The 54,738-nt window shown below is 57.8% G+C and carries 61 protein-coding genes and 2 pseudogenes (1 of these 63 only partly in view); 32 read left to right on the forward strand and 31 right to left on the reverse strand.

The genetic code is table 11. The features are described 5' to 3' along the window. Positions 1-201: 201 nt before the first annotated feature. The 4 genes from betB to betI form a co-directional block, all read right to left on the reverse strand. Positions 202-1,665, reverse strand: coding sequence for a betaine-aldehyde dehydrogenase (gene betB, locus K9U38_RS06030; protein WP_224493430.1), 1,464 nt, complete (start codon positions 1,663-1,665; stop codon positions 202-204). Positions 1,666-1,936: 271 nt separating this feature from the next. Further along, on the reverse strand, positions 1,937-3,586 hold the full coding sequence (betA, locus tag K9U38_RS06035) for a choline dehydrogenase (protein ID WP_224493431.1): 1,650 nt from the start codon (positions 3,584-3,586) through the stop codon (positions 1,937-1,939). Between the two features lie 18 nt (positions 3,587-3,604). Next, positions 3,605-5,128 (reverse strand): choline-sulfatase, encoded by a 1,524-nt coding sequence (betC, locus tag K9U38_RS06040; protein ID WP_224493432.1) that lies wholly within the window; start codon positions 5,126-5,128, stop codon positions 3,605-3,607. Beyond that, positions 5,125-5,718, reverse strand: coding sequence for a transcriptional regulator BetI (gene betI, locus K9U38_RS06045; protein WP_224493433.1), 594 nt, complete (start codon positions 5,716-5,718; stop codon positions 5,125-5,127). Before betI ends, betC begins: the two co-directional genes overlap by 4 nt. A gap of 277 nt (positions 5,719-5,995) precedes the next feature. On the opposite strand from betI, the gene K9U38_RS06050 reads away from it, so the two are divergent. Beyond that, the gene (locus K9U38_RS06050; protein ID WP_224493434.1) at positions 5,996-7,162 is read left to right on the forward strand and encodes an acetyl-CoA acetyltransferase; all 1,167 of its coding nucleotides are present in this window, start codon (positions 5,996-5,998) and stop codon (positions 7,160-7,162) included. On the opposite strand, the gene K9U38_RS06055 is transcribed toward K9U38_RS06050, so the two are convergent. Both K9U38_RS06055 and K9U38_RS06060 read right to left on the reverse strand, forming a co-directional pair. Beyond that, the gene (locus tag K9U38_RS06055; RefSeq protein WP_224493435.1) at positions 7,155-8,159 is read right to left on the reverse strand and encodes a mechanosensitive ion channel family protein; all 1,005 of its coding nucleotides are present in this window, start codon (positions 8,157-8,159) and stop codon (positions 7,155-7,157) included. The genes K9U38_RS06050 and K9U38_RS06055 overlap by 8 nt on opposite strands. Beyond that, entirely contained in the window at positions 8,156-9,706 is a 1,551-nt protein-coding gene (locus K9U38_RS06060) for an amino acid permease (protein WP_224493436.1), read from the reverse strand. Before K9U38_RS06060 ends, K9U38_RS06055 begins: the two co-directional genes overlap by 4 nt. 419 nt (positions 9,707-10,125) lie before the next feature. On the opposite strand from K9U38_RS06060, the gene K9U38_RS06065 reads away from it, so the two are divergent. Then, positions 10,126-11,148 (forward strand): asparaginase, encoded by a 1,023-nt coding sequence (locus K9U38_RS06065; protein WP_224493517.1) that lies wholly within the window; start codon positions 10,126-10,128, stop codon positions 11,146-11,148. Here the strand turns inward: K9U38_RS06065 and K9U38_RS06070 are convergent. Next, a complete protein-coding gene (locus K9U38_RS06070) occupies positions 11,141-12,484 on the reverse strand; it encodes a TIGR03808 family TAT-translocated repetitive protein (RefSeq protein WP_224493437.1) in 1,344 nt (447 codons plus the stop codon). The two genes, K9U38_RS06065 and K9U38_RS06070, sit on opposite strands and share 8 nt — an antisense overlap. Positions 12,485-12,562: 78 nt before the next feature. Between K9U38_RS06070 and K9U38_RS06075 the strand changes: the two genes are divergently transcribed. Continuing rightward, the gene (locus K9U38_RS06075) at positions 12,563-13,039 is read left to right on the forward strand and encodes a GreA/GreB family elongation factor (protein ID WP_224493438.1); all 477 of its coding nucleotides are present in this window, start codon (positions 12,563-12,565) and stop codon (positions 13,037-13,039) included. Between the two features lie 39 nt (positions 13,040-13,078). Here K9U38_RS06075 and K9U38_RS06080 read toward each other — a convergent pair whose 3' ends face one another. The 9 genes and pseudogenes from K9U38_RS06080 to K9U38_RS06120 form a co-directional block, all read right to left on the reverse strand. Then, on the reverse strand, positions 13,079-13,516 hold the full coding sequence (locus K9U38_RS06080; RefSeq protein ID WP_224493439.1) for a DUF1801 domain-containing protein: 438 nt from the start codon (positions 13,514-13,516) through the stop codon (positions 13,079-13,081). A gap of 39 nt (positions 13,517-13,555) precedes the next feature. Then, entirely contained in the window at positions 13,556-13,993 is a 438-nt protein-coding gene (locus K9U38_RS06085; protein WP_224493440.1) for a DUF1801 domain-containing protein, read from the reverse strand. Between the two features lie 76 nt (positions 13,994-14,069). Continuing rightward, positions 14,070-14,168 (reverse strand): annotated as a pseudogene (locus K9U38_RS06090) (type II toxin-antitoxin system death-on-curing family toxin); the annotation flags it as partial. Next, positions 14,160-14,240: pseudogene (locus K9U38_RS06095) on the reverse strand (AbrB/MazE/SpoVT family DNA-binding domain-containing protein); the annotation flags it as partial. The pseudogenes K9U38_RS06090 and K9U38_RS06095, both read right to left, overlap by 9 nt. A gap of 70 nt (positions 14,241-14,310) precedes the next feature. Beyond that, a complete protein-coding gene (locus K9U38_RS06100) occupies positions 14,311-15,303 on the reverse strand; it encodes a magnesium transporter CorA family protein (RefSeq protein ID WP_224493441.1) in 993 nt (330 codons plus the stop codon). 1 nt (position 15,304) lies between these two features. Next, the gene (scpA, locus tag K9U38_RS06105; RefSeq protein ID WP_224493442.1) at positions 15,305-17,437 is read right to left on the reverse strand and encodes a methylmalonyl-CoA mutase; all 2,133 of its coding nucleotides are present in this window, start codon (positions 17,435-17,437) and stop codon (positions 15,305-15,307) included. A gap of 1 nt (position 17,438) precedes the next feature. Beyond that, the gene (locus tag K9U38_RS06110; RefSeq protein ID WP_224493443.1) at positions 17,439-18,872 is read right to left on the reverse strand and encodes a methylmalonyl-CoA mutase subunit beta; all 1,434 of its coding nucleotides are present in this window, start codon (positions 18,870-18,872) and stop codon (positions 17,439-17,441) included. Between the two features lie 197 nt (positions 18,873-19,069). Beyond that, positions 19,070-19,336: a hypothetical protein gene (locus tag K9U38_RS06115; RefSeq protein WP_224493444.1), complete on the reverse strand. Its 267-nt coding sequence runs from the start codon at positions 19,334-19,336 to the stop codon at positions 19,070-19,072. Between the two features lie 118 nt (positions 19,337-19,454). Beyond that, positions 19,455-19,820: a hypothetical protein gene (locus tag K9U38_RS06120; RefSeq protein WP_106709032.1), complete on the reverse strand. Its 366-nt coding sequence runs from the start codon at positions 19,818-19,820 to the stop codon at positions 19,455-19,457. A 444-nt stretch (positions 19,821-20,264) separates the two neighbouring features. On the opposite strand from K9U38_RS06120, the gene K9U38_RS06125 reads away from it, so the two are divergent. From K9U38_RS06125 to K9U38_RS06135, 3 genes are all read left to right on the forward strand, one after another. Further along, on the forward strand, positions 20,265-20,585 hold the full coding sequence (locus tag K9U38_RS06125) for a hypothetical protein (RefSeq protein WP_224493445.1): 321 nt from the start codon (positions 20,265-20,267) through the stop codon (positions 20,583-20,585). Positions 20,586-20,595: 10 nt separating this feature from the next. Continuing rightward, a complete protein-coding gene (locus K9U38_RS06130) occupies positions 20,596-20,805 on the forward strand; it encodes a hypothetical protein (protein ID WP_224493446.1) in 210 nt (69 codons plus the stop codon). 208 nt (positions 20,806-21,013) lie between these two features. Further along, complete coding sequence (locus K9U38_RS06135; protein WP_224493447.1) at positions 21,014-22,540, forward strand: helicase HerA-like C-terminal domain-containing protein; 1,527 nt, start codon at positions 21,014-21,016, stop codon at positions 22,538-22,540. Between the two features lie 716 nt (positions 22,541-23,256). On the opposite strand, the gene K9U38_RS06140 is transcribed toward K9U38_RS06135, so the two are convergent. Beyond that, on the reverse strand, positions 23,257-23,970 hold the full coding sequence (locus tag K9U38_RS06140) for a L,D-transpeptidase (protein WP_224493448.1): 714 nt from the start codon (positions 23,968-23,970) through the stop codon (positions 23,257-23,259). Positions 23,971-24,412: 442 nt separating this feature from the next. Between K9U38_RS06140 and K9U38_RS06145 the strand changes: the two genes are divergently transcribed. Together K9U38_RS06145 and K9U38_RS06150 are read left to right on the forward strand one after the other, a co-directional pair. After that, positions 24,413-25,291: a branched-chain amino acid aminotransferase gene (locus K9U38_RS06145; RefSeq protein WP_224493449.1), complete on the forward strand. Its 879-nt coding sequence runs from the start codon at positions 24,413-24,415 to the stop codon at positions 25,289-25,291. 163 nt (positions 25,292-25,454) lie between these two features. Continuing rightward, positions 25,455-26,054 (forward strand): superoxide dismutase, encoded by a 600-nt coding sequence (locus K9U38_RS06150; RefSeq protein ID WP_224493450.1) that lies wholly within the window; start codon positions 25,455-25,457, stop codon positions 26,052-26,054. 104 nt (positions 26,055-26,158) lie between these two features. Here K9U38_RS06150 and K9U38_RS06155 read toward each other — a convergent pair whose 3' ends face one another. The 3 genes from K9U38_RS06155 to K9U38_RS21975 all read right to left on the reverse strand — a co-directional run bounded on the left by K9U38_RS06155 (position 26,159) and on the right by K9U38_RS21975 (position 27,940). After that, entirely contained in the window at positions 26,159-27,202 is a 1,044-nt protein-coding gene (locus K9U38_RS06155; protein WP_224493451.1) for a sensor histidine kinase, read from the reverse strand. A gap of 197 nt (positions 27,203-27,399) precedes the next feature. Then, entirely contained in the window at positions 27,400-27,798 is a 399-nt protein-coding gene (locus K9U38_RS06160) for a hypothetical protein (RefSeq protein ID WP_224493452.1), read from the reverse strand. 10 nt (positions 27,799-27,808) lie between these two features. Then, complete coding sequence (locus K9U38_RS21975) at positions 27,809-27,940, reverse strand: hypothetical protein (protein ID WP_255606972.1); 132 nt, start codon at positions 27,938-27,940, stop codon at positions 27,809-27,811. A 194-nt stretch (positions 27,941-28,134) separates the two neighbouring features. Between K9U38_RS21975 and K9U38_RS06165 the strand changes: the two genes are divergently transcribed. From K9U38_RS06165 to K9U38_RS06190, 6 genes are all read left to right on the forward strand, one after another. Further along, positions 28,135-28,449, forward strand: a complete 315-nt coding sequence (locus K9U38_RS06165) for an FAD-binding oxidoreductase/lyase (protein WP_224493453.1) — start codon at positions 28,135-28,137, stop codon at positions 28,447-28,449. A 367-nt stretch (positions 28,450-28,816) separates the two neighbouring features. Continuing rightward, the gene (locus K9U38_RS06170) at positions 28,817-29,068 is read left to right on the forward strand and encodes a hypothetical protein (protein WP_224493454.1); all 252 of its coding nucleotides are present in this window, start codon (positions 28,817-28,819) and stop codon (positions 29,066-29,068) included. A gap of 163 nt (positions 29,069-29,231) precedes the next feature. Then, the gene (locus K9U38_RS06175; RefSeq protein WP_224493455.1) at positions 29,232-29,606 is read left to right on the forward strand and encodes a hypothetical protein; all 375 of its coding nucleotides are present in this window, start codon (positions 29,232-29,234) and stop codon (positions 29,604-29,606) included. 166 nt (positions 29,607-29,772) lie between these two features. Next, positions 29,773-30,222, forward strand: coding sequence for a c-type cytochrome (locus K9U38_RS06180; protein WP_224493456.1), 450 nt, complete (start codon positions 29,773-29,775; stop codon positions 30,220-30,222). Positions 30,223-30,378: 156 nt separating this feature from the next. Then, positions 30,379-31,305: a c-type cytochrome gene (locus K9U38_RS06185; RefSeq protein ID WP_224493457.1), complete on the forward strand. Its 927-nt coding sequence runs from the start codon at positions 30,379-30,381 to the stop codon at positions 31,303-31,305. 151 nt (positions 31,306-31,456) lie between these two features. After that, positions 31,457-32,425, forward strand: coding sequence for an aliphatic sulfonate ABC transporter substrate-binding protein (locus tag K9U38_RS06190; RefSeq protein WP_224493458.1), 969 nt, complete (start codon positions 31,457-31,459; stop codon positions 32,423-32,425). Between the two features lie 27 nt (positions 32,426-32,452). On the opposite strand, the gene K9U38_RS06195 is transcribed toward K9U38_RS06190, so the two are convergent. The 3 genes from K9U38_RS06195 to msrB form a co-directional block, all read right to left on the reverse strand. Next, a complete protein-coding gene (locus tag K9U38_RS06195; protein WP_224493459.1) occupies positions 32,453-32,788 on the reverse strand; it encodes a metallophosphoesterase in 336 nt (111 codons plus the stop codon). Between the two features lie 121 nt (positions 32,789-32,909). Continuing rightward, entirely contained in the window at positions 32,910-35,015 is a 2,106-nt protein-coding gene (locus K9U38_RS06200; RefSeq protein ID WP_224493460.1) for a S9 family peptidase, read from the reverse strand. 111 nt (positions 35,016-35,126) lie between these two features. Next, a complete protein-coding gene (msrB, locus tag K9U38_RS06205; protein WP_224493461.1) occupies positions 35,127-35,531 on the reverse strand; it encodes a peptide-methionine (R)-S-oxide reductase MsrB in 405 nt (134 codons plus the stop codon). A 396-nt stretch (positions 35,532-35,927) separates the two neighbouring features. Here msrB and K9U38_RS06210 point away from each other — a divergent pair, with 396 nt between their 5' ends. Next, a complete protein-coding gene (locus tag K9U38_RS06210) occupies positions 35,928-36,365 on the forward strand; it encodes a Ros/MucR family transcriptional regulator (protein WP_224493462.1) in 438 nt (145 codons plus the stop codon). Positions 36,366-36,411: 46 nt separating this feature from the next. Here the strand turns inward: K9U38_RS06210 and K9U38_RS06215 are convergent, their stop codons facing one another. Further along, on the reverse strand, positions 36,412-36,732 hold the full coding sequence (locus tag K9U38_RS06215) for a cytoplasmic protein (protein WP_224493463.1): 321 nt from the start codon (positions 36,730-36,732) through the stop codon (positions 36,412-36,414). Between the two features lie 196 nt (positions 36,733-36,928). Here K9U38_RS06215 and K9U38_RS06220 point away from each other — a divergent pair, with 196 nt between their 5' ends. Beyond that, a complete protein-coding gene (locus tag K9U38_RS06220; protein WP_224493464.1) occupies positions 36,929-37,390 on the forward strand; it encodes a helix-turn-helix domain-containing protein in 462 nt (153 codons plus the stop codon). After that, positions 37,387-38,208 (forward strand): DUF6456 domain-containing protein, encoded by an 822-nt coding sequence (locus K9U38_RS06225; RefSeq protein WP_224493465.1) that lies wholly within the window; start codon positions 37,387-37,389, stop codon positions 38,206-38,208. The genes K9U38_RS06220 and K9U38_RS06225 overlap by 4 nt, the downstream gene beginning before the upstream one ends. A 116-nt stretch (positions 38,209-38,324) precedes the next feature. Here the strand turns inward: K9U38_RS06225 and K9U38_RS06235 are convergent, their stop codons facing one another. Both K9U38_RS06235 and K9U38_RS06240 read right to left on the reverse strand, forming a co-directional pair. Beyond that, on the reverse strand, positions 38,325-38,765 hold the full coding sequence (locus tag K9U38_RS06235) for a SufE family protein (RefSeq protein WP_224493466.1): 441 nt from the start codon (positions 38,763-38,765) through the stop codon (positions 38,325-38,327). Between the two features lie 79 nt (positions 38,766-38,844). Beyond that, the gene (locus K9U38_RS06240) at positions 38,845-39,333 is read right to left on the reverse strand and encodes a DUF5330 domain-containing protein (protein ID WP_224493467.1); all 489 of its coding nucleotides are present in this window, start codon (positions 39,331-39,333) and stop codon (positions 38,845-38,847) included. 300 nt (positions 39,334-39,633) lie between these two features. Between K9U38_RS06240 and K9U38_RS06245 the strand changes: the two genes are divergently transcribed. From K9U38_RS06245 to K9U38_RS06255, 3 genes are all read left to right on the forward strand, one after another. Beyond that, positions 39,634-41,529, forward strand: a complete 1,896-nt coding sequence (locus tag K9U38_RS06245; RefSeq protein ID WP_224493468.1) for a sensor histidine kinase — start codon at positions 39,634-39,636, stop codon at positions 41,527-41,529. Next, complete coding sequence (locus tag K9U38_RS06250) at positions 41,504-42,373, forward strand: peptidoglycan-binding domain-containing protein (protein ID WP_224493469.1); 870 nt, start codon at positions 41,504-41,506, stop codon at positions 42,371-42,373. Before K9U38_RS06245 ends, K9U38_RS06250 begins: the two co-directional genes overlap by 26 nt. A 142-nt stretch (positions 42,374-42,515) precedes the next feature. Beyond that, the gene (locus K9U38_RS06255) at positions 42,516-42,863 is read left to right on the forward strand and encodes a DUF1491 family protein (RefSeq protein WP_224493470.1); all 348 of its coding nucleotides are present in this window, start codon (positions 42,516-42,518) and stop codon (positions 42,861-42,863) included. A gap of 51 nt (positions 42,864-42,914) precedes the next feature. On the opposite strand, the gene K9U38_RS06260 is transcribed toward K9U38_RS06255, so the two are convergent. Continuing rightward, the gene (locus K9U38_RS06260) at positions 42,915-43,874 is read right to left on the reverse strand and encodes a DUF2336 domain-containing protein (RefSeq protein WP_224493471.1); all 960 of its coding nucleotides are present in this window, start codon (positions 43,872-43,874) and stop codon (positions 42,915-42,917) included. 172 nt (positions 43,875-44,046) lie between these two features. Here K9U38_RS06260 and K9U38_RS06265 point away from each other — a divergent pair, with 172 nt between their 5' ends. Both K9U38_RS06265 and K9U38_RS06270 read left to right on the forward strand, forming a co-directional pair. Beyond that, the gene (locus K9U38_RS06265) at positions 44,047-44,238 is read left to right on the forward strand and encodes a hypothetical protein (protein WP_224493472.1); all 192 of its coding nucleotides are present in this window, start codon (positions 44,047-44,049) and stop codon (positions 44,236-44,238) included. A gap of 58 nt (positions 44,239-44,296) precedes the next feature. Further along, positions 44,297-44,584 carry a YciI family protein gene (locus K9U38_RS06270; RefSeq protein WP_224493473.1) on the forward strand — a complete coding sequence of 96 codons (288 nt, stop codon included), beginning with the start codon at positions 44,297-44,299 and terminating at the stop codon, positions 44,582-44,584. 1 nt (position 44,585) lies between these two features. Here K9U38_RS06270 and K9U38_RS06275 read toward each other — a convergent pair whose 3' ends face one another. The 3 genes from K9U38_RS06275 to K9U38_RS06285 are packed head-to-tail and all read right to left on the reverse strand — an operon-like array spanning position 44,586 to position 47,898. After that, the gene (locus K9U38_RS06275) at positions 44,586-45,131 is read right to left on the reverse strand and encodes a DUF1254 domain-containing protein (RefSeq protein ID WP_224493474.1); all 546 of its coding nucleotides are present in this window, start codon (positions 45,129-45,131) and stop codon (positions 44,586-44,588) included. Further along, positions 45,124-45,708: a DUF1214 domain-containing protein gene (locus K9U38_RS06280; RefSeq protein WP_224493475.1), complete on the reverse strand. Its 585-nt coding sequence runs from the start codon at positions 45,706-45,708 to the stop codon at positions 45,124-45,126. The genes K9U38_RS06275 and K9U38_RS06280 overlap by 8 nt, the downstream gene beginning before the upstream one ends. A 36-nt stretch (positions 45,709-45,744) precedes the next feature. Beyond that, positions 45,745-47,898, reverse strand: a complete 2,154-nt coding sequence (locus K9U38_RS06285) for a transglycosylase domain-containing protein (RefSeq protein ID WP_224493476.1) — start codon at positions 47,896-47,898, stop codon at positions 45,745-45,747. Between the two features lie 264 nt (positions 47,899-48,162). On the opposite strand from K9U38_RS06285, the gene K9U38_RS06290 reads away from it, so the two are divergent. The 9 genes from K9U38_RS06290 to K9U38_RS06330 all read left to right on the forward strand — a co-directional run bounded on the left by K9U38_RS06290 (position 48,163) and on the right by K9U38_RS06330 (position 53,656). Next, positions 48,163-48,795, forward strand: coding sequence for a LysE family translocator (locus tag K9U38_RS06290; protein ID WP_224493477.1), 633 nt, complete (start codon positions 48,163-48,165; stop codon positions 48,793-48,795). Positions 48,796-48,859: 64 nt separating this feature from the next. Then, positions 48,860-49,090: a hypothetical protein gene (locus K9U38_RS06295; protein WP_224493478.1), complete on the forward strand. Its 231-nt coding sequence runs from the start codon at positions 48,860-48,862 to the stop codon at positions 49,088-49,090. Between the two features lie 88 nt (positions 49,091-49,178). Then, positions 49,179-49,430 (forward strand): hypothetical protein, encoded by a 252-nt coding sequence (locus tag K9U38_RS06300; protein WP_224493479.1) that lies wholly within the window; start codon positions 49,179-49,181, stop codon positions 49,428-49,430. A gap of 158 nt (positions 49,431-49,588) precedes the next feature. After that, positions 49,589-50,314 carry a GTA baseplate fiber-binding domain-containing protein gene (locus tag K9U38_RS06305; RefSeq protein ID WP_444357341.1) on the forward strand — a complete coding sequence of 242 codons (726 nt, stop codon included), beginning with the start codon at positions 49,589-49,591 and terminating at the stop codon, positions 50,312-50,314. A gap of 34 nt (positions 50,315-50,348) precedes the next feature. After that, positions 50,349-50,567 carry a hypothetical protein gene (locus K9U38_RS06310; RefSeq protein WP_224493481.1) on the forward strand — a complete coding sequence of 73 codons (219 nt, stop codon included), beginning with the start codon at positions 50,349-50,351 and terminating at the stop codon, positions 50,565-50,567. 231 nt (positions 50,568-50,798) lie between these two features. Then, complete coding sequence (locus tag K9U38_RS06315; protein WP_224493482.1) at positions 50,799-52,148, forward strand: tyrosine-type recombinase/integrase; 1,350 nt, start codon at positions 50,799-50,801, stop codon at positions 52,146-52,148. A 141-nt stretch (positions 52,149-52,289) separates the two neighbouring features. Next, entirely contained in the window at positions 52,290-52,544 is a 255-nt protein-coding gene (locus K9U38_RS06320) for a hypothetical protein (RefSeq protein ID WP_224493483.1), read from the forward strand. 228 nt (positions 52,545-52,772) lie between these two features. After that, a complete protein-coding gene (locus tag K9U38_RS06325) occupies positions 52,773-53,225 on the forward strand; it encodes a helix-turn-helix domain-containing protein (RefSeq protein ID WP_224493484.1) in 453 nt (150 codons plus the stop codon). 149 nt (positions 53,226-53,374) lie between these two features. Further along, positions 53,375-53,656, forward strand: coding sequence for a hypothetical protein (locus K9U38_RS06330; protein ID WP_224493485.1), 282 nt, complete (start codon positions 53,375-53,377; stop codon positions 53,654-53,656). Positions 53,657-53,677: 21 nt separating this feature from the next. On the opposite strand, the gene K9U38_RS06335 is transcribed toward K9U38_RS06330, so the two are convergent. Next, positions 53,678-54,076, reverse strand: a complete 399-nt coding sequence (locus K9U38_RS06335; protein WP_224493486.1) for a hypothetical protein — start codon at positions 54,074-54,076, stop codon at positions 53,678-53,680. 431 nt (positions 54,077-54,507) lie between these two features. On the opposite strand from K9U38_RS06335, the gene K9U38_RS06340 reads away from it, so the two are divergent. After that, on the forward strand, positions 54,508-54,738 hold the 5' portion of the coding sequence (locus K9U38_RS06340; protein ID WP_370631838.1) for a hypothetical protein. Its footprint extends 21 nt past the window's final position; only the first 231 of its 252 coding nucleotides appear in the window; its start codon is at positions 54,508-54,510; the stop codon falls past the right edge of the window.

Genomic DNA, 54,738 nt, shown 5'->3' on the forward strand with positions numbered 1-54,738 from the left:
ACTTTTCCCGCGTGACTTGCAGAAGCCCCATGGCGTGGTTCGCCCTTCGACAAGCTCAGGATGAGGCTCACCGTGAGGGAGATTTATGGGCTGCACGATGATCACCAGCGCTGCAGAATCTAACACCCTGCAATCATTCCACATCCCTCATGGTGAGCTTGTCGAACCACGCATGATGGAAACGCAACCAGCACTGCACAATCAGTAAGGGCTCTCGACCTTGCCGGTCTCCACGTAGACGGACTTGATCTGGCTGTAGTGATACAGCGCAGCCAGGCCATTCTCGCGGCCGACACCCGACTGCTTGAAGCCTCCAAACGGCATCTCGACCGGCGCGAGATTATAGGTGTTGATCCAGCAGGTACCGGCCTTGAGCTGGCCGATGACGCGGTGGGCCCGGGCAAGATCTCTGGTGAAAACACCGGCGGAGAGGCCAAACTCGGTATCGTTCGCACGCGCGATGACCTCGTCCTCGTCCTTGAAGTCGAGAACTGCCATCACTGGTCCGAAGATTTCCTCACGGGCGATGACCATGTCGTCGGTCACGTTGGTAAAGATGGTAGGCTCGACGAAGGAGCCTCCCTCAAACCCCTGCATCTGCGGGACGCCGCCGCCAAGGTGCAGCGTTGCTCCTTCTGCCTTGCCCTTTTCGATATAGGAAACGACCTTGTCGCGCTGGGCGGCGTTGACGAGTGGTCCGAGTTGGATATCCGGATCGAGCGGATCGCCAAGGCGGATGGCCTTGGTGCGCGCGGTCAGACGATCCAGGAACTGGTCCTTGATGCCGCCTTGCACGAAAACGCGCGTACCATTGGAGCAGACCTGTCCTGTTGAATAGAAGTTGCCAAGCAGCGCGCCGCCGACAGCGTTCTCGACGTCGGCATCATCAAAGATGATCAGCGGCGACTTGCCGCCGAGCTCCATCGTGGCGTGCTTCATGTGCGATCCCGCCTGCGCCAGCACGCGCCTGCCCGTGGGGACCGACCCGGTCAGCGAGACCTTGGCGACCAGCGGATGATCAACAAGCTGCGATCCGACGTCGCCGAAGCCCTGCACCACATTGAACAGACCATCGGGAAGGCCGGCTTCCTTGTAGACTTCCGCGAGGGCGAGGGCGGTAAGCGGCGTGTTTTCCGAAGGCTTGAAGATCATGGCGTTGCCCGCAGCCAGCGCCGGCGCCGATTTCCATCCGGCGCCCTGGATCGGATAATTCCAGGCGCCGATGCCGACGCACACGCCGAGGGCCTCCCGTCTCGTATAGGCGTAGGAGCCGCCAAGCTCGATCATTTCGCCGTTGAAGCCGGCGATGATGCCCCCATAGAATTCAAGGGCATCGGCTGCTGAGGCAGGGTCGGCAACGAGGGTCTCCTGGATGGCCTTGCCGGTGTCCAGCGTTTCCAGCTCGGCGATCTCTGCATTGCGGGCGCGCAGGATATCGGCGGCGCGGCGCAGGATGCGGCCGCGTTCCACCGGTTTCAGCGCAGCCCACGCCGGTTGGGCAGCCGCTGCGGCCTGGACTGCCTGCTCGATCAGCGCAGGCGTGGCGCCATGGAGTTTTGCAATGATCTCGCCGGTTGCAGGATAGATCACTTCGAGCGGCTTGCCCGCTTTGTCCTCGACGAAGCGGCCATTGATGAAATGCGAGGCCTTGGGCTGTGCGCGCATGGTGTTCTCCTGGGTTTCAGACTGTCAGCATAGGCGCTGAACGTGGTTCGACAAGCTCACCATGAGGGGGTGGGCGGATTGCAGTTTTAAATCGCCTGCGTTGCGGCTCTTCGCTGGGTTCAACAAGCTCACCGTGAGCGGATGGGCGGATTGCAACGACAGATCATCCATGTTGCGTATCTTGGCTCCCTGCAAAGTACAGTTTCCCTCATGGTGCGCTTGTCGAACCACGTATAGCGGCGCCGCAAACAGTTTAAAAAAGCTGTTCTTCTCACCGATCGCTCACCTGCCAGCGCGGGTTGATCCACGGCTCCTGATTGGATCGGGGCAGGGGATCACGGCCAAGGATATGGTCCGAGGCCTTCTCGCCCGTCATGATCGACGGCCCGTTGAGATTGCCGTTGGTAACCCTGGGGAAGATCGAGGAATCCGCGACGCGCAGTCTGTCGACGCCAATGACACGGCATTGCGGGTCGACCACCGCCATCGGATCGGATGCCGCTCCCATCTTGCAGGTGCCGCAGGGATGGAATGCGCTTTCCGCATGCTCGCGCAGGAAATCGTCGATCTCTTCGTCCGATTGGACGTGCCTGCCCGGGGAAATCTCGCGACCGCGGTAGGGATCGAGTGCCGCCTGGCCGAAGATCTCCCGCGTCAGCCGCACGGCGTGGCGGAAGTCGGTCCAGTCATCGGGATGTGACATATAGTTGAAAAGGATTTTCGGTTTCTCGAATGGATCGGAGGAACGCAGCGTTACACTCCCGCGCGACTTCGAGCGCATCGGACCGACATGCGCCTGGAATCCATGGCCCTTCGCCGCCGCCTTGCCGTCATAGCGAATGGCGGCAGGCAGGAAATGATACTGGATATCCGGATAATCGACGCCAGCCTTCGAGCGCACGAAGGCGGCAGATTCGAAATGGTTCGTCGCGCCGTGGCCGCTCTTGAAGAACAGCCATTCGGCGCCGATCATCGCCTTGGAGAAAAGTCCGAGCCTGGAGTTCAAGGTGATCGGCTTGAGGCTCTCCTGCTGGATATAGACCTCCATGTGGTCCTGCAGGTTCTGGCCAACGCCTGGCCGATCCGCGATGACCTGGACGCCATGTTCCCTCAGATGCGCCGCGGGCCCAATGCCGGACAGCATCAGCAGCTTTGGCGAATTGATGGAGGAGGCGGCAATGATGACTTCGCGGCGGGCACGGATGATTTCCGTCTGGCCGCGCCGGGTGATCTCGACACCCGTTGCACGTTGATTCTCGATGATCACACGCCGGGCGAAACCGTTCACGAGATTCACGTTTTGCCGTTTGAGCGCCGGGCGCAGATAGGCGTTTGCCGTGGACCAGCGCCGGCCCTTGTGGATGGTCTGTTCCATTGCGCCGAAGCCTTCCTGCTTGGAGCCGTTATAGTCGTCGGTGACTTCGAAACCGGCCTCGCGACCGGCCTCGACGAACGCATGGAACAGGGGATTGTCGCGCCTTCCGCGTTGCACGTTCAACGGACCCTTCGTGCCGCGCCAGCCGGCTTCGCCGCCATGCGAATTCTCCATACGCTTGAAATAGGGCAGCACATCCGCATAGGACCAGCCGGCCGCGCCGCTTTCCGCCCAATGGTCAAAATCATGTGCGTGGCCACGCACATAGACCATGCCGTTGATCGAGGACGAACCGCCGATAACCTTGCCGCGTGGCGTCACCAGCCTGCGCCCGCCGAGATGCGGCTCCGGCTCGGAGGCAAAGCCCCAGTCATAGGTGCTCATATTCATCGGGAAGGAAAGGGCAGCTGGCATCTGGATGAAGGGGCCAATATCGGTGCCGCCAAACTCGATGACGATGACCGAATGCTTGCCGTCCTCGGACAGGCGGTACGCCATGGCGGAACCCGCAGAACCAGAGCCAACAATTACGAAATCTGCTTCCATTGCCGTGGCCTTGCTCACTCACTCGCCACGCGGATAGCGGGCATTCTCTTCCAGAACGTTCAAATCCATGTGGTTGCGCATATAGCGCTCCGATGCCTTCTGCAGCGGCTGATAGTCCCACGGGTAGTAAGAGCCGTTGCGCAATGCTTCGTAGACCACCCAGCGCCGCGCCTGGCTCTCGCGCACCGCAGCGTCGAATGCGTGCATGTCCCAGCGATTGCGGACCTTGGCCATGAAGTCGGCCAGCAGTCCGGCACATGCCGGATCAGCGGCGAGATTGGTCAATTCATGGGGATCCGATTCAAGATCAAACAGTTGCGGCGGATCGATCTCACAATGGACGAACTTGTATTGGCCTTCCCGGATGCAAACGAGCGGCGCATTGGAGCCCTCGGCCGCATATTCCATCAGCACCGGTCCAGCGCGGCGCTTGCCCTGCATGAGGGGTGTCAGATCTTCACCATCGGTCCACGGCAGAACGTCCGCAATGTCGATGCCGCCTAGCGCCGCAAGCGTGGGGTTGATGTCTAGGGTGGACACTGGCTCCTGGATCAACCGGGGCTCGATCCCCTTGCCGGCGATCATCAGGGGAACGCGAACGGAACCCTCGAAGAAGTTCATCTTGAACCAGAGGCCACGTTCGCCGAGCATGTCGCCATGGTCGGAAGTGAAGACGATGATCGTGTCCTCGAGCATGCGCGTCGTGCGTAGCACTTCGAGGATCTCGCCGATCTTGTCGTCAATATAGGAGATGTTCGCAAGATAGCCCTGGCGTGCCCGCCGGACCTGTTCCGGCGAGATGTCAAATTCACGATGCTCACAGGCATCCATCAGACGTTGCGCATGCGGGTCCTGTTCTTCATAGGGGATGCCGCCAACCACCGGATCGAGCGCCGGAGAGCCCTCGTAAAGATCCCAGTATTTGCGGCGCGCCACATAAGGGTCGTGCGGATGGGTGAACGAAACCGTCAGGCACCATGGGCGACGCGATTCATCATCGGATTCGCGTGACAGCTGGTAGAGCTTCTGGCGGGCATGGAAAGCCACCTCGTCATCATATTCCATCTGGTTGGTAATCTCGGCAACACCCGCGCCGGTGACCGAGCCGAGATTGTGGTACCACCAGTCGATGCGTTCGCCCGGCTTGCGATAGTCGGGTGTCCAGCCAAAATCGGCAGGGTAGATGTCGGTGGTCAGACGCTCTTCCAGACCGTGCAGCTGGTCCGGGCCGACGAAATGCATCTTGCCGGAAAGGCCGGTGTAATAGCCCGCACGGCGCAGATGATGGGCATAGGTCGGGATATCGGAGGCGAACTCGGCGGCATTGTCATAGACCCGGGTGCGGGACGGCAATTGGCCGGACATCAAGGAGGCGCGGGCCGGGGCGCAGAGCGGTGACGCCGTGTAGCTATTGGCGAATCGCGCCGAGCGTTGTGCGAGGGCCTTCAGATGCGGTGCATGAACGAACTCGGCCGGGCCATCCGGAAACAGCGTTCCGTTCAACTGATCAACCATCAGGATGAGGATATTCGGCCTGGTCATTGCGATACTCCGGCGGCGGCTAGTTTGGTCGTGACATAATCTTCCACGAGCGCAATGGCGCTCGCTGCCTCAGGCGCGCCATTGCGCAGCGCATGGCGGATATAGAGCCCGTCGATCATGGCGCCGGTACCCTCGGCAATCTGCGTTGCCATTGCCCTGCTCGTCAGTTGCTGCAACCCATGGACGAGATTGGAGTGCATGCGCCGCGCATAGACCCGAAGCAGGCGGCGCGTGTCTTCCGATCGCTGTGCGTGAACGTAGAAGGTCAGCCATGCCCCGACTGTTTCCGGCGCAAACTGCGAAGCGGAGAAGTTGACGGCGATTACTGCGGCGATGCGGGCGGATGGGGTGTCGGCCGTCTGCAGCGCTCTTGCGAGATCGTGGCCGAGTTCCTTCAAAAGATGCCGCATCGTGGCAAGGATCAGCTGTTCCTTGCCTCCAAAATAATGGTGCGCGAGGGCAGGCGACACGCCTGCCTCATGGGCAATCTCCGCAACCGTGACGTCAAGCGAACCGCGCTGGCCGATGGTGCGGATTGCAGCATCGATCAACTCGCGCCTGCGCAGCGGTTCCATTCCGACTTTGGGCATGATGGGAGACCTTGTTTTTACGCATATTATTCTTGATTGACTGGTCAATCAAGAAAAAAGTGGAAGGACGCGCCCTGCGTGGTGGGGTCGTTTGGCGACATGGTATTGATCTCAATTGGGACAACCGACTTGGGTTGAATTGACATCGCTCAAAGTGGCTGGGCTCTATGGCGTCTCAACTAAAGAGCCTCACAATTCTGCGATTCAAACCACTTTACCTTGAACTGCGAGCGGTCCATGGTTAGGTCAACAGATAAGACATATTGGAGGAAATGCGATGACAGCCTGTATCGTTGGATGGTCCCATCTGCCGTTCGGAAAGCTGGAGGGTGAGACCGTCGAGAGCCTGATCGTCAAGGCCGCGATCGGCGCGCTGGAGCATGCCAGCATTGGTCCGGAAGACGTGGACGAAATCGTGCTCGGTCATTTCAATGCCGGTTTCTCCCCACAGGATTTCACTGCGAGCCTTGTTCTGCAGGCGAGCGATGCCTTCCGCTTCAAGCCGGCGACGCGTGTTGAAAACGCTTGCGCCACCGGATCGGCGGCGGTGCATCAGGGCATCAAGACCATTCGGGCCGGAGCGGCGAAGGTGGTTCTCGTGGTGGGGGTCGAAAAGATGACGTCGACGCCCGGACCGGAAATCGGCAAGAATCTGCTCAAGGCGTCCTACCTGCCGGAAGAGGGAGATATTCCGGCAGGTTTCGCCGGCGTGTTCGGGCAGATCGCTGCCGCCTATTTCCAGAAGTATGGCGACCAGTCAGACGCGCTTGCGAAGATCGCCGCCAAGAATCACAAGAACGGGGTCAACAACCCCTACGCTCAGATGCGCAAGGATCTGGGTTTCGAGTTCTGCCGTCAGGAGAGCGAGAAGAACCCGTTCGTCGCCGGGCCGCTCAAGCGGACAGATTGTTCGCTGGTATCCGATGGCGCCGCAGCATTGGTGCTGACCGACACACAGACCGCCCTCAAAATGAAGCGCGCCGTGGCGTTCAGGGCGGCAAGCCATGTGCAGGATTTCCTGCCGATTTCCAAGCGCGACATCCTGCAGTTCGAAGGCTGCGCGGAAGGCTGGAAGCGTGCATTGAACCAGGCTGGCGTGACGATCGACGACCTGTCGTTCGTGGAAACCCATGACTGCTTCACCATTGCAGAACTGATCGAGTACGAGGCAATGGGCCTTGCCAAGCCTGGCGAGGGTGCCCGAGTGGCGATGGAAGGGCAGACGGAAATGGGTGGTCGCCTGCCGGTGAACCCATCCGGCGGACTCAAGGCCAAGGGACACCCCATCGGTGCGAGCGGCGTGTCCATGCACGTCCTGTCGGCGATGCAGCTGACCGCGGAGGCAGGCGGCATCCAGGTGCCGGACGCCAAGCTTGCAGGCATCTTCAATATGGGCGGTGCCGCCGTGGCCAACTATGTGTCGGTGCTGGAGCGGATCAAGTAGTAGACTGTTCGGTTTGAGGCTTGCGCCATGGAGGGAGAGGATCATCGCGCCATTCGGGGAACGCCTTGGCGATTGCGCGCCAAAGCTTGTCGTTTCGCGCTAGCCGCGCGCCGTAGTCATCAATGAAGTAACCGAAGATATACTCGGCCTTGCCGTTCTTCATCCCGCGATAAAAGACCTCCGGTCCCGGCTCTTCCAACGCGGCATGCGTTTGCCTTATGGCGCTCAGGAGCATTTTTGTCGCAACGTCCGGGGCCATTTCGGGATCAAGCCGGATGACTTCGGCGAGGCAGATGCGGCGCCCGTGCCCGGAGGAAAGATTTTTGATCGTCGACTCCGCAATAACCCGGTTGGGCACGTTCAGGGTGCAACCGTCCCACATCCTTATCTGCACGTGGCGCCAGGTCTGGTCGACAACCTTTCCCTCGTGCGTCTCGCCGATCTTGATCCAGTCTCCCACCTTGAAGGGTCGAGAAACCGAAATGGCAATGCCAGCAAACATCTCGCCGAGTGTGGATTGTGCCGAAAAACCCAAAATGACCGCTGCGGCCCCCGACAATGTGGCAAGGGCAGTGATCGACTGCCCGTAAACGAATTGCAGAACGATCAGGACGGCAATGAGATAGATCATGCCCTGGACCAGCACCGCGAGCAATTGCGGCACGGGCGCATCATGGCCGAATAGATGACCATCCCAGACATACGCCTTCAACATCATGTTGATACTGAACGCAGCGGTCATGATGCACAGCGCAGCCGCAATGCCGGAAAACTGCTGGACGCCGTCGAAAATTGTCGAGAAGACCAATGGATAGACCCAATCCTGTGCTGCATACAGCGCGAAAAGCAGAAGTGAAAATTGGAAGCCGAGTTGGGTCAGACCTTTTCGCCCCGTGACGAGAACACTGAGCAGTGTACCGAGCGTTGCCGTTAGCAGGATGAGGATCGCCGCAAGCTGCAATATCGTGCTCAGGCTGTTCGGGAGCGCGGGATTCATGGCCGGCGTCCGCGCGGCCGTCTGGCCCGACGTCCGCGCGCTGGCGCGTCGGCCACCTTTTCAAATTCTTTGGACAGAAGTGATGCAAATGCTTCTTCCGGTGCATTCGGGTCAACATGCGTTCTCCGGAAGATCAGATATATGACTAAGCTCAAGAGATAGAAGATGACGCAAAGGAACAATGCATAGTGAAAGGTCTCATTGGTGAACATCAGAACAGTTGTGACGAGCGTGACCAGAAGTCCTGTCATCGCCCCGGCCACGCCAACGGGGCTGATGAACGGTCGAGGCATGTCCTTGTGCCTGGCTCTGAGGATGATAAAGGCAAGGAAGATCATTGCGTAGGACACCAGCGCGCCAAACACCGATACATTGAGCAGAATGGCGATGACCGAAACCTTGTCAGGAAGTATGAGTGAGACAGTGACGAGGGCGAGGGCAAGAAGCGTCGACACGAGGATGGCTATGAGCGGCGTTCCCCGCATAGACAATCCTGCCAATGCCTTTGGCATATAGCCGGAGCGGGCGATGCAGAAAAAGCTGCGCGCAGCGGCATAGAGCACTGCGTGGTAGCTGGCCAGGGTGCCGAACATTACGATCAGGTTTAGAAGTTCCGGATGCTTTGCCAACGACCGCGTACTTTGCATACCCAACAAAAGCGGGCTCTCCGAAACAGCAATCGCAGCGGCGCCAGGCGGGCCTCCGGTATTGATGGTGAGCGTTGCAAGAGTTGCAACGACCAAGATGCAAAACCCCCAGATCAAGCCCTTTGGAACATCCTTACCTGGAACACGGCTATCTTCGGGTGCTAGCGATACGGCCTCAATTGCGAGGTAAAACCAGATGGCAAATGGCATGGCCCAAGCTATTCCCATCAGGCCGTTCGGAAGCCATGCGCTGTTGGTGTCGGTCGTCGGTATGCTCAGAAGTCGCACCCAACGCATATTGGGGATAGCGCTGATCCAGAAAATCGCCAGAACCGCAAGAGAGGACGCTGCCAAGCAAAGAGCGGTCCGGAAAAACAATCGCTTGCCGCCGGCGTTGAGCGCCGCAAAGAAGAGCGCCACCAGCAACCAAACCAGTGGTTCCGGGAGCCTTGTTGCACTCGCCGAAAATATTGCGATGTTCACCTGTATGCCTATGGCGACAAGGATGGTGGCGAGGGCTGCGACATATTCGAGGATCTGGGACACTCCCGCCAGTAATCCGCCCCACCTGCCGAATACGGCACGGGAGTATGCGTAAGCTCCTCCGGTAAACGGCATCGCCGCGCACAGTTCCGCCAAGGTCAACGTCAGGCAGCCATACATCAGCGTAATCAGCAGGGTTGCTACCAGCATGCCGCCGAAGCCGCCCTCCGAAAGACCGGGGTTCCAGCCTGCGAACTGTCCAGATATCACTGCACTGACCGCAAAGCCGCACAGAAGCACGGGCCCGGCCAATCTGGGTGGGGCAATCGAAGGTGCCTGCACTGCCTCCGGAGGCATCGACAATGATTCCGGACTGTTGCTGGCAAGTTTGGAATGGACAATGGCATTCGACAGCATGGCCATGCCTCCCCACAACATTGGCCACAGAGCAACTGCCCATTTTCGCTCTGTTCTTGGTCCAAGTATACATCATTCCGGTATATTGCCAAAGTAAAAGATACGAAAAACGATCTAGTCCGACCATGAACTACTGAGGAAATGGATCTCTTGACTGGGCGTGGGTCTTGTCCTGTCGCGATACTTCAAGTTCCGGAATCAGAATGCGACCTCGTGGCCAGGCCTATGAAATTGTTGTCGAGTTTGCTGAGCGACGCCTGCGGTGCGGCAAGAGGCGAGCAAGAAAGACCATAAGGTTCGGGATTGGCAACTGGTCGGGGAACCTGATCGCGCAGTTTCTCCATTGGAATGGCGAACAGAGCAGCCTATAAGGGCATCAATTCAGGCTGGCTTTGGCCAGATTCGTGGAAAAGTTGGGTATCATGAGCAATCCGGTTCTGGTTGAAGTTTTTCGGGGTGAAACTGTCGAAAGCCGCCATCGCGGCTCGGTGATCGTCACCGATGGTGACGGCAAGATTGTTTTCTCGCTAGGCGACATCGAACGTCCGACATTTCCGCGCTCGGCGATCAAGGCCATGCAGGCGCTACCGCTTGTCGAGAGCGGGGCAGCGGATGCCTATCACTTCGGCAATGAGGAACTCGCAATGGCCTGCGCTTCCCATTCGGGCGAGCCGGAGCATGTGAAGAAGGCCGCCGATATGCTTGCCCGGGCCGGGCTCGATGTCTCGGCACTCGAATGCGGGTCGCATTGGCCTTTCCAGCAACCGGTTCTGATCGCGCTGGCGCGAAGCGCCGAAGAGCCGACGCCGCTGCATAACAATTGTTCGGGCAAGCATGCGGGTTTCCTGTGCACCTGCCGTCATTTGGGAATTGAGACACGCGGATATTCCGCCCTGGGATCGCCGGAACAGGACATGGTCCGTGATGCGATGGAGAGCGTGACGGGCGCTGCCCACACGCTGGATCATTGCGGCACGGATGGCTGCTCCATTCCCACCTATGCGATTCCCCTCAGGAACCTTGCGCACGGCTTTGCCCGTATGGCGACAGGGACCGGGCTTGAACCGGTCCGTGCCAAGGCCGCCCGGCGCCTGGTGGATGCGGCGATGGCCGCGCCATTCTACGTGGCGGGAACCCATCGTGCCTGCACGGAACTGATGCAGATGGCACCGGGACGGATTTTCGTGAAGACCGGGGCAGAAGGCGTCTTCGTTGGCGCTGTGCCGGAACTGGGGCTCGGCATCGCGCTCAAATGCGATGATGGCGGCACACGTGCATCGGAGGCGATCATTGCCACAGTTCTGGCGCGGATTTTCCGCGATGAACCGGAACTGGAGTCCAAGCTCGACCGGTTTGCCGACCGCGAAATGCGCAACTGGAATGGCATTACCTATGGTGTGATCAGCCCCACGGAAATATTGACCGACGCCGACATCAATTGATGACATTCTGCGCGACGATCAGATTGGGATAGTCCGCGACGCTCTTTCGCGTCAGGTCCTTGACCGTAGTATCCGACCAGCTGTGACCGACGATCCCGCCATTGCTGGCGCTCTGGATGATATTGCCGGTGATGACTGCTGCGCCGACACCCTTGACGACACTGACATAGATGCCTTCGCCAGACGTGCGGATTATGTTGCCGGTGGCGACAAGGTTGCGCATATAGGGACCCCAGCCGAGCTGGATGCCGTAGAGGGGGGCATTTTCGATGACATTGCCGGTGACGGCGATATCCGCCTCCACCGCAATGCCAACGCCAAACGTGGCTGGATAGGGCCCCTTGGTCGAAAGGTTGCGGACAAGATTGCCGCTACATGTTCCCATGCGCCCGCCGCCGTCGAAATTCACCATCGAAATGCCGTTGGCAGCGCCGTCCACCAGATTGTTGGCAATCACCGCGCCAACGAAGCCAAACTCCGAATAGATCGCGGTTTCGCCGCTGGCAGTGCAATTGTTGGCGGTGACCTGGAGATTGCTTGCCGTATTGCCGCGGATCGCGCTGAAGGCGCTGTCGCTCACGATATTGTTGGCCACGACCACATTGTCGGCACGGAAGACGTTGATCGCATTGCCGTTCTGGCCGGTACCCCCGCTGTCCGCCCTGATCCTGGAGACGCGATTGCCGGCAATGATCGTGCCGTCGCGGCCCTGCTCATAACGCTGGACAAGAATGCCGCCATTGCCGCAATCACTGATTTCATTACCGGTGATCTGCAAACCGCCTGAATCGGCAGCAAAGATTGCCGCGTCGCTGGCACCGGAGATTCGGTTGCGCTCGACGCGCCCGCCGCATTTGAACAGGTCGATGGCATTCTTGCGTGCGCCAACAATGTCACAATTGTCGAGGATGAGATGACTGACGTTGCCGGCTTCGATGAGGCCGCCCGAGCCTTCGCCCAAGGGCCTGTCGTCACCATCGGCGACGATGCCGGAAAGCTGTATGCGTTCGCTTCCACTGGCTTTCAGAAAGCCCCTGTAGCCGCCGAACACCAGCCTTGATTGTCCTGGTACGCCCGCGAGATTGACATAGGCCGGCAACTGGATGTCCGAAACAACATAGGTACCCGGTGGAAGGAAAACCTGCTGTCCGGACGAACTCGCCTGCGCCAAAAGGGCGCTGAGCTTGGCCGACTGATCGTCTGGTGAACCTGCTTGCAGGCCAAAGTCGCCGGCATTCATCAATCCTGATGGCGTTTGCGCACTGGCGATGCCCAGCACAATATTGCCGCTGGCAAGCCCAGCCAGACCCGCAAGAACACGACGTCGGTCTATCATTGTATTATTCCGGAACTGGAGCGCCTATTTCGAAGGATTGCACTTGCTGTACGACCCCGCAAGACATACCTTTAGCTAATGAGCAGAGCCTTCACCAAGGACGACGATACCAATTCCTCCAACGATTTCGGCGAGCGCCCCATAAGCCCCCACCGCAACCTCGTGACGGAACAGGGACTGTCTTTGATCGAAGCTGAAATCGCCGCTGCACACGAGGTGTTGGCCAGGGGCAATGCCGAGGCCGACCGGGACATGATCGCCCGAGCGTCCCGCGACCTGCGCTACTGGACAGCACGCCGCGAAACCGCGGAGGTTTCTCACCCCGACCCGCACAGCAATGTCGTGCGTTTCGGCATGACAGTCACGATTGTCGATGAACACGACCGGACGCAAACCTGGACAATTGTTGGCGAGGATGAAGTCGATGCCAGCCACGGCATGATTTCACATGTTTCGCCGATGGCGATGCTGATGTTCGGCAAGTCCGTGGGTGACTCGTTTGAGCTCAATGGTCACGAATGGGAAATCACGCAAATCAGCGCTCCCCAAGCCTGAGTGGGGCAGGGGAGCGCGCCAGCCAATCACCAATAAATATCAGATTGTGGACCTGGCTCTCGGACGGCGAGCCGCGGCACGCTTCGACGTGTTGAGTTCTATCGCGGCGCGGACAAGTGTCTTCAACGCCTTTTCATCAATCTTTTCGCCTTCATGTACGTCGATGGCACGCCTGGTATTGCCTTCGAGACTGGAGTTGAAAAGACCTGAGGGGTCCTCCAGCGATGCGCCCTTGGCAAAGGTCATTTTGACGACATTCTTGTAGGTCTCGCCGGTGCAGATGATACCGTCGTGCTCCCACACCGGAACGCCCCGCCATTTCCACTCCTCGACCACCTCCGGGTCCGCCTGCTTGATGATCGACCGGATTTTGGCAAGCGTTTCGCCGCGCCAGTCGGCCAGCTCCTTGATGCGCGCATCTATCAGCTGCGAGGCGGAATCCGCTCCTTCACCTTCCTTCAGGTCGCTTTTCTTCATGGGTATCACCTCCTCTTGATATTGGTTTCATGCTGCAGGCTACATTCGTTCGCCGGGCAGTTGGCTGGCCTGTTTCACCCAGTCGACAAACTGCGCTTCGTCGAGCTCGCCCTCATGGATGTTGAGATAGCGCACTTCCTTGTGCTTGGATGGGCCAGGCGGGACAGGATCAAGCGAGGTGCCACGGAAGAACGTCACCTGTACGTACTTCGTGTAGCAATGCAGGGCGAGGAACCAGCTGTTCTCCTCCCGCCCGTAGAACGGCGAGTTCCATTTGACCGCCTTGCTCACATTCGGGACAGTGTGCTCGATGAGCTTGTCAAGCCGGCGCCCGAGGTCGCTTTTCCAGCCGGGCATGGCCGCAATATAGGCCTGAACCGGCGCGTCGCCGTAGCCCTTTGCTATTTGTGGATTGCCGCCCGAAAGAAGGACCGGCTTGGTGTCGTTCGAGGATTTGCTGAGTGTCTCGTTGGCCATGGCGTTTCACTCCATTGCGCGAGTTGGGATAGGTAGCACGATTCAGTGCAAATCTGTCCGTTCCAAAGGATTCAAGTCAAGCTGTTTCAACCGGCTGAATATGATCGCGGAAAAAAGCTGCAGCTCCGATCTCGTCAATTTCTCCTGCGGCAACCATGAGAACGAGCTGGATGATAAGTCTTTCGAGGACTTCCTTCGGAAGGATGACTCCTTCCGAGTTGCCAATTTTCCGCACGGTTATGTTCATGGCAAAACTCCGATGTTATAACATCGTGTATAACATTGGGTTTGCCAGCAAACGAGCCAGACCCTTAGTGCTACAACCAGCCCTTCTTGCGGAAAATCAGCAAGGGGATAATGGCGGAGGCAATCATCAGGCCGATGGCCATCGGGTATCCCCACATTTCCTTGAGTTCCGGCATGAATTCGAAGTTCATGCCGTAGATGGATGCGACCAGTGTAGGTGGCATGAAGGCCACTGCAGCGACCGAGAAGATCTTGATGATCGCATTCTGCTCGATCGAGATCAGACCGACAACGGTGTCGAGCAGGAACGTGATCTTGTTGGAAAGAAAATCCACATAGGTGCTGAGCGATTGCGTGTCGCGCTCCAGTGACTTTATCCAGGCGCGAGTCTCTTTCTTGGTAGATGTCTGATCGGAGATGGCCGCCAAGTAGACCAGCAAGCGGCTGACGCCCGCGATGCTTTCGCGGATCTTGGAAAGGAACGCGCCCTGTCCGCCGATCTGGGTAAGACTGTCCCTGAAATTTTTCGTGGTCATGGGCTTGTCGTTTTCGGACCGCCGGAAGATCGCGTGTGAGTTCACGTCGATATTACTGGCAACGCCCTCGAGAATATCCGCTATGCGGTCAGTGACAGCCTCGATCAATCCGAGCAGGACAGTAAGCCCTGTGCATTTGGGGTTGATGATCCCGTTGCCCGGCTTCGTCGCCCGGCCAATGAACAGTGCGAGCGCCTTCGGCTCGGTATAGCGGACCGTCACCAGCAGTTGACCCGTCAGGATGAACGAAACCGGTGCAATGCCCTGATGCTTCTGTTCCGTAGAATGGAGGATGGAAGCCGTCAGATATTGCGCGCCGTTTTCCGCATAGAACCGGCTGGATTCCTCGATCTCGATCATGTCTTCGTGGGTAGGTATTGCCGCCTTGGTCCAGGCTTCAACCTGGACATCTTCCTCATGCGTCGGGTTGAAGAGGTCGACCCAGACGGCTTTTGGCGGCAGCTCAGCGCCGGCAAGGGCCGCGCTCGGCATCAAGTAATCGTCTTCCAGGGTATAGACATAGATCATTTCAAAGCGAATCCAGCAAAGTATCGATCAGTTTTTCGGCCGCTTCGCCAATGACAGTCCCCGGCGGGAAAATCGCCGTGGCGCCAGCCTTGAGAACCGCATCGAAATCTTGTGGCGGGATGACACCGCCGACGATGATGAGAATATCCTCGCGTTCCCGGCGCTTCAGTGCTGCTTTCAGTTCCGGCACGAGGGTGAGGTGCCCGGCAGCGAGCGATGAAACACCGACAATGCGCACATTGCTCTCGACGGCAAGGTCCGCGACTTCGTCCGGCGTCTGGAACATGGCGCCGACAATAACTTCGAAGCCAAGATCGCCAAAGGCGGTCGCGATGACCTTCTGGCCACGATCGTGACCGTCCTGGCCCATCTTTGCGACAAGGATCCGCGGCTTCTCACCCGTGCGTTTTTCAAAGGCAGCCGCCTTGGCCTGTACCCGGTCGATCACCTGGCTCTTGCCGACTTCCTTGCGATAGACGCCCGATATCGTATGAATTTCGGCCACGTGGCGACCAAAGGCTTTTTCCAGAGCGAGGGAGATTTCGCCGACTGTCGCATGCGCCCGTGCTGCCTTGATGGCAAAGTCGAGAAGGTTTCCCGTACCTGTTTTCGCCGCGCTTGTCAGTGCGGAGAGCGCGGTATCGACGGCTGCGACGTCGCGCGTACCCTTCAGCTGCTGCAGCTTGGAAAGCTGCCGGGCACGCACCTCCGCATTGTCGACCTGCCGGACATCGACCTCCATGTCTTCGGAGGGGCGGTAGGAGTTGACGCCGATGACCGGTTGCTGTCCGCTGTCGATGCGCGCCTGCGTACGGGCTGCGGCCGCTTCGATGCGCATTTTCGGAATGCCACGCTCGATGGCCTTGGCCATGCCGCCCAGCGCCTCGATCTCTTCAATATGGGAGAGCGCACGCGCTGCCAGATCATGGGTAAGGCGCTCGACATAGGCGGATCCACCCCAGGGATCGATGATTCGCGTGGTACCGGATTCCTTTTGCAGGATAAGCTGCGTGTTGCGCGCGATCCGGGCCGAGTGGTCGGTGGGAAGTGCCAGCGCCTCGTCGAACGAATTGGTGTGCAGCGACTGGGTATGGCCCTGTGTCGATGCCATGGCTTCGATCATCGTGCGCATGATGTTGTTGTAGGGATCCTGCGCCGTCAGCGACCAGCCGGACGTCTGTGAATGGGTGCGCAGGGAAAGCGAGCGCTCATCCTTCGGGTTGAAGTTCTTCTTGATCAGCGCGGCCCAGAGCAGGCGTGCTGCACGCAACTTGGCTACTTCCATGAAGAAATTCATGCCGATCGCCCAGAAGAACGAGAGGCGCGGCGCAAAGGCGTCGATGTCCTGGCCGGCCGCGACGCCCGCCCGTGCGTACTCGATGCCGTCGGCAATCGTGTAGGCAAGCTCGAGGTCGGCGGTCGCGCCTGCTTCCTGCATGTGATAGCCGGAAATCGAAATCGAATTGAATTTCGGCATGTGCTCGGACGTATAGGAAAAGATATCCGAAACGATCCGCATCGAGGGTTGCGGCGGATAGATGTAGGTGTTGCGCACCATGAACTCTTTCAGAATGTCATTCTGAATCGTGCCGGCGAGCTGGTTTTGGGCGACACCCTGTTCTTCCGCAGCAACGATATAGAGCGCGAGAATCGGCAGGACCGCACCGTTCATCGTCATCGATACGGTCATTTCGCCGAGCGGAATGCCATCGAACAATTGCTGCATGTCGAGAATGGAATCGATGGCGACACCGGCCATGCCCACGTCGCCGGCTACCCGCGGATGATCGCTGTCATAACCGCGATGGGTGGCCAGATCGAAGGCGACGGAGAGGCCCTTCTGACCCGCAGCAAGGTTGCGCCTATAGAAGGCATTGGACTCCTCGGCGGTCGAGAACCCGGCATACTGACGGATTGTCCAGGGCTGCTGAACATACATGGTGGGATAGGGACCGCGGATGAAGGGGGCAGCGCCGGGGAAACTGTCCAAGTAAGGAAGGTTCTTCACAGCCGCATCGCCATAGGCACGCTTGATGCGAATGCCCTCAGGAGTCGTCCAGCTTGCGGCCTCGGGCCTTGGCGCCGGGTTTTTCGGCTCTTGCCAGTCGATGGCCGTGAAATCGGGAATTCTCATATCATGCCTGCAATGTTTCATCGATGCGCGGGAATGTCAGCGGTTCGCAGTGAACAACGCCGTCAGTAGGCAAGGGCATGTGCGGCGCGTCGAGCACCGTAACCGGCCGTTCATGCTTTGCCGCAAACAGGGTCGTGCCAATGATTGCGCGCTGCCCGGAGCTGTACTCCCTGGCTCGTGCCTCGCGCGCATTGACAATGCGGGCCTGCAGCTTGCCGTCGACAAGGCTCTGCAGAATGCCACCATCGCGCTCGAGTTGCTGAAACTCCCGCCAGGCGGCCTCACAAAGCTTCTCGGTCAGGTTCTCGACCGCGCCCGAGCCACAGGCTGGATCAGCCACGAAAGCCAGATTGCTTTCGTCAGCGAGGACGAGCTGGGTATTGCGCGCCAGCCGTCGCGCAAAGGCATCAGGCAAGCCATGAGCAATCGTATGGGGCAGGATCGCGATCGAATCGGCCCCGCCCACGGCGGCGGCAAAGCCGGCGATGGTCGTGCGCAAGATGTTTGTCTCGGGATCCTTCTTCGTCATCATGCGGTAGGAGGTTTCCGCATGTATCGTTGCACGCGAAGGGCGGGCTCCGCACGCCTCCTGCAAGCGCGCCCATAGCCGGCGCATGGCACGCACCTTGGCAATGGACAGGAACTGGTCCTGATCGACGGCGAGCGCAAAGCCGATATGTGGCGCGGCATAAACAATCGGCTGTCGCGCCTCTTCGAAGAGGCGGAAATGACCTGCAGCAATGGACAACATGGCGCCAAGTTCCTGCGCCTCGGTGGCGCCGGCATTGTGATAGACACGGCCATCGGCCTCAAGCACGATCCCTGGCAGGTCGGATGAAAAAAATCCGGAAAGCGATTGCGGCAGAGATGCTTTAAGTGCTGCGATGCTCATGCGCAGACGGCCCGTACCGGCCAGTGTGGCAGCCGGGTCGATGCCCAGCGAGAAGCTCAGCGTCTTCGGGTTGACGTCACGCGGCCGCATGTAGTCCACGAACCAGTCCGCGCAGGCGCGGCTTTTCGGGTGCACGTCCATGCGCAGGTGGATCATGTCGAGATGCACGCCGTAGAGCACTTTGTCGACGGCCTCGCGTGTCGACGGCAAGCCAAAGCCGAAAGCATTTGGCGCGCCTTCAAACACCAGCGAAATGCCGGTCGCTCCATTCTCCAGATCTTCCAGCAACTGCCTGTTGGCCCGAACCGGATCGGGATCGTCGACGCGCTGGACGATATGCCAGGGCTGCGAAGGGTCCTTGCGCGGTGTCAGCTTTGCGTTTCGGCGGCGCCCATAGAGTGGCTCGATCGCAATATTGTCGTCGGTCTTTGAAATCAGCGTTTCGCTAAAATCCGCGCCTTTCAGGGCTTTTTGCGCAAGTTTGACCCAGGTTTCCCGGTCAATCGCCGCAAATTCAGTTTCCTTGAGCAGTGACGCGTCCATGCTTTCTCCCGGTCGCCCGTATTTTTGCGTCGACTTTAGGGGGAGTCATGCTGCTGCGCAACAAAGCAAAGTTCTCCCCGCGCAACATATTGAAAACGCGGGCGATTCCTCGTCGTTGGGATCATACAACACCGGCGTGCGTGTTGCCGCTCAGCCAGTGACGGCGGTGTATTGATTTGCCGGCCTTGGGGAGGATGCTAAAGCCAGTGAAAGCCCTTGGCCATCAATCCCGCCAAGCCGAGCGCCACGAAGATCAATGCCCCGAACAAAAGGCGGAAGTCTACCTTGGCATCGCGACGCAACTCCCAGATATCAGTCTTGATGTCAGTGACAGCAGTCTTGATATTTTCCATGTCGGACGACAGCTTTGCGACTTGTGCTTCCATGTCGTTGAATGTGCCATCTCCTCCTCCACGTTTCAAGGGTTCGACATGAGCCGATCGGGTAGGTTTTGCTTTACTCATGCAATTTCTCTCGTGCTGAAATGACTTAAATAATCGTCCGGATAGCACATTTTCATAAGGCAGCAAAAAGCAAACGCGCGCCTCACAGCGCGCGTTTCCATCGGTTGAGATGCTTCGCTCAGACGAACTGGCTCAACCCGGGAATGGAGTTGACAACCTCGTCGACGGGACCGCTGCCGGCCTTTTCGCGAGCAAAGGCAATCGTCTCCTTGGAAATTCCGGTTATTTCTCCCATGCCGAGGCCAATTCCCATCAGCTTGGAGCCAAGGCCCATCACGCCAGGCATCAGGCCGGAGAGAAGCCCCCCGCTGCCCTGGGCTTCGGCAATGGCTGCTTCTGCGCCCGGAAAGCCGGCGATGAGCTGCCCAACCTTGTCAGCCGGACCTTCCTTTTGCAGAAACGCCAGAATCAGGCCAACGGCCTTAGTCGCCGTAGCCGGGTCAGTTCCAACATTGGCGGATATGCGCGCGATGAGTTCGTCCATGAGCCTAATCTCCCGTCAATCATGAATTACGTTTACGTAATATGCGGGAAATCTCTCTCCCGCAAGGGTCTGCGACAATCTCAACATGCTACTCGCGTACAAGACGATTGAACAAACGGTTTGTCGAAGTTTGGGTCTGCACTGATCATCATTTGTCGCCTTCTCAGCTTTGCGACATCTTATTATCGGCGGATCGAAACGGGCCTTGCAATGAAAACCACCCCACGTGGCTCGCAGCCGGTCAAAAGCCCAAACAGCATCATGAGACGCTACGCCTGAACAAATGAGACGCCGCGGGTAGTGGCGTGATGCGGAATATTGCATTTCAGCGCCACGACGACTGGCACAACATTGAGACAGACCACCGCCGTAAGATACGAAAACCTTGTCAGAATGGTTCTGAAAAAATTCCTTAAATCATTGAAACCAAATGGAGATATTACAATGGCTACGACATTCCTTGAACCCGACAAACTCAGAAGCAAGCGCAGCAAGCCAATCATCGACAAGTCACCGACCCCGGACGTCGAAGTGGCACCTGCTCCGGTCACGAATACCGGCGGAGTGAAGATACGCACGCTGCCAAATTCCGTCTATCCGGATGACCCGGTTCTACCCGAGCCGGATGCCAAAGTGATCAAGGCCGATGCGAAGCATAAGACATTGGTCGGCAGCGCTTCAAAGATATCTTTGAAGGCACGCTGGCGGATTTCAAGGGCGCGCGACCCTCAAGAACTTCAGCGTCGGCGATGCGATCCACTTTAACGATGCCGATGTGGACAACTTCCGTGTCATGGGCAAGGGCAAGTCGCTTGAGTTCAGCAACTTCGATTGGCACCACCACGCCTACGAGTCATATACGTCCAGCGGCGCAATGACTGGAGGCATGACCTTGAAGTTCTCGAACGATCCGCTCGGCAGCTTCGTCAAGACCCTGGATCAGGATGGTGTCGGCGTTACCCTGACCCTGGATCGTCTGGCCTAGAGCTTCGGCAGGTCCGACTCCAGAAAGCCTGAAACCAAATGCCGGCGTGCGAAAGCATGCCGGCATTTTTCGTCCGGCGTTCCAGCAATGCCTCGCAGTGCTTGCTTCAACTTTCCGTTTCGTAGCGGAATGCTGGAGCTTGACCATTGTCCGTTTTCAAATGCCTGTTATATCGTGGGTGGAGTGACACCGACGAGGACAAGACGATATGGCCGCTGACAGTATTTTCCTTGGTGCAAGCCGCAAGCCCGACAACTCCTACAGCCAAGCCGAATCGCTGCTGCTGAAGTTCGGCAACCGCCATGGGCTCGTGACCGGAGCAACCGGTACTGGTAAGACTGTCTCGCTGCAAGTCCTGGCTGAGGGGTTCTCGCAGGCCGGTGTTCCCGTGTTTTGTGCAGATATCAAGGGCGATCTTTCCGGTATCGGTGCCAAGGGCGAGGAGAAGGATTTCCTGCTCAAACGTGCTGCCGAGGTAAAGCTCGACCCTTATGAGTTCAGCGCTTCGCCGGTCATATTCTGGGATATTTTCGGCGAGCAGGGTCATCCGATCCGTGCCACGATTTCGGAAATGGGCCCGCTGCTGCTGGCGCGGCTGATGAACCTGACCGAGGCGCAGGAAGGTGTGCTCAATATCGCCTTCAAGATCGCCGATGAGGAGGGGCTGCTGCTCCTCGACATGAAGGATCTGCAGGCCTTGCTCCTCAACATCGCCGAACGGGCTGAAGAGATCTCCGCCCGGTATGGCAACGTCACCAAGCCCTCCGTCGGCGCGATCCAGCGTTCGCTGCTCGTGCTCGAACAGCAGGGCGGAACCAAGTTCTTCGGCGAGCCGGCACTGAAGATTGCCGACATCATGCGCACCGGAACCGATGGACGCGGGCTCGTGAGCGTGCTTGCCGCCGACAAGCTGATGATGAATCCTCGCCTTTATTCGACATTCCTGCTCTGGCTTCTGTCGGAACTTTTCGAGGAACTGCCGGAGGTGGGTGATCCGGAAAAGCCGCGTCTGGTCTTCTTCTTCGATGAAGCCCATCTCCTGTTCAATGAGGCACCCAAGGCGCTGCTCACCCGTGTCGAGCAGGTGGTGCGCCTGATCCGCTCCAAGGGCGTCGGCGTATTCTTCATATCGCAGAACCCGCTGGACGTACCCGAGACGGTGCTGGCGCAGCTTGGCAACCGCGTGCAGCATGCACTTCGTGCTTATACGCCGCGTGAGCAGAATGCGGTGAAAACGGCGGCCGATACGTTCCGCCCCAATCCGGATTTCAACACCTTCGAGACGATCACCAATCTTGCGACGGGTGAGGCGCTGGTCTCGACGCTGGCCGACAAGGGTGTGCCGTCCATGGTGCAGCGGACGCTGATGCGCCCGCCCGCAGGACGTATCGGACCGCTGACGAGCGATGAACGCCAGGCGTTGATCAACGCAAGCCCGGTCGCCGGGCTCTATGACGAAATGATCGATCGCGAATCCGCCTACGAACTGTTGCAGAAAAAGGCGGAGAAAACGAAGACCGAAGCCGAAGCCCAGGTTCAGGAAGCCGATAGCACCGGCGGCTGGAAGCTGCCCGACTTTCTCGGCGGCGAGCCCAAGACCGGGCCAAGGGGCGGGCAGGTGCGGGGGCGTCAGACAGTGGCCGAAGCGGCGATGAAATCGGTCGTCCGTTCGGTCGGCAGTTCACTCGGCCGCGCGCTGGTGCGCGGAATTTTGGGCAGTCTGAGCCGGCGGTAGGGCGGCTTGTGATTTGAGAGTGTACCGGGCCCAAGCGCGTCAAGACGCGCCAGGTTGAGCGATTATCCAGAACACCAGCTATGGCATGGCAGGGATATGGAACCTTTGATAACAACTTGAAATTGTATAACTTTTTCATAACATGTGCGTGATTTTCTGCGCACAGCAGAGTTACGTCGTTGACACAACGGCGCTCGACCGCAAAATCGAACCAGCCATTTTACTGCTGTTTATATTTGCCTGATTTTTTAAAGGACCCATTTTCATGTATGCATTTGCAGGGGCCGAGTCCGCCCTTACTCCGTTATTGCAGTCGTTGTACGTCACCCTCCGCACATTGGTTTCCTTCGCTTCAACCATAGGCAAGATTGCCGCGGGTGCTGGCATGATTGTGCTCATTCCCGCACCAGCATGTGTCGCCCAGGAGAGAGGAATCTCCACGATGCAAGACGCCAATGATGAGATCCGGCAAGAGCTGGAAAGGCGGGCGGCACTGATACGAAGCGATTCCAAGGAAGGTTTGGCCGAGATAGAGAATCGCGAAGCCGTTCCTTCGCGACCCGGGGATACCCGACCCAGAGACTTCACGTCGAGGATTGTCGTGCCAAATCAGGCCCGGCCATAGTGAACGCAGAAGTTCATGACATCTGGCGAATGAAACGGTGGCTCAAGAAAGTCCGGCAGGATCATCTGCCGGACTTTAACCAGTGCCTGGCTTAGATGACCAATACCGGCGACTTGTTCGGAACGCGGTCGTAGAGGTCGATGATGTCCTGGTTGATCAGGCGAACGCAACCGGACGAAACTGCCTTGCCGATCGACCACCATTCCGGCGAGCCGTGCAGGCGGTAGAGCGTATCGACGCCGTTCTGGAAAATATAGAGGGCGCGGGCACCGAGCGGGTTCTTGAGACCCGGTTCCATGCCGCCATTGCGCGCGCTGTATTTGACCAGTTCCGGCTGCCGGGCAACCATTTCGTCCGGCGGGGTCCATTTGGGCCAATGGCGCTTCCACTGGATGACGGCACGGCCAGACCAGGCAAACCCTTCCTTGCCGATGCCCACGCCGTATCGGATGGCCTGGCCGCCTTCGCGCACCAGATAGAGAAACTTGTCGTTGGTATCGACGACAATCGTACCTGGCTGTTCCCCGGTCGGGTCCTGGACGATCTGGCGCAGGTAGCGCTTGTCCATCTTCTCGATCGGTATTGCAGGCAACTGAAAACCGTCATCTTCGCGGGCTGAATACATTGCCGCATAGGATGCGAATGCGGGATCGACATCCATCTGCGGCTGGCGGAGCGGATTGCCATAGTCGTCAACCTGGATCACCGGCAGATCGGCGGGGATCTGGGCGCAGCCTGCGAGACCGGCGGCTGCTGTGGCGGTCATTGCAGCAAGAAAGCCGCGGCGGGATATTGTGTTTTGCATCATTGAACCAAATTGGTGGCAGGGGGCAGAAACTGTCGGAAAAGCCGGCTGGAGCGGTCATCTGACGCGATTTTCGATGCTCCGGCGCGCGTATGTCCTGATACGCTTACGCTCCGGCTTCGAGAACCACGCCACTGTTTCGCTGCAGCGACTTTGCCAAATAGTCCCTGAGAACTAACCGGCTCTAAACGCACAATGAATATGGCGGCGAACGGTTTACAATAGGGCTCAAACAAGGCGGGACAGTAACTGTTGCACTGCAGCAACATAATGCGGGGTTGCACGGTTCAACTGCGGATAAACACTTTGTGAGCGTTCAAATAGCCGGTCATTGCGGCCCTGGAAACGGAATCAATGAAAGCCATCACCAAACGGGCCATTGACCTTGCCGCCGAATGGTCTTTCGATAGGCGCAACAGCAAGCAGAAACGGAATCAGGATCATGGCGGTCAATACTCAAGCCCAGACAATCACATGGACCTATGTCGACGGTGACTGGTATGAGGGAAATATTCCCCTGATCGGCCCGCGCAGCCACGCCATGTGGCTTGCCTCGACGGTATTCGACGGTGCCCGCTGGTTTGAGGGAGTAGCGCCCGATCTCGATCGACATGCGGCCCGCGTGAACACGTCGGCCATCGCACTTGGTCTCAACCCGACCATGAGCACCGATGAGATCGTCGGCCTGACCCATGACGGGCTGAAGAAGTTCGACGGCAATACCGCCGTCTACATCCGTCCGATGTACTGGGCCGAGCATGGCGGATACATGGGCGTGCCCGCGGATCCAGAATCGACGCGATTTTGCCTGAGCCTCTACGAGGCGCCGATGATTTCGCCGACCGGCTTTTCGATCAGCGTTTCCCCGTTCCGCCGTCCAAGCTTCGAGACCATGCCGACCAATGCCAAGGCGGGCTGCCTCTATCCCAACAATGCCCGGGCTATTCTCGAGGCGAAATCGCGCGGCTTCGACAATGCACTCGTGCTCGACATGCTTGGCAACGTTGCCGAAACGGGAACGTCGAACATTTTCCTGGTCAAGGACGGGCACATACTCACGCCTGCACCCAATGGAACCTTTCTCTCGGGCATCACGCGGCAACGCACGATCGATGTGCTTGCCGATTATGGATTCCGCACGACGCAGACGACATTGAGCGTGCAGGATTTCCTCGGCGCCGATGAGATTTTCTCGACCGGGAACCATTCCAAGGTCGTTCCCGTTACCCGGATTGAGGATCGCGACCTGCAGCCCGGTCCGATCGCCAAGAAGGCGCGGGAGCTGTATTGGGAGTTTGCACACTCGACGCCGAAAATTTAACCCTCAAACACCGTTAGGCTGAAATATTGATCCGTTTCGCATTGCTCCAAAAGCAATTGGGACCTATGTAACCAACGCAGGTTTTGTCAGGATTGGCAACCGCCCCGTCCGGAGCCCAACCGGGCCGCCAATCCGCCCACAGATAATCGAAGAGGAGACTTCCATGGCTTTCGAATTGCCCGCACTGCCGTATGATTACGACGCGCTCGCTCCCTACATGTCGCGCGAAACGCTCGAGTATCACCACGACAAGCACCACAAGGCTTACGTCGACAACGGCAACAAACTGGCTGCCGAAGCCGGTCTCGAGAACCTTTCGCTCGAAGAGATCGTCAAGCAGTCCTATGGCAAGAATGCCGGCCTCTTCAACAATGCGGGCCAGCATTATAATCACCTGCACTTCTGGCACTGGCTGAAGAAGGGCGGCGGCGGCAACAAGCTGCCGGGCGCGCTGGCCAAGGCGGTTGATTCTGATCTCGGCGGCTACGACAAGTTCCGTGCCGATTTCATCAATGCCGGGACGACACAGTTCGGCTCGGGCTGGGCCTGGCTTTCGGTCAAGGACGGAAAGCTTGAAATTTCCAAGACCCCGAATGGTGAAAACCCGCTGGTTCATGGCGCGACGCCGATCCTCGGCGTGGATGTGTGGGAGCACTCCTATTACATCGATTACCGCAATGCCCGCCCGAAATATCTCGAGGCTTTCGTCGATAACCTAATCAACTGGGATTATGTCCTCGAACTCTACGAAAAAGCCAAATAACGGCTTTCGCAGCTCATCCTGCAAGCGGCTCCGTCACAGGCGGGGCCGTTTTTTTAGAACCAACCTGCGCGTTACGCGGCGAAGCCAGCTCAGCTTTGGTGAATTCAGATCAGATAGGTGATGCGGACAGCCGTACCCTTGCCTGGTGTGGAGCTGATATCGAGTTTGCCGCCCATGGTCCTGACAAGTTCGGCACAATTTGTAAGCCCAAGCCCGACATGCGTCCCTGCCTTGGTCGAAAAGAACGGCTCCTTTGCCCGCGCAACCATGTCTGAACTCATGCCCGTTCCGTTGTCGGCAACAGTCAGAACGAGTTGCGCGCGTCCGAACAGTCGAGTCCGCACATTGGCCCTGATGGCTATGGCCGGCTCGCTTTGGGCCGCAACTGCATTGATGGCATTGCCAAGCAGTTCGTCGATCACCAGATGAAACTGCGAGGCGGGGACGGAAACCGCGCGCGCCACGTGGTCGGCCTCGACGGTTACATTGAGCTTGCACGTTCTGGCAATTTCATCAATCAGCGTTCCGAGCGGCACGAGCTGCGTTTCCGAGCGGGCATGCCCGATTGTCATCAGCGCTTCGGTAATCGAATTGAGCTCCTGAATCGTGTGCAATGCGGCTTCTGTCATTTCGGGGGGCGGCGGCGCTCCTCCGTTCAGATAGCCCAGAAACAGGCGCAAGGCGGTAATGCGTGTGCGGGTCATGTGGGCAAAAAGCATTGAAAACGACTTGATATGCTGGTCCTTGTCCCTGATTGCCCTGTTGTACTGATAGATGGCAATTGCAGATAAGATCACGGCTGAAACCGCACCGAAGAGCCGTAACCGGTTGTGAGCAGCGTCGGTTGCGATTTGCGCGGCTATCCTCAGGCCCTGGCTGTTGCCGACTGTCGTCGCGGCAACCTGAACGAGATAATTGTCGATAGCCGACATCGAATACAGTGCCTTATCGTATCGTAGCTTGGTCTTTCCGGCCGGAACGACATTGTTGTCGAGTGCTACGATTGCCCTGCGCAAGCCAAGCATGTCCTGGCGGTCGATAAACAGAGGTGCATACTCCAGGTGCGCCAGAGACGTCAGGTTGAACCGGAGTAGCTGGATGCTCTGCGACAAGCGCGGATCCTGCTCGCCGGTTCGTGCCGCGAGCATGAGGTACCCGGTTATGCGAGCGGACTGTTCCTTGGATTGGGATATTCGGGATCGAATCTCCAATACCCGCGCGTATATGATCTCCGTTTGTTGCCTGTAGCCGTCCGACCGGGATATCGACCAGATGCTTAAACCAAGCGAGAGCAGCAAACCCACCCCCAGTGCTGTGGGAGCAATTTGACGAAATGTGAATCGCATCAGATGGGGCGCACCTTGACCACAAACCAGACCCATATCGAGTTTCGGCCCGGCACATAGCTTGCCGGCAGGTCGGTCAAGGGCCAGACAAGATAGAACGGTCCGCCATCGTCGATCGACAGGGAACGGAAGGTCTGATTGGGCTCGCAAAGACTTTGGTTTCTATCGTCCTCGGTACAGCGTTGTTCGATCGCCAGGATCGGAGAATAGTCTTCAATCGCTGCCGCGCTGATCCGTGCCATGAAATCGTTGTACGCACGAATTTCCAACTCCCTGGCACCTGCAATATTGTTCCTTGCCAATATGTCCTTGAGGAGAGGGCCGCGAAACTCGGTCGTTTCTTTGCCGCTCCACGGTGTTGCAGTGATCCTTTGCTGCAGGGAAAAATCTTTTCGCAATGTATCAATATTATATGTTGCCGGGAGCGGCGTGGACCATGGAATTAGGCAGGGCGGACTGCAGTTCGTGGGCGAGGGCCAGACGCATCAGGTGCTGATCTTCGACGATCAGGACCTCTTGGAGGGAATTCGGATTCGTCATCAAAAAATGCTTTCAAAACAATCTAAATAATCAAAACAATAAAAACGCCATTCTAGACGAATCCCGGAATACGGAAATAGGGACAGCACTGTCACTTCCGCAAATTTCGAATCGCGCTAAACCGGCCTCATTGAACGCCAATCAATTTTCGCGCGATCAAATCTTGCCATTGCGACACTGCCGCGGAGACCAGCGTGGAAAGCATACTTCTGATGATCGCGATCGATTTCCATGAGCAATCCCGACGCGAGGTCGAACGCCTGACGCGGCACTGCGAGAATTTGAGGGCGGCCGGCGTCGACTGCCGTCTCATCGACCGGCGGCTGGAGGAGGCCCGCGAAATGGAGACGCGTTTAAGGGACGAACTATTACGTTGTCCAGTAAGGACAGACCAGGATGCTGCCACCAAGGCCGTGCATTTGCGCCAGGTCTTATATCATGACAGACGACAAGCGAAGCGAGTGGGCGCTCCCCAGAGCGATGGCTATTCCGATACCTATCAGGAATAGCACCGCCATTCCCACGACTATCCAGGTGGCACTATCGCTTGTCGTGCAAACGGCCCCGTTCTTGACGGGGCCGTCTTGCATTTTACGCCGCCCTATCATCCGAAACCGTCCCTCGTAATTTCATCCCGTCCACTTTTGGCGTTAACCGGTGTGTTGCCGCTGCGGTTAACAATATGTCGCAGTTTGAGTCGACAATTCGGGAAAAACGTGTTGTTCTTTTATCAGGGCAATGAATGCCCGTGGTCACGATCCCGGCCAAGGGCAATGTCTGGTCCGATGCCCGAGCAAATCTCTATACTTAGTACAACGTGTCGGCGTTAACCTATTGGAATTCCTGCTTGATTGCTTGGGTTCCACTGGAGTGGCTATGGGAAAATTTGCTTTGGTCCTTTGCGTCCTCGTCCTTGGTGGGACATATTTCGGTACCAGCTCTGCCGGTGCCCAGACATTGAACGTCGGCTTGACGATCGCGCCTGCGGGCGTTGGCGACCGGAGCGCGCCAATCGGGCGGCCGAGCAACAAAATCAGCGGGAACATCCGCATAAAGGAATATGCTTCCCCGGGCTACGCGACGCGCCAAAAACTCCGGACACGGACGTCCCAGCTGGCACTGAAATAACGCATTTCGCCTGTCTGTTTCGATAAGTGATCACAAGGCATGCATCCTTTAAGATGCCATTGTGATTGTTCATCTCTCGTTCATTGGCTTAGACTTAAGTCTAAAGTCTAGGGACGTTAACAAGCTGAACGCCCTTCCCAAGCAAGCGTTCACTGGAGGAACAATGAGAAAGTTGATTTCAGGCATATGCGCCGTTTTGATTTCAATTGGCACTCTCGGGTCGGTGGAAGCGGTCAATGCAGCTCCGATGACCGTCCAGAAGCCTGTAGAATCGGCGGCAAACAATCCGAATATTGAAAATGTGCGGCATCGTGACCGTTGGGATCGCCGCTGGGACCGCCGGCATCATCGCTGGGACCGCCGTTGGGATCGCCGCTGGGATCGCCGGTATTATCATCGTCGCTGGGACCGCCGTTGGGACCGTCGTCATTATCGCCGGTGGGACCGTCCGCGCTACTATCGCAGCTGGGATGATGGCTACTACTGGAACCGTCCTTACTATCGCAGCGGCGGTGTAAGTGTCACGTTTGGTTTCTGAAACAAGAGAACCCCGGCCGCGCTGCCGGGGTTCTGTTTTTTTGGCTGCGCGAACATACGAAAATGTGATCATTCAATGCGGGTGTTTTTCCCGATCTTTAATCTAGAGTGCAACCGGAACCCCTTGAAGCCAAACCATTTTAGCCACAAGAGTTGGGAGACACTCCATGCACAGACTGATTTCCTTTGCGGCAGCACCTTTGCTCGCCATCGCGGTATTGTCGGTATCCGCCAATGCCGATCCGATAAAGGACCGCCAGGCGATCATGAAGGATCAGGGCAAGACTGTCGGCAGCATCACGCCGATCATCAAGGGCGAAAAACCCTTTGACGCGGCGTTGGTAATCGCGGCACTCAAGCACCTGAACGAGGACGCGGAGAAGATCGATGCCGCCACGCTGTTCCCGGCTGGCTCGGACAAGGGCGAAACAACGGCTTCACCGAAGATATGGGAAGACAATGCCGGTTTTCTTGCCGCACTGACCAAGTACAAGAAGGATGCTGCGGCGGCCGCAGCTGCTGAGCCGAAGGACCTCGAGAGCTTCAAGGTTGCCTTCAACCAGGTGACGGAAAACTGTGCGGCCTGCCACAAGGCCTTCCGTATCAAAAAGGACTGAGTAACGTTTGATAGGTCCATCGCGATGGACATCTGATGCGGTTTTGTGTGCTTCCGGTGCCCATGGACCTGATGTCCACTGCGCTTCGGTTCTCGAAAACCGCATCAACTGTCGCATCAGCTCGACTTATCAAGGCGTCGCCGGGGGGTGTCTCGCATGATACGCAAGCTTGGATTGCTTATCCTCGTGCTGGCGATTGCCGGCGGCGTCGGCTTCTGGTTTCTCTCTGCTCCGTCCTATGTGGACCCGGCGAGGATTGCGGCGACGGCACCGGGTGACGCACAGCGTGGAACGGCCATCTTCTGGCAGGGCGGGTGCGCGTCCTGCCATGCCGCGCCTGGGGCCAAGGGCGATGCCAGACTGGTGCTTACAGGTGGTCTCAATCTGATCACGCCGTTCGGCACGTTTGTGGCGCCCAACATTTCCCCGTCGCAACAGGGCATTGGCGAATGGTCGTTCGAAGACCTTGCCAATGCCATGATGGAAGGTGTGTCTCCGGCAGGATCGCACTATTATCCTGCTTTTCCCTATACGTCTTATGCCCGCATGCAGTTGCAGGATATCGCGGACCTGCACGCCTTCCTGAAGACCTTGCCGCCATCCGACAATGTGGCCGGGCCGCACAAGCTCGGCTTTCCATTCAATGTCAGACGCGGGCTTGGCCTGTGGAAACGGCTCTATCTGTCACCAGACCCGGTCCTGACGATTGCCGATGCGAGCGATGCGGCCAAACGCGGTCAATACCTGGTTGAAGGGCCTGGCCACTGCGGTGAGTGCCACACGCCGCGCAATCCCATTGGCGGGATGGAAAAGGCGCAATGGCTTGCCGGCGCTACGGCTGCGGAGGGCAAGGGCGTCGTCCCCAACATCACCGGCGGAGAAGGCGGTATTGCAGACTGGTCGGCGAACGACATCGCCTATGCACTGGAAAGCGGCTTTACGCCGGAATTCGACTCGCTCGGATCCTCGATGGCCGATGTCGTACTCAACACGGCACATCTTCAAGGGACAGATCGCGAGGCCATAGCCGCTTATCTCAAGGCCGTGCCGCCGCACCCCAACGGCTATCCCACGGCCAAGTGATTTCGCCGCGACCGAGCCTGGCGGGCACGATTTTCCCCGTAGCTGTCCTAGTTCGGTAATTCCTACGTCGATGCATCCGGCCGTTTGCGCCATGCTTTCGGGCATCGGCGCCTCTTGGGGTGGCGCCAGGGCCATGGAAAGGGATGCTTCAATGTTCAACCGCAGACAGACACTCGCTCTTTTGGGCGGCGGAGCTGCCGCCGCAGCCTTGCCATTTGCCGCCCGCGCCGCTTCCGAGCCGTTGAGGTCATTGCGTATCGGCTGGCAGAAGAACGGAGTGCTGGCTTTGGCAAAGGGGCAGGGAGCGTTGGAAAAACGCTTCAAGGCGCGTGGTATCGACGTCAGCTGGGCGGAGTTTTCGTCGGGGCCACCGCTGCTCGAAGCACTTGGTGCAGGGGCCGTCGATTTTGGGCCGACAGGCGATGTGCCACCCCTTTTCGCGCAGGCCGCAGGTGGCAACCTTCGCTATGCAGGGACCTATCGGGGATCACCCGCCGGCTCAGCAATCCTGGTCCGCAAGGATTCGCCCATCCGGTCGATCGCCGATCTCAAGGGCAAGCGTGTCGCCTTCAAGCGCGGGTCGAGCGCCCATAATTTCACAGTAAAGGCATTGCGATCTGCGGGGCTGAACGTCACGGACATCAATGCGTCGGACCTCTCGCCATCCGATGCGGCCGCGGCCTTTACGGCGGGCCAGATCGACGCCTGGGCGATCTGGGATCCGTTCTTCGCCGTGGCCGAAAAGCGGCCGGAAACGCGGGTACTGGCGACGGCCGAGGGCATTGTCGACTCCTGGTCGTACTTCCTCAGCAATGGCGATTTCACCGCCGCGCACGGCGATGTGCTGGCCGAGGTCCTCGATGAGCTGGCCATCGTGGGCAAGCGCGCGCAGGACAATCTCGACGAAACGATCGGGACGCTTTCTCGGATCACTGGCGTCCCGGAAGACATTCAACGCGTTGTCCTGACACGCAAGGGTGCCGATCTTGGCAGCGTCGCGGCGGTATCGGCCGAAGCCGTCGCCTACCAGCAGGCGCTGGCCGACGAATTCTTCGAGCTGAAGATATTGCCGAAGAAGCTCGATGTCAGCCAGATCGTATGGAACGGCCGTCCGGCCTGAAACAGGCCACTGCTACATGCCGCAATTTCAGCGCCGTTCGCAGGCAATCGTGTTGGATGTCGAAGCTATGTATTTGCTCTGCATCGTATAGAGCCAACCCCGGCATTCATCGAATGAACGGAAGCAGCGATAGGCCGAGACGGGCCAGCGCGAATCGCCGTTGGAGATCATCGGGGAGTCCATGTATCCTTGGAAACGCCCGATGATCACCCCGCTGCCACGCGGCGGCGGGCTGCAGCGCTGACCGGCATATTCGCTGACATTCTTGCGGACAGCCAGGGCCTCGCCGGTGCCGACCAGCGAGAGCGCCGGTTGCGCCACGAAAGCCAGACCGAGCATCAATACAAATGTGCTGCGTTTCATCACAAATTCCTCCGGAACCCTGAGGTCGATCATACCCGAAATTGACGCAAGATTGCGCCTTGATTTCGTTGCTGGCACGTAGCTACGGCGCGGAAAGGCTTATGGTTTCCGTGCGCGGCGATCACATTTGCGTTTTTCCCACGAGTTTCAGGGCGTAGGCATAGACATAGGCGACTTCCTCCAGCCGCGAGAAGCGCCCGGAGGCCCCGGCATGACCCGCATCCATGTTGATGCGGAAGAGGATGGGGTTGTCGTCCGTCTTGATTTCGCGCAGCTTGGCTACCCATTTCGCCGGTTCCCAATAGGTGACGCGTGGGTCGGTGAGGCCGGCGACCGCCAGGATCGGCGGATAGGCCTGCGCCGCGACATTGTCGTAGGGCGAATAGGAAGCCATGTAGGCATAGTCCGTGGCCGAGGTAATGGGATTGCCCCACTCGGTCCACTCGGGGGGCGTGAGCGGCAAGGTGTCGTCGAGCATCGTATTGATGACGTCGACAAAGGGGACCTCCGCAATGATCCCGCCGAAGTTTTCCGGCGCCATATTGGCGACAGCCCCCATCAACATGCCGCCCGCAGAACCGCCTTGGGCGACTATCCGGTCATGGCTTGTGAAGCCTTCCGCGACGAGATGCTCGGACGCGGCAATGAAATCATTGAAGGTGTTGAGCTTGTTAAGACGCTTGCCGTCCTCATACCACCCATATCCCTTGTCCTTGCCGCCGCGGATGTGGGCGATGGCATAGATGAACCCGCGATCGGCCAGTGAAAGGCAGTTGGTGTTGAAGCTCGCCGGGATCGTGATGCCGTAGGAGCCGTAGCCATAAAGCAGGCATGGCGCCGTTCCGTCGATCTTTGTATCGCGATGGTGGAGTATGGAGATGGGGACGATGGCGCCATCGGGCGCCGGCGCGAGCAGGCGCCGCGTCACATAGTCGTCCGGATTATGGCCGGAAGGGACCTCCTGTGTCTTCAACAGTGTCCGCTCGCGCGTGCGCATGTTGTAGTCATAGAGCTGAGACGGAGTGGTCATCGATGAGTAGGAGAAGCGGATGACCTCCGTATCATATTCGGCGCTGCCCTGCAGACCAAGCGCATAGGCCTCTTCATCGAAGGCTATGGAATGTTCCTCGCCAGACTTGCGGTCACGAATGACAATGCGTGGCAGACCGTTTTCGCGCTCGAGCCAGACGAGGTGATTGGTATATGCCGAATGCCCGAGCAGCAGCCGCCCTGGCTTGTGGGCGACGACTTCGGTCCAGTTGGCTTTTTCCGGGGCACCGACCGGTGCGGACATGATCTTGAAATCCTTGGCGCCGTCGGCATTGGTCAGGATGTAGAAGACATCGCCGCCTTCCGTCAGGCCATACTCGATGCCCGCCTGCCGCTCGGCCACGAGTCTGGGTTCGGCGGCCGCGTCATTGGCAGGAAGGATCCATATCTCCGAAGTTTCATGGTCGTGCATGTCGATGAAGATGAAGTCGTTCAGCGTGCTGCCGCCAACGCCAAGGAAGAAGCCCGGGTCTTTTTCCTCGTGTATCAGCCTGTCCTCGCTCTCGGGCCGCCCGAGCTCGTGGTAGAACAGCCGGGAAGGGCGGTGGTTGGGATCGACCCGGGTGTAGTAGAAGCCGTTGGACTGGGCGTTCCATACGCCGCCTCCGGTCGTATCGCTGACGATGTCGGCCGCATCCTCCAAGGTTCCAAGGTCGCGGACACGGAGTGTGAAGAATTCCGATCCCTTGTCATCGAATCCCCAGATCATCTTATTGTGATCGGGGGAGTGATCGGCGGAGGCCAGGCGGAAATAGGCCTTGCCTTCTCCTTCGAGATCGCCGTCGAGAAGCATGGTTTCCGGCCCGCCGTCGCGCGGTGTGCGGAAAAAGCGCGGCTGCTGGCCGCCGGTCTTGAAAGACGTGCCATAAGCATAGGGACCATCTTTTGAGGGCACGGAGGAATCGTCCTCCTTGATGCGGCCCTTCATTTCAGCAAATAGCTTGTCCTGCAGGGCCTTGGTGTCAGCCATCAGTGTCGACTGATAGCTGTTTTCGGCATCGAGATGCGCACGAATGGCCGGATCAAGCGTGGAGGGATCCCTGAAGACATCCTGCCAGTTTTCGGCACGCATCCAGGCGTAGTTGTCGACGCGCGTCGTGCCGTGGCGCGTATCGGAAACTGGCCGTTTTTCGGACTGCGGAGCAGGAATGCTGACAAAACGCGGGGTGCTGATCATGAAAAACACTTTCTGCCAGCACGAACGCGCAGTCCTGCAAGCAATGGGATAAATTTAAGGTCTGGAGCTGCAAACCGCTCCCGCAGAGGTGTAGGGAAAGCTGTCGTCCCGTCAATCCCCACTAAAGACCAAGGCGTTGCCATTCATGCAATAGCGCAGGCCCGTCGGGGGAGGGCCATCCGGAAACACATGGCCCAAATGCGCGTCGCAATCGGCACATTTGATTTCGGTGCGGATCATGCCGTAGGAGCGATCTTCCACTGCATTGACGGCTTCAGGTTCGATCGGCGCATAGAAGCTCGGCCAGCCGGTGCCGGACTCGTATTTGGTCTCGGACCGGTAGAGGGCACGGTCGCAACAGACACAGTTGTAGGTGCCCTTCAGCTTGCTGTCGAAATTGGGGCTGGAAAATGCGCGTTCCGTGCCGTGGTTGCGGGTTATCTGATATTGCTCCGGCGTAAGCTGTTCACGCCATTCTGCATCGGTTTTTACGATTTTGAATGTTTTTGTGTTCATTGCATTGTCCTTTTTCATAGATTTAATCGTGAACACTGCCTGCCGCAATATCTGTTATTATAGAATGCTTGTAAGGCATTTATCTGTTCCTCATTTTTGCCATTTTTTGTCTTAGTGGTATGGCGCGTCCGCCCAGCGGTGCATGTGCGCACCTTCGTATTGGCAACTGGGATCCGACTTTCTTGCGTCTATCTCGAGGCGCCAACCGATAAGCTCTGTTGTTGTGGATTGTTCAAACCATTTCTTATGTATACAAAGTATTGATTTGACAATTTCATTCCGTTCCGCAATAGAGTAGTATCAAAGGCGTTGGGGACTCCGCGTGTTTTCGACTTTATATTGGTGATTTTTCACTCCCTACCCGGATTTCAAATTAGACGAAGGAATTGGACTTAGATGACCACATTCGAGAATTCAAATACAACTGCCAGCGATGTTCTGCTTGAACTTACTGCGGAATTGGTTGCTGCATATGTCAGCAATAATTCGGTACCAGCTGGCGACCTGCCAACGCTCATTGCTGATGTCCACGCTGCCCTTGGCCGCGTCGGCGGTGCAGCGGAAGCTGTTGTCACAGTTCAGGAGAAGCCAAAACCGGCCATCAATCCAAAGAAGTCTGTTGCGGACGACTATATTGTCTGCCTTGAAGACGGCAAGAAGTTCAAGTCACTGAAGCGCCATCTGATGACACACTATAGCCTGACCCCGGAACAGTATCGTGAGAAGTGGGATCTTGATCCGAGCTATCCGATGGTTGCTCCGAATTACGCCGCTGCCCGTTCGCGCCTGGCAAAAAACATGGGCCTTGGCCGCAAGCGCAAGAAGGCCGCATAATCCAGCCTTTCATGTTGAGTAAAAGCGGCGCCGAGAGGCGCCGTTTTTATTTTATCCCGTCGCCGCCGCTTACAGACGCCATCTCGGGTTGGGGAGACCTCAGACTGTCGAGCGTCTGCTTCAAACCGATATGGCGGTTCAGATCATAGCTCCAGTGGCCCTTTGCGCCCTTCAGCCGTTCCCGCTCGATCAGGCGTTTGAGCCGCCTGCACATATGGGCCCGGCTTTCCTCATCCTGCATAGCGATGGCGTTGAGATCCACGCCACATAGAATTTGCAAGGCCGCCCGTTGCCGCGCCACATTCCGTTCGTTTTCCTTGGCAGCAAGAAACGAATCCCGCTGTTTTTTCCATTCAGTCGCTGACATCCGCCATTCCTTGCCGTGTAGACGAGGGCAGTATGGCGGCGATGACGACGCGTAGGATAAAGGTCCTATACAAACGTGACAAAACAGAAAAACTAACGCCGTAACAGATAGTTAGTATCCATCACACTGAAAAGTTATCCACGGGCTTGATAGGCTAAATATAAGAAGATATTCCTATCATCGAAGTGGAGTGAGAATGTCATCGAGTTTCCCCCGTCTGCTGCGATCAAATTCCGATGCACATGCGATGATCGACACGCTCCGGCCGCGACGGGGCAGGTTCAAGACGCCGCACGTGAAGCCGGTGGTCCTGGATGAAGTGGCGCCAATGGACGAGCGTCTCTTGCAGGTTTGCGAGGGGGTTCTCGACATCCTCGCCGCGTTCTTCAACGTCTGCGGGCGGGAGTTGCGATCGCACTCGCGTTGCGAGAGACCTGTGGCGCGGGTACGGCAGATCGGCATGTATGTTGCGCACGTCACGCTCGCCTTGACCATGAGCGAGGTTGGGCGGGCGTTCGGCCGCGACAGGAGTACGGTCAACCATGCCTGCCACCTGATCGAGGACATGCGTGAAGAGCTTGAGTTTGACCGGATCATCCAAAGACTGGAGAGCATCGTCAAAGCCGCCTTCATGCGCGATGGGTCAGTGCGCCGATGACGGTCCGGTCGCGGGAAAAGGCAATTAGCGGTGCTGTACAGCGGCTGCTGCGTTTCATCTCCAAGAGCGCGGTCGAGATTGTCGAGGCAAGGCAGCGTGAAAAGCTGATGCTCGACAGCGGAACCCATGGGACGATTTCAGTCGACAGGGATGCGGTGAAACAGGTTGTGAGCCAGGGCCTTGCAACAATCCTGGACAACAAGCTTGCGATCTCCGATGCGGGACGTTGCTGGCTGCGCCGGACTGAGTGCCAGGACGAACCCTTCGCCGGTCAGCATCGCCGGGAGGACACGCTCGTGGTGACAGACGATGGTGCCGACGTGCATTTGCGTGTCAACACGGTTGAGTCGCCCCTGGCGATGCTGCGCCGACGCAGGGATACGTCCGGGGCGCCGCTTATCGGAGATGCGGCATTTAAAGCGGGCGAGCGGCTGCGTGCGGACTTTACGCTGGGCAGTCTGATGCCCCGGATCGGGATGAACTGGAATGCCACAGGGACCGGGTCGCACAGCAACGGGGTGATGGAGATCACCGAAGCCGCACTGGCTGCGCGGCGGCGAGTGGACAGGGCACTTGAGGCGGTCGGCCCGGAATTGTCCGGCGTGCTGGTCGATATGTGCTGTTTTCTCAAAGGATTGGAGACAATTGAACGGGAGCGGCAATGGCCTGCGCGCTCTGCCAAGCTCATCCTGAAGACGGCGCTGGCGGTACTCGACCGTCACTATTATCCGCCGGCGCCTTCACGGACAGGGCCGAGCATCATTCATTGGGGAACCGAAGACTACAGGCCGGTATTGAACCAACGTCGCGGGAGGTAAGCCGCTGGCCACCCTGCGGGGTTGAATTTGGGAGATCGCTTTGCCTATGCCTGCGCAAAAGCGTATCGCGTTGAACTATTCTACAAGGGCAGCGACTTCGCTGCTACCGATCTTGCTTAGTGCTGCGTCGCCTCGGCTGTGGCGAGCACGGCCTGTGCCTCGCTACGGATACGGCCGATCATTGCACGCAAGCCGTTCGAACGCTGTGGCGTGAGGTGCTCGTCGAGGCCGAGCTTTTTCAGGACAGCTTCCGGATTGACCGCCAAAATCTCGGACGCTTTCTTGCCGGAATAGAGCACCATCATGATTGCGACGAGCCCGCGCACAATATGGGCGTCCGAATCGCCGACATAATCGATGACCGGGTCCGCGTCGTCGCTGAGCGTGCTTTTCAGCCAGACCTGGCTGACGCAACCCTTGACCCTGTGCAGAGCATCGCGCGCTGATTCAGGATAGGGCTTCAGGTCCCTTCCGAGGTCGATGACATAGCGATAGCGATCTTCCCAATCATCGAGAAAGTCAAAATCGGCAATAATGTCGTCAATTGTCTGTGCCATGCAAAATTCCTTTTCATGGCATATATAGTGAGCCAGGCGCCGAACGTCACGGTCTTAATCAGCTATCGGCTTCAAAAGCCTATTGCGGGCGTACTGGTTTGCTTACAACTGTCCCGGTCTGCATCCGCCCGTCCACCTCGTTGGCCTGTTCGCGCTGGCGCACCGCCGCCTCCAGGATTTCACGCAGCGCGACTTCGCGCAGCTTCGCCTTGATGGCATCGCCCTCGCTTGTCGCTAGGCCGGTGCCCGTGCCGCCATGAGCAGCAGCGACCGTCGCATCGGGGTTGCCTGCATTCATGCCGAATTGGGTATCGAGATACTCATATCCGACCTTGGCCACTTCACCGGCCCGGACGCCAGCGCTGGAGAGCGCGGCCTTGCCGGTCTCACAGGCCTGGGGCTTGCGCGTACAGAAGTCGCTGAGATCGCTGATGGTCTCGCGGGCGGCGAAAAACGCCTCGATCGGACCGGGCTGGCCGGTGCCGTCTTTCGTGTCCACTGGTATGAAAAGCGAGACCAGCATCATCCAGAAGCAGAACTTGACCGCAAACCTGATCAGAAAAAACATTTCCGTTTCCCTCGTCGCAACAGAACCGCCGTTCAAGGCGGCTCGTGAGGAGACATTGACACAGATCCGGCAAAAACCCGTTGAAACGCATTTCTGCATTTGAGCGATCATAGAAACGAAGGATTAAGAATTTCGGAGGGCGAAGGACCGGGTTCTACGATTCGTGCGCAATAGCCCGCCCCAGGGGAAACCGTTCATTTACCATGCCCGCCACAATCACGCGAAACGGAGTGAGAGCAGCATCGATGATGCCGGTTTTATCCTTTCCTTAAAGCCTCATCTGCAAAAGTTAACGGCGACATGGGTGTTGCGAATAACATTCGGAAAATGACCGCGACCATCTGGCGCTTGCCGGATTTTGCGGAAAGCAGGAAAAAACTGGTGCCGATCCATTCCGTCACACGATCCAGGATTGCCGAGGCTTATGGGCGGCTGTGCAAGCGCTGGGTAAGTCCGTCCGTTGTCGGCGTAGCCAGCCGCGACCGCGATGCGCGCTTGGCCGGCAGCTTTTTCGCCATGCCGCTGCTGCTTGCTGCCGCCGTGATCACCACTCACGCGATGGCGGGCGAAGTTGGAGCTGTCATCAACCTCGCCGTCGGTGTTCTGGCTTTTCCAATGATTTTCTGCGGTGCCCTTTCGCTATCGAGGAACAGTGCTGTTGTGGGTGCAAGTGCGCTTGCGGTCTACGCCTTCTCGATCGCCGCGATCGGCACATCGGCATCGCCAGCCAATCTCCTGCTCTGGCTCATGTCCGCTGCCATTCCGCTCGAGACATGGTTCGTATACCGCTGCAAAAAATCGTTACGAGTTTCTGGCGCGGTCGCGGCAATTGTACTGGCGGTGTTGCTGGTGGCATCCTTGCGTACCGAAAGCGGCATTTCGCTGACGCCGCCGACGCTGATTGCGTCCTTCGGTTACATTGCCGTGCTGCTGGCGAAAACCATCCGCACCCTTGCGGCCCATGCGACAGCCGCTCGCCGCGATGACAGGGTTGCCGATCTTGAAAGCGCTGTCGAAGGCGTTGTCCTGAGCCTCGGAACCGACGGGCTTATCGTCTCGTTGTCCGCCAAGGCGCAGGACCAGTTTGGCATCGCCCGCAATCTTTTGATCGGTACTCCCCTGCTGGAGCGTGTTCATGTATCCGATCGCGTGCAGTATCTTGCCTTCCTTGCCGATTTGAAGGGCGGAGCAGCAAGTGCGCAGGTTGAGCTCAAGCTACGTTGCGTTGCACTGGGCGAGACATCGAGGCACGCCCACAGCGTGCGTTTTGCCACGTATCGTCTGCGGGCGGTGCCGCATAGCCAGGGCGAGGGGTTTGTCGTTGTTGCAACGGACGTGTCGCAGGCGGTCAGTGATCGCAATGCACTGGTGATAGCGCGGCGAGAAGTGGAAACGGCGGAAATCGCCAAAAGCCGGTTCCTTGCCTCTGTCAGCCACGAATTGCGGACCCCACTCAATTCAATCATCGGCTTTTCCGATGTCCTCCTGCAGGAAATATGCGGCAAGCTGCCGGACAGCCGCCAGCGCGAATATGTCGAGCTGGTGCACCGCTCGGGCAACCACCTCCTGTCGGTGGTCAACGCTATTCTTGACGTTTCGAAGATCGAGGCGGGTACCTATCCAATCTTTGTAGAAAGCTTCGCCTTCAAGGAGGCGGTGTCGATGGTTCACGACATGCTGGCGCATCAGGCTTCGCAAAAGGGCGTGACATTATGCGACCGCGTCAGTCCACGCATTGGCAATGTCAGTGCCGACAGCCGCGCGATCCACCAGGTGCTGATCAATCTTGTCTCGAATGCCGTCAAGTTCACCGAAAGCGGCGGTGTCGTGACCATCGACGCCTTGATCGAGGACGACATGCTGGCCTTCTCCGTCAGCGATACCGGGATTGGCATTGCCGAAAAGGACCTGAAAACGCTCGGCCAGCCCTTCCGCCAGGTGCAGAACGACTACACCCGCAACCATGAGGGGACGGGCCTCGGTCTTGCCACGGTCAAAGGGCTCGTCGGTCTGCATGGCGGTGATCTGAAGATCAGGAGCACGCCAGGGCAAGGCACAGTGGTTGACGTACGCATTCCACTCGGCGGACCTGCCGTGGCGCATGTCCAGGACGAAGAAATTGCAAACGTTTTCGAATTCCAAGCGACCAGCGACACGAGGGGAGGTTCCCATGGGGAAGCCCGTAAATCGGCCTAAGCGCCGTGCTCCCAAGCGAGGGCGGTTCGCTGTTGCCCTGATGGCGACAGGCGCGCTCATCGCCAGCAATCCCGCGATTGCCGGCGGCACGACAGCCTTTCTCGTGACATTGGGGTTCATCTCCGCCAATGCGCTCTGGTATCAACCCCAGGGCCATGACGGTGTGTTTTTCCGCACCCGCCCCGACCTTGTTTTCAAGCCGATCAAGCAGGAGAATGGCCTGCCCGGCAGCTCGTCGCAGAACAAGACCGCGGTGGATGCACCCATACGCAAGGTGAAGTCGGTGCCGGTGCCCAAGAGCCAGGATCCGATCGCTGCCGCGATCAATGGGGAACCGCTATTGGCTCCCGGCGGCGATCCTGAAGTGGCAAAGCTGCAGGAGAAACTGCTGGCGCTCGGATTCTACACCGGAACGGTTGACGGCATTTCGGGCAAAGGCACACGTGCTGCCATCGACGCCTATCGCAAGGCGACGGCGGAGATGGGTATCGATATCGAACCGGCTGTCGACAATCCCGACGAGACCACGGCCAGTATTGCCGTTCCGGCGAAAAAGCCCGAACCGACCGAAGAAAAGGCCACGGTCCAAAAAATCTCTGCGAGTACTGAACAAGGCGCGGCAACTGATGCCGGGGCCAGGGGCGGGTTGTCGCCTGCGGAGATCGTGCGGATCCAGGCGGGCCTTCGGGCATTCGGCAATGACAAGGTCGAGATCGACGGCAAGATCGGCGCGTCCACGCAGGACGCAGTCAGCGAATTCCAGAAGCTGTTCCGCCTGCCGGTAACCGGCGAACCCGACGAAAAGTTGCTCGCCAAGATGCAGGAAATAGGCCTCATCAACTGAAATTTCGACCCATGATGGCCTGCAAAAGGCGTTTTTCTGTGCTCCGGTGCTCACGTACCCAATGTACGCTGCGCTCCGGTGCTCAAAAACCACCATTTTCGACTCGTCATGACCCGAAATTCGAGCACAAGGGATTTTGCCGATGCGTCTGACATCAGAGTTCTGGGTTGCCGCTCTGGTGCGGCGGGTGAATGGCGATGGTGCGTTTGCGGCGCTCAGCCACAAGGGGGCGGCGGAAGCGGGCGCCATCTTCATCAAGTTTCGCAATACTGACGGCACTTACGACCTTTTCGGTCCAGCACCACAGATGGTCTATGATGAGACGAAACCCGATGAGCGCCAGTTCACGCTGCTGAAGACCGGCGTTGCCGAAATGGATATCAACGACGATCTAGATAAGCAGAAACGTTGGGACCGGGATCTTTGGATCGTCGAGATCGAAGATTTTCGCGGCGAGCGCACCGAACTGTTTCCTGTGGTAGCGGTCTAGGCCGCGGCAGACCTTTGGGTCCGCGTTTAGTGTACTGAAAGCGTCGGAGCTTCAAGAAACCCTGCGTGAGCCGCTTTCGTAGTCAGCGGCCATCTCGCGCAGCTTTTGCCGCAACTTCTGTGAGTTCTCCGCGGTTTTCCAGCGTTCGACTGTCATCTGAGCTTTCTCATGATCGATCTGCCGGTAGGACTGCACGAAAAGGCGCAGGGAGTGCAGGTCCTTGTGAACGAGGCCAAAGAGGCCAGTCAAGATCAGGTGCGCCGCTTCGGAGGAAAGGCCGAGGGAGGCGAGGGCAATAGTCAGTTCCGCGTTGAGGCCATGGCCAATAATGCGCCTGGCGCTTTCAGGATCCAGTCCCAGCGCCTCGGCGAATGCTTCTTCGAATAATGTGGTCTGGTCGAGAAGCGCGGCATCAATCAGATGGTTGGCGAGTTGCTGATCGCTGGAGAGGCCGGCATTGCTTTCACGCATCAGGGCTTTCAGAGCCTCGCGGGTTTCGCGCAGGCGTGGCGATTCCGGCGCTGTTGGCGCGTGCGGCCTTGCTATGCCATCGCCATTGTCGAAATGTACCTGAATCTCCAGCGCCCGTTCGATCGCGGCATCGTTGAAGCTGTTGAGGACGTGTAGCAGTTCAGGATCGTCGATCCGCCGACGTGCGATGGCACGCGCATGGCTGATACCCTTATGGGTGATGATTTCGATGAGGTCCGCGGGCTGCAGAAGCGGTGAACGTAGGAGCAGCGGAGCCGAGATGTCCACATCTTCCTCGGCAAGAGCAAGAACAAGCCGCTTGGGCGCATGAGGCAGTTCAGACAGGGCTGCAGCGGCATGGCGGCGTACGCGCGGTGACGCGAGGGCAAGAAGGGGAACGGCGAGATCCTCCAGCTGCTGCGCATCACTCTTCGCCGGTCTCGCGACGCAGCAGAAAGCGGTGATGGATGCGGTCAGGAGATCGTCAGCCTTGCTGCCGCCATTGCGGTCTTCAAGCGCCCGAAACTCAGGATACTTCACGAACACACTCCACTGGACGACGCACAACGCAGTTAAACAATGGCTAAAATTAGCCGCGAAGCGTTAGCAAGCCGTTAACCATCGGCATGTCTAATGAAATTATGGCGCAAATCATGCGCGCGTATGCATCGGAGTAACTGAGGAGAGCAACACACAACACGGATGGGCCAAAATGGGCTTTGTCATCGCATTTCCTGCCGGCACAACAAAACGCCGCTCCAACACAAATACGAAAAGCTCGGCAACAGCCGAGATCACGATTTTCCCCGGTGTACGCTATGAGCGCTACACACCCGAAGCGCCAAGGCACACCAAGCCAAAACCACCGCGCCGGTTCTTCGATTCCTTGCCGCAGCCGGGTTGAGAATTCTCGCCATAGTCACAACATATAGGCATGGATTCTCACATCAGGAGCGAAGCTGATGTTCATCGTTTCCTTGACCTATGTTGTCCCGCTGGAGGATATCGATGCGGGCATGCCCGCCCATGTCGCGTTCCTCGAAAAGCACTACGCCACCGGCACGTTTCTCGCATCGGGCGTCAAGGTTCCACGAGTCGGTGGCGTGATCCTCGCAAGGGCACCAAGCGAGGACGCCCTCAGCGAAATATTGGCGCAAGATCCGTTTCACCAGAAGAAGATGGCCTATTACGACGTGCATCAGTTTACGCCCTCGCGGACGCAGAAGGGCCTGGAAGCGCTGCTCGAATAGCTCAAAGCAGTGGCGTGCAGCTGGTGCTCTTCAGGAATGAATCGACCTGCAGTTTCCACGAGTCATCGGGTACAAAGCTGCGCACGACCACGAATCCCTCTTCAATTTCCGCTTCGATCAACACTGAATTCTCTGCTGCGGCAGGTTTGGTCTTGTTGAGCTCGATCATCTGCAGGGGGGTGGCTACGACGAGATCGAGCTGGTCGGCAATCGCTGTCCTGTCATTGATCGAATAGATGTTTTCGCCCTGGCGGGTATAGATCGAAATCGACCAGTAGGGGGTCGTGCCGACGCCGGTGATGTGGGCCGGCAAGTCGGTTATGTCGAAGCGGCATGCTGCAGCCTGAAACAACGGATCGAGGGCGAGGGGCCGCGTTCCCGGCGCGCCCTCGCGCGCGACCGGATGAAACTGCCAGGCGTTGCCATAGGCGGATATGCGCGACCAGGCGTTGCGGTCGGAATAATAGGGTACCAGCAGCACCACCGCGATATGGACAAGGCCGGCACCGACGAGACCGAAGAGCAGGGCGCGAGCCAGTTTACCCATCGCAGCTGATCCTCGTAACGGTCGGAAAAGTCATGTCGACGAGACCGGAATTACTGCCGACGGGCGTGTCATAGAGCGTCATGACCAGCACCATGCGCCCGTTACCGGTGGTTGCGAGCCAGTTGCCGGGCCGAGCCTTGGGCGAAACATTGACGATGAACGCTCCATCCTCCTTGCGTAGTATCTGCCGCGAGTGCATTGCCGGCAGCCGTTCCATCCCTGGCGAAAGGGCAGTCAAGGACCGATCGGCGGCATAGAGCGTCCAGAAGCGCGAATTCGGACTGTTGCCCTCGACCTTGTATGAGCACTGCCGGTCAAGTGCCTCACCGCGGTCATCATTGTAGGCGTAGAAGGCAAGACCCTCGGTGCTGCCGAGCGGGAAGGCGCCCTCGCGCGCAGCGCGTGCCTTCGCATAGGGGTCGGAATATGGCGTGCCGGCCTCCGGATGGGCGGTCCACTGGCCGATACTGAGGGCGCCAAAACCATCGAAACGGCTCACCGCATACCATGCGCTCAGCGTCCCTCCGCCGAAGGCAATTATGAGCGCAATCAGGGCGAGGAAGACATTTCGAAGCATGGAACGATGACTACACGGGAGAGATCATGCACGCAATCAAAGCGCGGAGACTTTTGCCGGGAGGACCGGCGGCTTCAGCCGTGGCGCGGCTTTCAACGCCTGGCCGATCTCGCGGACGGCAGCCGCGGTAGCGTTGGAGAGAACACGCGGGCGTTCCTCGGCCTTCAACGCGTCGGTATCCTCTTCGATCGCTTCGGTCTCGGCCGCAGCAACTTTCTCCTGCTTGGGCAGGGTCGGGTCGATACCGGGAATGGCCTTCAGATCGATGTTCTGATGCGCGTAATTCATCAGCCGCTGCCAGGTCATTGCCGGAAGGATGCCGCCTGTGAGTTCCTTGGTCGGCGTGAAGTTGTCATTGCCGAACCAGACAGCTGCCGTATAGTTGCCGGTAAAACCGCAGAACCAGGCATCACGGTAGCTTTGCGTCGTACCGGTCTTGCCCGCTGCGCGGGTCATTGGCAGGGCCGCCCGTCGGCCTGTACCCCATTCCGGCACCTGCGCCAGCATGAAGTTCATATTGTTGGCCGCCGTCTCCGACAGTACCCGGTGTGGCTTGGCACCATCCTTCTTCCAGTCCCACAGCACGTCGCCGTTCTGGCTCAGGATCTGGGTGAAGGGGTGGCGCATCCCGGCAATGCCGCCGGTGGCGAAAACATTATAGCCGGTCGCCTGGTCCATGACCGTCATGCCCGAGGTTCCGAGCACCATGGTCTTGTGCGAGCTGATCGGTGATTCAACGCCAAAGGCCTTGGTCAGGGCCACGATCGGCGCCGTGGTGAGGTAATCCTTGGCGAGGCGCACCGGCACGGTATTGATGGATTTCACCAGTGCAGTGGTCAGGTCGATCTTGCCCAGATACTGGCGGGAATAATTCTGGGGTGACCAGTTGCCCCAGGAGACCGCGCCGCCCGAGACCAGGGTCTTCGGGGTGAGCCCCTTTTCCATGGCAGCGGCATAAACATAGGGCTTGAAGGACGAACCCGCCTGGCGAAGGGCTGCCGTGGCGCGGTTGAACTGGCTTTCGCCATAATCGCGCCCGCCTACGATGGCCCGGACGGCGCCGTTGTTTTCCAGGACGACGATGGCGGCCTGCGTCACGTTATATTCCTTGCCGAACTGGCGAAGGTGGAATTCAGCAGACTCCTCAGCCGCCTTCTGGATGCCGGTATCGAGTGTCGTGCGAACCACGAGCGTATGGGTCGGCATTTTCTGGGCGACCTTGCGTACTTCATCGAATGTCCAGTCGAGGAAGTAATCGGGACTTTCGGAGCGGCCGCGATCGACGACAGTGGCTGGATTGCGTCGTGCGCCGACAACCTGTCCCTCGGTCATCAACCCGCCCTGGACCAGATTGCTGAGCACCACGTTGGCGCGGGCGCGGGCGGCTGGCAGGTTTACATGTGGAGCATACTTGGCGGGTGCCTTGAACAGGCCTGCCAGCATGGCCGCTTCGGCAAGGTTGACGTCCTTGACGCTCTTGCCGAAGTAGAACTGCGAGGCAGCGGCGATGCCGAAGGTGCCGCCGCCCATATAGGCGCGGTCGAGGTATGTCTGCAGGATTTCCTTCTTGGTCAGGTTGGATTCGAGCCAGACCGCAAGAAACGCTTCCTTGATCTTGCGGTCGATACTGCGCTCATTGGTGAGAAACAGGTTCTTCGCCAGCTGCTGGGTTATCGTGGAGCCGCCCTGGACCACCGAATTGGCACGCAGGTTTTCGGTCATGGCGCGTGAAAGGCCAAGAAAATCAATGCCGAAATGGTCGAAGAAACGGCGATCTTCGGTGGCAAGGACGGCCTTGATGACATGGTCCGGCAGCTCGTCGATAGGCACGGCATTGCGATGCAGGATGCCGCGCTGGCCGATCTCGTTGCCATAGCGATCAAGGAAGGTCACGGCGAAGTCGTCGCGCGTGCGCCAGTTCTTCTCCGTCTCGTGAAAGGCAGGGATTGCCAGCGTCAGCATGACCACCGAGCCGGCTGTGCCCCAGGTAAATGCCTCGCCAAGAACCTCGAAGATTGCACGCCGCCAGCCACTTACATGGAAACGGCGGAAAAAGATGGTTGTATCTTCCCAGAATTCCGCCAGGCGAAAGCGCATTTCGTACAAGGTTGAATCGATCCAGGCATCAAGCCCAAGCAGCGGCGAGACCTTGAATCGCTTTCGTTCCTTGCCTGGCCTGGGCTCTTCCATCGGTTTTCTTGCCTGCCCTGTGCTCAGCCATACCTTGAAGGCATATGGTGTAGCGGATATCACTTAACAGCTTCTTGAGGCGGCTGCTTAAGGATCAATATGGTCATTTCATCCCGCAAAAAGAATACCGCCTTTATGATTAGAGCCACAAGGGTCGGTGCTTCCGATATGAATTTTGATGGACGACTGTTGCCGAAAAGTTTCCCCTTGCAATCGCTCGGCTGCAGTGGATTGGTGTGATTTTGTCCGTTTAGGAGCAAAAGCATGTCCGTAGAACATTGGCTGGCATTCGTGGCGGCTTCGGCCATTCTCCTGGCAATACCCGGGCCGACGATCCTGCTCGTCATTTCCTATGCGCTTGGTCATGGACGGCGTTTTGCTGTGGCAACGGTTGCCGGCGTCGCCCTTGGCGATTTCACTGCAATGACGGCCTCAATGCTCGGCCTTGGTGCACTGCTCGCCGCATCCGCGACGATCTTCACCTTGCTCAAATGGGTGGGTGCGGCCTATCTCATTTATCTCGGGATCAAGCTTTGGCGTGCTCCTGTCGCACGGCTGGACGGCGAGGGAGCCGCGGCTCAGGATGACAAGGCCATCCGCATATTTCTCCACGCCTATGTGGTGACCGCACTTAACCCGAAGAGCATCATCTTCTTCGTGGCGTTCCTTCCACAGTTCCTCGATACCTCACGCCCGATATTCGCACAGATGGTGATTTTCGAGACGACCTTCCTCGTCCTGGCGATGCTGAACGCTGGCATCTATGCCTTGATGGCTTCCATGGCACGGCAGACCATTCGCAAGCCAGGCGTGCAACGCATAGTCAACAGAACCGGTGGATCACTGATGATCGGCGCCGGGTTGCTGGCTCTTGGCTGGAAGAAGGCCGCGGCCTGATCATTGGAATAATTTCATTGATAGGAAAATAATCCTTGACTGCGTGACGGTGATCGGTTAGGTTTTGGTCATCGTCGGAAATGCGACTTCTCATCCAATTGATATAAAGGACGTCACTGCGGCACAGGATGAGTATGATGTTTATGCGCACACCTTGGCGAAGATGGTGCTCAAGCGCGAAACAACCGATCAGATGGTTTCTTATCTACTCGCCGTGGAGGCCGACAAAATGGGGCTTCGAACTGATCCAGTTCGAGCGAAGCGCGTCGTATCCAAACTCTGTGAATTCATTTAGCAAAAATGCTTAACAGTGGGACCGCAATGCATGCAACAAGGAACCGTCGGAGTACAAGCAGTGAAGGTACCCCCCCGAATTTCCAGAAATGTGTCAATGGTTTAACCCCTTCATTCTTGAAGCATTTCCCGAGGTTGAGGACAGATTTGCTTTTGCGCTGAAACATATCAATGCTCAACAACAGCAAGTGGTCAAAGCGTTCATCCTTGATGTGCTTGAGAACGTGCACGACTCCGATGAGCTCAACCGGATATGGCGCGCTGCAAAGTCGAATACTCTTTTCAGCAGCGACGATGGATTACGAGCCTTTTTACAGGAGATCGTCAGGCGTATTGGCTGAATTGCGGATGGCGCTGTGAATCGCAATGCACTTGCGGCAGTGTCGTTTGGGTTCGAACCCTTATCAGAATTCACTGTTCGATGGCGCCTTGAGCGCATATCGACTTCAAGGACAGTCCATGGCTCAGTTGGCGATGGCCGTGCGCCGGCGCACGGCGCCTGCTCAACGACCAGGCTTTGAGCGTAAAGCTGTACCATGGGGAGCTGAAATCGATCTCGTCCCTCCAGATGCTCAATGGCGGCAATACCGCCCTCGTGGCCGCGCCGGGAGGTGGTTGGGAAATACTGCAATACTTGAACGCCGAGGAGACTGAGCCCGATCAATGGCGGTTGACCGGTTTGTTGCGGGGACAATGCGGAACGGAACAGGAGGCGCGCACGCCAGGTCAGGCGGGGGCGGCATTCATCCTGCTGGACGATGCCGTCGCGCCCGCCGAATTGAAAGCGTATGAAACCGGTCTGGAACTGACGTGGCGCGTCGGGGCGTCGGGAGAAGACTTTTCCGATCAGCATTTCAGCGTAACGACACGCGTCGGCGGTTTGCGCGCCCTGCAGCCGCTGGAGCCGGTCCATGTGAAATCGCAAACCGATTCAACTGGCGATATGCATGTTTCGTGGATACGGCGCGGACGAATCGATGCTGACAACTGGCTGGCCCCCGATATCCCGTTAGGCGAGGACCGGGAGGCCTACCGCATCGAAATACGAAGGGATGGAGGGATGGTCCGGTCTGTCGATTGTGACCAGACCAACTGGACGTACAGCGTCGCCGATCGACTGGCGGATTTTGGCGACGTGCAGGCTGAAATTGACTTCAGCGTTGCGATGATTTCGGCCGCTGTGGGGCCGGGACGAGCAACGCGTATCGCATTTCCTCTCAAATGATTTTTCGACCAACGATTTAAGAAGGATTTTGACAATGACGAATGCAAAAGCCTGGTTTCATTCCAAGACCGTATGGGCCTCGATTGTAACCATTCTGCTTTCATGTTCGAGCTTCTTCGACATAAGGCTCGACCCGGCAGATCAGGGCGCCTTGACGGACACAATCGTGCAATTTCTGACTGCACTCAGCGGCATTGTTTCGCTTTTTGGTAGGATCAGTGCAACGACGCTCATTTCACGTAAAGAATTATAATTATCATTCCATTTTGAACGCACTCACATGCATGCAAAATTCACCAAAACTCACCACAGGCAAGATATTGTTTTCGCAAGACTATTGCCATTTGCCCTGCCATTGGCTATCACACTTTGGCAAACGCACGCATTTCGCATATTTTACACCCCAGAGCGTGCCGGGGTGTTTTTGGAACGTCGGGGGTGTAATTTCGAACAAACGTTCTAGTTTCACATAAGAGGTTTTGACATGCCGGAAAAGCGCAACAAAGTGTTCAATGACAAGTTCCTGGCCAGCCTGAAAAACGGGCCGAAGCGCATCGAACGCGAGGATGGGATCGTGCCTGGTTTCGTCATTATTCTGCAACCGGCACCATCGAAGACGCGGACGTGGGCAGAGCGCTATGTGTTCAATGGAGAACGCGAAAAGTACACCATCGGCGACGCGGCAACGATATCGGTCGGCGATGCCCGCAAGGAAGCGCGATGGGTGCTGGACGAGGTCGAGAAGGGGCGTAATCCGCAAGCCGAACGCAGGGCCGCGAAACAGGCGGCGAGGGCCGATCCGGTTGCTGCTGCCCAGACGGTCGATCCGGATGAGTTCGAAACCGTCGCCACTGGCGAGTTCATGAAGCTCTATGCCGAGAAGCGCAACCGCGACAACACACTGGCGGCGCAGCGGCGCTATATCCGCAAGCTGGCCAAGCGCTGGAAAGGCCGCAGCATCCATTCGATCACGCGCCGCGACATTGCCGCCGCCATCAATGCCGAGGCGGTCACCGCGCCGCAATCGTCGCTCGGCATGCATTCGCTGTGCACCACCATGTTCAAGTGGCTCGAAGGCGTGGGCCGCATCGACACCAATCCGGCGATCAGCCTTCCGAAACCGGCGCGCGTCAACCGGAGGACGCGCGTTCTGGCGCTCGCTGAAGTCCGCTGGCTGTGGAAGGCCAGCGACCGACTCGGCTATCCCGCGAATGGATTTATCAAGCTGCTGATCCTGACCGGCGCGCGCCGTTCGGAAATCGCCGAACTGCCTTGGAGCGAACTTGACTTCCGTGCCATGCCGGTCCGCTGGAACCTTCCGGCAGCACGGGCCAAGAACAAGACAGCGCTGACGCTCAGCCTGCCGCCGCTTGCCGTCGAGATCATCAACGCCTTGCCGCGCCATGGCACCGGCAAGCCAGTCTTTCTATTTTCCATGGACGGCAAGACCGCCTATCGCAGTTTCGGCTATCTCAAGCAGCAGATCGACGCCATCATGCTGACCGTGGCACGCGAGGAAGCCGTCGCCAGCGGCATTGATCCGGACGAGGTCGAGATCGCGCCATGGACCTATCACGACTGCCGCCGCAGCCTGAACACCCACATGATCGATTGCGATATTGCGTTGCCGCACATTGTCGAATCGCTGCTCAACCACAAGATCGTCGGCACCGCCGCGCACTACAACCATGCCAAGCTTTTGCTGCAAACGGGCAGAGCGCTGGCTGATTGGGCAGCTTTCATCAAAAAAATTGTCGATCAGGATGAAGGTGCGGACGTGGTAACCTTGCCGATGAACAAGGTATTGAACAAGCATATGCATTTCCAAAAGTAAAAGTAACTCGAAACGTACCTTTTACTTTTACAGTCATGTAATTGGCGCAGGAGCGCGCAAAAAGATATTGCAAATACCGATATTTGAGTGCCCAATACCACCATTGGCGTAAATGATACTTGCCGTCGATGGAGGTTCAGCATGTACGATATTGACGATCCGCAGGGGCGCGTGGTGGGCCTGAAAGAGTACGGGGCGCATCTTGGCAAATCGTGGGCAACGATGAAGCGCTACATGGAGCGCAAACTGATCGCCGCACCCGATTTTTTCATCGGCGACCGACCGCACTGGTACTGGGGAACAATCCTCAAGCACGAAAAAAATGCACCGAAAAAGTCGAGCGGGCAGATTCCACGCGGTAAGGCGAAGGAATGGGCCACGCGCGCCGCCGAGTAATTTTGACTGCCCAGTTGTGCGTTGCTGGGCTGAACTGAAAACAAGGAACCAACGAGGACCGAAAACAAAATATCCGACGGATGATGGTTTGAGAATCACCCGCCGGACATTGGGAACGCTTACCCAGAAGTCTGGTCATTTCCGTTTCGCGTAATAAAATTACACCCAATGATCCGGTTTTTCAAACCCAGTCCGCCAAACCCTTCGTGGAAGGACTTTGGAACTGGCATGTCTATCGCCGCAAACAAATGGGCCTGGTTGCAGAAGATCGATCCTTCGGCGAAGCTGGTTCTGCTGGCTCTGGCGGATTGCCACAACGGCAGTAACGGTCAATGCAACCCAAAAATCGAGCATATCGCGGAAAAAACCTGCCTCAGCAGACGTGCGGTTTACGAGAAATTGCAGGCGTTGCGGACGGCCAAACTGATCAGCATTGCACAGCAGTACAAGGAGGCCAGCAACTATCAATTGCAGGGTGAAGGATTGGCGTTCTGGGGTGCAGGATATGCACCGCAGGAAGGTGGTTCTGGGGTGCAGATTTCGTCGTCTGGGGTGCAGATTTCGTCGTTCTCGGGTGCAGGATTTGCACCCGACATATATAAGGATAAACCGGATGGTTGCGTAGGAACTGGCCAAAATTGGCCAGTTGCGCAAAATTACGCATCACCGTTGCAAATGTAACAGCGGCTTGGAAATTGGCTAACGAAATCAAAGTCCATTTTGGTGGCAGCGTTGCAAATGTAACAGGCCTGCGGCAAAAGCCGCATTGCACCCGAAAAGTAACGTACACCGACAACTACAGCGGCCATGCGAGATGGTAAAATGGCGCGATGAAAGCCGTGCATCATCTTGCCGATGTCATCTATGAGGAAACGCACTGGAACGCCTGCAAGGGCGTTGACGTGCCATACCGGCTTGTTCTGGTCACCGGCAACGATCATGTCGCCGTCATCAGGGTCGAGGGTGCCGACCGCTTCACCATCCTGCGCCAGACTTTTGGTGCGGACACCGAACTGTTGCCGCCGCTGACCGTCCTGACATTCACCGAGGCTGGAATCGAAACCAGCGGCGCGTCGCGCTATGTCGAGGGCGAGGCCTTCACGCTGCACTGACTTCGCCATTTGTGGCGAAGTTCACGGCTGCGGCAAATCTGCTGCCTTTTGCGTGCAGACCGGCTTCTCGCGCATGAAACACATTCCGCCCTCGACGCTGGTAAAGTGAACCAACGCACTGAACGATATGACTCCGCCGATGAAGAACGTGATGAGCGATACTGCAACGCTCACGCGGAACCAGTTTCTGTTCTCTTGCGATACCGGCGAACCGGCGCTGAACTTGGCAAGCATGAACATCAAAGCTGCCGAGATCAGAAGAAGGCCCAGCGTACCTAAAGCCGTGCGCGGTGCCGGATAGTCCCAGACCTGTGTCGCAGCAGCGAAGGCGATGAATGCGACCGCTGCCATGCCCGTCAACGCGTGACCGGCCAACCATTCCAGATGTTCCAGCAAGTCTTTGTCCGACGATTCTTTCATCCGGCAACCATGCCGCAAAGCGATTGAAGATGAATTAATGTCCCTCAATGCCACCCCATTCGGCCACAGACGGCCAAGGAGCGCGATTCGAGGGCAGGGCGGTATAAATGCCTACCGTGAACAGAAGTCGAACGAAAATCGAACAAAAAGTCGGGGTGTAAAAACACCCCAGAAATTGAAATCGGACGAAAAGTGGGGTTTTTGTGGCTTTTTTGCACCCCAAATTTACACCCCAGCCATTTTTCAGAGCCAGAAATCAGGCAGGTAAGTCCAGTAACCATCTGTTAACAAAATATTTTCTGCGTTTGGTACACCCCACGGCGACAATATAGAATTATGATGTTAAAAGGCGTGACCCGTGGCAATTCTGCCTGGCACAACCCAACTGTTCATGCATCGTTCAGACATCAATTGATAAACATGACGCCATGATGAAACGCTCATACATCTCTCTGCCCCTTGCGGGCTTGATCTCAGCATCTGGCGTGTTTTACGCCGGGTCAGCCCTGGCGGCGGACTGCACGTCGGTGGGACAACAGGTGGCGGATTCGCAGGGCGGTACCCTTGCGCGCGCCACCTCTGTCACCCAGAACGGGCGGGAAGTGTGCGTCGTCGTGGTTCTCATTCCCGGCAAGGACGGCGAACGCCCGCGCCGCGTCGAG

This window comes from Phyllobacterium lublinensis (genome assembly GCF_020164435.1).
Classification (GTDB): domain Bacteria; phylum Pseudomonadota; class Alphaproteobacteria; order Rhizobiales; family Rhizobiaceae; genus Phyllobacterium; species Phyllobacterium lublinensis.

Excerpts from the sequence above, each read along its gene's own strand:
- K9U38_RS06225 (WP_224493465.1), top strand. The coding sequence starts at position 37,387 with ATGACGGTCCGGTCGCGGGAAAAGGCAATTAGCGGTGCTGTACAGCGG.
- K9U38_RS06145 (WP_224493449.1), top strand. The coding sequence starts at position 24,413 with ATGGCGGTCAATACTCAAGCCCAGACAATCACATGGACCTATGTCGAC.
- K9U38_RS06060 (WP_224493436.1), bottom strand. The coding sequence starts at position 9,706 with ATGCTGTCGAATGCCATTGTCCATTCCAAACTTGCCAGCAACAGTCCG.
- K9U38_RS06280 (WP_224493475.1), bottom strand. The coding sequence starts at position 45,708 with ATGCTTCGAAATGTCTTCCTCGCCCTGATTGCGCTCATAATTGCCTTC.
- betA (WP_224493431.1), bottom strand. The coding sequence starts at position 3,586 with ATGGAAGCAGATTTCGTAATTGTTGGCTCTGGTTCTGCGGGTTCCGCC.
- K9U38_RS06255 (WP_224493470.1), top strand. The coding sequence starts at position 42,516 with ATGCGTCTGACATCAGAGTTCTGGGTTGCCGCTCTGGTGCGGCGGGTG.
- K9U38_RS06120 (WP_106709032.1), bottom strand. The coding sequence starts at position 19,820 with ATGGACGAACTCATCGCGCGCATATCCGCCAATGTTGGAACTGACCCG.
- K9U38_RS06140 (WP_224493448.1), bottom strand. The coding sequence starts at position 23,970 with ATGCAAAACACAATATCCCGCCGCGGCTTTCTTGCTGCAATGACCGCC.
- K9U38_RS06300 (WP_224493479.1), top strand. The coding sequence starts at position 49,179 with ATGTGTCAATGGTTTAACCCCTTCATTCTTGAAGCATTTCCCGAGGTT.
- K9U38_RS06245 (WP_224493468.1), top strand. The coding sequence starts at position 39,634 with ATGGGTGTTGCGAATAACATTCGGAAAATGACCGCGACCATCTGGCGC.
- K9U38_RS06270 (WP_224493473.1), top strand. The coding sequence starts at position 44,297 with ATGTTCATCGTTTCCTTGACCTATGTTGTCCCGCTGGAGGATATCGAT.
- K9U38_RS06210 (WP_224493462.1), top strand. The coding sequence starts at position 35,928 with ATGACCACATTCGAGAATTCAAATACAACTGCCAGCGATGTTCTGCTT.
- K9U38_RS06050 (WP_224493434.1), top strand. The coding sequence starts at position 5,996 with ATGACAGCCTGTATCGTTGGATGGTCCCATCTGCCGTTCGGAAAGCTG.
- K9U38_RS06170 (WP_224493454.1), top strand. The coding sequence starts at position 28,817 with ATGGGAAAATTTGCTTTGGTCCTTTGCGTCCTCGTCCTTGGTGGGACA.
- betB (WP_224493430.1), bottom strand. The coding sequence starts at position 1,665 with ATGCGCGCACAGCCCAAGGCCTCGCATTTCATCAATGGCCGCTTCGTC.
- K9U38_RS06070 (WP_224493437.1), bottom strand. The coding sequence starts at position 12,484 with ATGATAGACCGACGTCGTGTTCTTGCGGGTCTGGCTGGGCTTGCCAGC.
- K9U38_RS06235 (WP_224493466.1), bottom strand. The coding sequence starts at position 38,765 with ATGGCACAGACAATTGACGACATTATTGCCGATTTTGACTTTCTCGAT.
- K9U38_RS06240 (WP_224493467.1), bottom strand. The coding sequence starts at position 39,333 with ATGTTTTTTCTGATCAGGTTTGCGGTCAAGTTCTGCTTCTGGATGATG.
- K9U38_RS06320 (WP_224493483.1), top strand. The coding sequence starts at position 52,290 with ATGTACGATATTGACGATCCGCAGGGGCGCGTGGTGGGCCTGAAAGAG.
- betI (WP_224493433.1), bottom strand. The coding sequence starts at position 5,718 with ATGCCCAAAGTCGGAATGGAACCGCTGCGCAGGCGCGAGTTGATCGAT.
- K9U38_RS06215 (WP_224493463.1), bottom strand. The coding sequence starts at position 36,732 with ATGTCAGCGACTGAATGGAAAAAACAGCGGGATTCGTTTCTTGCTGCC.
- K9U38_RS06075 (WP_224493438.1), top strand. The coding sequence starts at position 12,563 with ATGAGCAGAGCCTTCACCAAGGACGACGATACCAATTCCTCCAACGAT.
- msrB (WP_224493461.1), bottom strand. The coding sequence starts at position 35,531 with ATGAACACAAAAACATTCAAAATCGTAAAAACCGATGCAGAATGGCGT.
- K9U38_RS06330 (WP_224493485.1), top strand. The coding sequence starts at position 53,375 with ATGAAAGCCGTGCATCATCTTGCCGATGTCATCTATGAGGAAACGCAC.
- K9U38_RS06080 (WP_224493439.1), bottom strand. The coding sequence starts at position 13,516 with ATGAAGAAAAGCGACCTGAAGGAAGGTGAAGGAGCGGATTCCGCCTCG.
- K9U38_RS06220 (WP_224493464.1), top strand. The coding sequence starts at position 36,929 with ATGTCATCGAGTTTCCCCCGTCTGCTGCGATCAAATTCCGATGCACAT.
- K9U38_RS06085 (WP_224493440.1), bottom strand. The coding sequence starts at position 13,993 with ATGGCCAACGAGACACTCAGCAAATCCTCGAACGACACCAAGCCGGTC.
- K9U38_RS06275 (WP_224493474.1), bottom strand. The coding sequence starts at position 45,131 with ATGGGTAAACTGGCTCGCGCCCTGCTCTTCGGTCTCGTCGGTGCCGGC.
- K9U38_RS06180 (WP_224493456.1), top strand. The coding sequence starts at position 29,773 with ATGCACAGACTGATTTCCTTTGCGGCAGCACCTTTGCTCGCCATCGCG.
- K9U38_RS06115 (WP_224493444.1), bottom strand. The coding sequence starts at position 19,336 with ATGAGTAAAGCAAAACCTACCCGATCGGCTCATGTCGAACCCTTGAAA.
- K9U38_RS06185 (WP_224493457.1), top strand. The coding sequence starts at position 30,379 with ATGATACGCAAGCTTGGATTGCTTATCCTCGTGCTGGCGATTGCCGGC.
- K9U38_RS06290 (WP_224493477.1), top strand. The coding sequence starts at position 48,163 with ATGTCCGTAGAACATTGGCTGGCATTCGTGGCGGCTTCGGCCATTCTC.
- K9U38_RS06055 (WP_224493435.1), bottom strand. The coding sequence starts at position 8,159 with ATGAATCCCGCGCTCCCGAACAGCCTGAGCACGATATTGCAGCTTGCG.
- K9U38_RS06110 (WP_224493443.1), bottom strand. The coding sequence starts at position 18,872 with ATGGACGCGTCACTGCTCAAGGAAACTGAATTTGCGGCGATTGACCGG.
- scpA (WP_224493442.1), bottom strand. The coding sequence starts at position 17,437 with ATGAGAATTCCCGATTTCACGGCCATCGACTGGCAAGAGCCGAAAAAC.
- K9U38_RS06310 (WP_224493481.1), top strand. The coding sequence starts at position 50,349 with ATGACGAATGCAAAAGCCTGGTTTCATTCCAAGACCGTATGGGCCTCG.
- K9U38_RS06285 (WP_224493476.1), bottom strand. The coding sequence starts at position 47,898 with ATGGAAGAGCCCAGGCCAGGCAAGGAACGAAAGCGATTCAAGGTCTCG.
- K9U38_RS06150 (WP_224493450.1), top strand. The coding sequence starts at position 25,455 with ATGGCTTTCGAATTGCCCGCACTGCCGTATGATTACGACGCGCTCGCT.
- K9U38_RS06265 (WP_224493472.1), top strand. The coding sequence starts at position 44,047 with ATGGGCTTTGTCATCGCATTTCCTGCCGGCACAACAAAACGCCGCTCC.
- K9U38_RS06195 (WP_224493459.1), bottom strand. The coding sequence starts at position 32,788 with ATGAAACGCAGCACATTTGTATTGATGCTCGGTCTGGCTTTCGTGGCG.
- K9U38_RS06100 (WP_224493441.1), bottom strand. The coding sequence starts at position 15,303 with ATGATCTATGTCTATACCCTGGAAGACGATTACTTGATGCCGAGCGCG.
- K9U38_RS06200 (WP_224493460.1), bottom strand. The coding sequence starts at position 35,015 with ATGATCAGCACCCCGCGTTTTGTCAGCATTCCTGCTCCGCAGTCCGAA.
- K9U38_RS06125 (WP_224493445.1), top strand. The coding sequence starts at position 20,265 with ATGGCTACGACATTCCTTGAACCCGACAAACTCAGAAGCAAGCGCAGC.
- K9U38_RS06155 (WP_224493451.1), bottom strand. The coding sequence starts at position 27,202 with ATGCTCGCGGCACGAACCGGCGAGCAGGATCCGCGCTTGTCGCAGAGC.
- betC (WP_224493432.1), bottom strand. The coding sequence starts at position 5,128 with ATGACCAGGCCGAATATCCTCATCCTGATGGTTGATCAGTTGAACGGA.
- K9U38_RS06335 (WP_224493486.1), bottom strand. The coding sequence starts at position 54,076 with ATGAAAGAATCGTCGGACAAAGACTTGCTGGAACATCTGGAATGGTTG.
- K9U38_RS06175 (WP_224493455.1), top strand. The coding sequence starts at position 29,232 with ATGAGAAAGTTGATTTCAGGCATATGCGCCGTTTTGATTTCAATTGGC.
- K9U38_RS06315 (WP_224493482.1), top strand. The coding sequence starts at position 50,799 with ATGCCGGAAAAGCGCAACAAAGTGTTCAATGACAAGTTCCTGGCCAGC.
- K9U38_RS06250 (WP_224493469.1), top strand. The coding sequence starts at position 41,504 with ATGGGGAAGCCCGTAAATCGGCCTAAGCGCCGTGCTCCCAAGCGAGGG.
- K9U38_RS06135 (WP_224493447.1), top strand. The coding sequence starts at position 21,014 with ATGGCCGCTGACAGTATTTTCCTTGGTGCAAGCCGCAAGCCCGACAAC.
- K9U38_RS21975 (WP_255606972.1), bottom strand. The coding sequence starts at position 27,940 with ATGACGAATCCGAATTCCCTCCAAGAGGTCCTGATCGTCGAAGATCAG.
- K9U38_RS06325 (WP_224493484.1), top strand. The coding sequence starts at position 52,773 with ATGTCTATCGCCGCAAACAAATGGGCCTGGTTGCAGAAGATCGATCCT.
- K9U38_RS06190 (WP_224493458.1), top strand. The coding sequence starts at position 31,457 with ATGTTCAACCGCAGACAGACACTCGCTCTTTTGGGCGGCGGAGCTGCC.